General features: G+C 68.2%; 56 protein-coding genes, 4 tRNA genes and 1 pseudogene (2 of these 61 cut by a window edge). 17 read left to right on the top strand and 44 right to left on the bottom strand.

The features are described 5' to 3' along the window. Positions 1-269: the beginning of an alpha/beta hydrolase gene (locus TPAU_RS03845; protein ID WP_013125455.1), read on the bottom strand. It extends 643 nt beyond the left edge of the window; the window shows 269 of its 912 coding nt (coding positions 1-269); its start codon is at positions 267-269; its stop codon lies off the left edge, out of view. Positions 270-417: 148 nt separating this feature from the next. Here TPAU_RS03845 and TPAU_RS03840 point away from each other — a divergent pair, with 148 nt between their 5' ends. From TPAU_RS03840 to TPAU_RS03830, 3 genes are all read left to right on the top strand, one after another. Next, positions 418-1281 carry a helix-turn-helix domain-containing protein gene (locus tag TPAU_RS03840; protein WP_013125454.1) on the top strand — a complete coding sequence of 288 codons (864 nt, stop codon included), beginning with the start codon at positions 418-420 and terminating at the stop codon, positions 1279-1281. A gap of 10 nt (positions 1282-1291) precedes the next feature. After that, a complete protein-coding gene (locus TPAU_RS03835) occupies positions 1292-1666 on the top strand; it encodes a DUF2255 family protein (RefSeq protein WP_013125453.1) in 375 nt (124 codons plus the stop codon). Between the two features lie 174 nt (positions 1667-1840). Next, entirely contained in the window at positions 1841-3019 is a 1179-nt protein-coding gene (locus tag TPAU_RS03830) for a thiolase family protein (protein WP_013125452.1), read from the top strand. A 4-nt stretch (positions 3020-3023) separates the two neighbouring features. On the opposite strand, the gene TPAU_RS03825 is transcribed toward TPAU_RS03830, so the two are convergent. The 3 genes from TPAU_RS03825 to TPAU_RS03815 form a co-directional block, all read right to left on the bottom strand. Then, the gene (locus TPAU_RS03825; protein WP_147291054.1) at positions 3024-4448 is read right to left on the bottom strand and encodes an acyltransferase; all 1425 of its coding nucleotides are present in this window, start codon (positions 4446-4448) and stop codon (positions 3024-3026) included. Between the two features lie 119 nt (positions 4449-4567). Then, complete coding sequence (locus tag TPAU_RS03820) at positions 4568-5299, bottom strand: SDR family oxidoreductase (protein WP_013125450.1); 732 nt, start codon at positions 5297-5299, stop codon at positions 4568-4570. After that, positions 5296-6648, bottom strand: a complete 1353-nt coding sequence (locus TPAU_RS03815; RefSeq protein ID WP_013125449.1) for an MFS transporter — start codon at positions 6646-6648, stop codon at positions 5296-5298. Before TPAU_RS03815 ends, TPAU_RS03820 begins: the two co-directional genes overlap by 4 nt. Positions 6649-6770: 122 nt before the next feature. On the opposite strand from TPAU_RS03815, the gene TPAU_RS03810 reads away from it, so the two are divergent. Together TPAU_RS03810 and TPAU_RS03805 are read left to right on the top strand one after the other, a co-directional pair. Further along, on the top strand, positions 6771-7670 hold the full coding sequence (locus TPAU_RS03810) for a LysR family transcriptional regulator (protein ID WP_013125448.1): 900 nt from the start codon (positions 6771-6773) through the stop codon (positions 7668-7670). A gap of 69 nt (positions 7671-7739) precedes the next feature. Next, on the top strand, positions 7740-10985 hold the full coding sequence (locus TPAU_RS03805) for a DEAD/DEAH box helicase (RefSeq protein WP_013125447.1): 3246 nt from the start codon (positions 7740-7742) through the stop codon (positions 10983-10985). Positions 10986-11019: 34 nt separating this feature from the next. Here TPAU_RS03805 and TPAU_RS03800 read toward each other — a convergent pair whose 3' ends face one another. From TPAU_RS03800 to TPAU_RS03790, 3 genes and pseudogenes are all read right to left on the bottom strand, one after another. Beyond that, positions 11020-11526 (bottom strand): GNAT family N-acetyltransferase, encoded by a 507-nt coding sequence (locus TPAU_RS03800; RefSeq protein WP_013125446.1) that lies wholly within the window; start codon positions 11524-11526, stop codon positions 11020-11022. 47 nt (positions 11527-11573) lie between these two features. After that, complete coding sequence (locus TPAU_RS03795) at positions 11574-11948, bottom strand: VOC family protein (protein WP_013125445.1); 375 nt, start codon at positions 11946-11948, stop codon at positions 11574-11576. Positions 11949-11989: 41 nt separating this feature from the next. Further along, positions 11990-12568 (bottom strand): annotated as a pseudogene (locus TPAU_RS03790) (TIGR03086 family metal-binding protein). Between the two features lie 62 nt (positions 12569-12630). On the opposite strand from TPAU_RS03790, the gene TPAU_RS03785 reads away from it, so the two are divergent. Continuing rightward, positions 12631-13542 (top strand): helix-turn-helix transcriptional regulator, encoded by a 912-nt coding sequence (locus tag TPAU_RS03785; protein ID WP_013125444.1) that lies wholly within the window; start codon positions 12631-12633, stop codon positions 13540-13542. Between the two features lie 9 nt (positions 13543-13551). Here TPAU_RS03785 and TPAU_RS03780 read toward each other — a convergent pair whose 3' ends face one another. Next, positions 13552-13890: a hypothetical protein gene (locus TPAU_RS03780; RefSeq protein WP_013125443.1), complete on the bottom strand. Its 339-nt coding sequence runs from the start codon at positions 13888-13890 to the stop codon at positions 13552-13554. A gap of 67 nt (positions 13891-13957) precedes the next feature. Here TPAU_RS03780 and TPAU_RS03775 point away from each other — a divergent pair, with 67 nt between their 5' ends. Further along, positions 13958-14329: a YccF domain-containing protein gene (locus TPAU_RS03775; RefSeq protein WP_013125442.1), complete on the top strand. Its 372-nt coding sequence runs from the start codon at positions 13958-13960 to the stop codon at positions 14327-14329. Here the strand turns inward: TPAU_RS03775 and TPAU_RS03770 are convergent. The 5 genes from TPAU_RS03770 to TPAU_RS03750 are packed head-to-tail and all read right to left on the bottom strand — an operon-like array spanning position 14326 to position 18959. After that, positions 14326-15045 carry a FadR/GntR family transcriptional regulator gene (locus TPAU_RS03770; RefSeq protein WP_013125441.1) on the bottom strand — a complete coding sequence of 240 codons (720 nt, stop codon included), beginning with the start codon at positions 15043-15045 and terminating at the stop codon, positions 14326-14328. The genes TPAU_RS03775 and TPAU_RS03770 overlap by 4 nt on opposite strands. 35 nt (positions 15046-15080) lie before the next feature. Continuing rightward, positions 15081-16046 carry an aldo/keto reductase gene (locus tag TPAU_RS03765; protein WP_013125440.1) on the bottom strand — a complete coding sequence of 322 codons (966 nt, stop codon included), beginning with the start codon at positions 16044-16046 and terminating at the stop codon, positions 15081-15083. Further along, positions 16043-16804, bottom strand: coding sequence for an SDR family NAD(P)-dependent oxidoreductase (locus tag TPAU_RS03760; protein ID WP_013125439.1), 762 nt, complete (start codon positions 16802-16804; stop codon positions 16043-16045). Before TPAU_RS03760 ends, TPAU_RS03765 begins: the two co-directional genes overlap by 4 nt. Next, positions 16801-18108: an enolase C-terminal domain-like protein gene (locus TPAU_RS03755; RefSeq protein WP_013125438.1), complete on the bottom strand. Its 1308-nt coding sequence runs from the start codon at positions 18106-18108 to the stop codon at positions 16801-16803. The genes TPAU_RS03760 and TPAU_RS03755 overlap by 4 nt, the downstream gene beginning before the upstream one ends. Continuing rightward, the gene (locus TPAU_RS03750; protein ID WP_013125437.1) at positions 18108-18959 is read right to left on the bottom strand and encodes a fumarylacetoacetate hydrolase family protein; all 852 of its coding nucleotides are present in this window, start codon (positions 18957-18959) and stop codon (positions 18108-18110) included. Before TPAU_RS03750 ends, TPAU_RS03755 begins: the two co-directional genes overlap by 1 nt. Positions 18960-19146: 187 nt before the next feature. Between TPAU_RS03750 and TPAU_RS03745 the strand changes: the two genes are divergently transcribed. The 3 genes from TPAU_RS03745 to TPAU_RS03735 are packed head-to-tail and all read left to right on the top strand — an operon-like array spanning position 19147 to position 21538. Next, a complete protein-coding gene (locus TPAU_RS03745) occupies positions 19147-20400 on the top strand; it encodes an alpha-hydroxy acid oxidase (RefSeq protein ID WP_013125436.1) in 1254 nt (417 codons plus the stop codon). Then, positions 20397-20720, top strand: coding sequence for an L-rhamnose mutarotase (locus tag TPAU_RS03740; RefSeq protein ID WP_013125435.1), 324 nt, complete (start codon positions 20397-20399; stop codon positions 20718-20720). Before TPAU_RS03745 ends, TPAU_RS03740 begins: the two co-directional genes overlap by 4 nt. Next, positions 20717-21538 (top strand): amidohydrolase family protein, encoded by an 822-nt coding sequence (locus TPAU_RS03735; RefSeq protein ID WP_013125434.1) that lies wholly within the window; start codon positions 20717-20719, stop codon positions 21536-21538. The genes TPAU_RS03740 and TPAU_RS03735 overlap by 4 nt, the downstream gene beginning before the upstream one ends. Before the next feature lie 86 nt (positions 21539-21624). On the opposite strand, the gene TPAU_RS03730 is transcribed toward TPAU_RS03735, so the two are convergent. From TPAU_RS03730 to TPAU_RS03685, 10 genes are all read right to left on the bottom strand, one after another. Continuing rightward, positions 21625-22047, bottom strand: coding sequence for a DoxX family protein (locus tag TPAU_RS03730; RefSeq protein WP_013125433.1), 423 nt, complete (start codon positions 22045-22047; stop codon positions 21625-21627). A 337-nt stretch (positions 22048-22384) separates the two neighbouring features. Beyond that, the gene (locus TPAU_RS03725) at positions 22385-26341 is read right to left on the bottom strand and encodes a DNA-directed RNA polymerase subunit beta' (RefSeq protein WP_013125432.1); all 3957 of its coding nucleotides are present in this window, start codon (positions 26339-26341) and stop codon (positions 22385-22387) included. 30 nt (positions 26342-26371) lie between these two features. Beyond that, the gene (gene rpoB, locus TPAU_RS03720; protein ID WP_013125431.1) at positions 26372-29884 is read right to left on the bottom strand and encodes a DNA-directed RNA polymerase subunit beta; all 3513 of its coding nucleotides are present in this window, start codon (positions 29882-29884) and stop codon (positions 26372-26374) included. Between the two features lie 430 nt (positions 29885-30314). Further along, entirely contained in the window at positions 30315-31508 is a 1194-nt protein-coding gene (locus TPAU_RS03715; RefSeq protein ID WP_013125430.1) for an ABC transporter ATP-binding protein, read from the bottom strand. 251 nt (positions 31509-31759) lie between these two features. Continuing rightward, positions 31760-32155, bottom strand: coding sequence for a 50S ribosomal protein L7/L12 (gene rplL, locus TPAU_RS03710; protein WP_013125429.1), 396 nt, complete (start codon positions 32153-32155; stop codon positions 31760-31762). A gap of 72 nt (positions 32156-32227) precedes the next feature. Next, positions 32228-32758, bottom strand: a complete 531-nt coding sequence (gene rplJ, locus TPAU_RS03705) for a 50S ribosomal protein L10 (RefSeq protein WP_013125428.1) — start codon at positions 32756-32758, stop codon at positions 32228-32230. Between the two features lie 269 nt (positions 32759-33027). Then, on the bottom strand, positions 33028-33510 hold the full coding sequence (locus TPAU_RS03700) for a TIGR04338 family metallohydrolase (protein WP_013125427.1): 483 nt from the start codon (positions 33508-33510) through the stop codon (positions 33028-33030). After that, the gene (locus TPAU_RS21730) at positions 33507-34391 is read right to left on the bottom strand and encodes a hypothetical protein (RefSeq protein ID WP_013125426.1); all 885 of its coding nucleotides are present in this window, start codon (positions 34389-34391) and stop codon (positions 33507-33509) included. The genes TPAU_RS03700 and TPAU_RS21730 overlap by 4 nt, the downstream gene beginning before the upstream one ends. After that, positions 34388-35161 (bottom strand): hypothetical protein, encoded by a 774-nt coding sequence (locus tag TPAU_RS03690; RefSeq protein ID WP_013125425.1) that lies wholly within the window; start codon positions 35159-35161, stop codon positions 34388-34390. The genes TPAU_RS21730 and TPAU_RS03690 overlap by 4 nt, the downstream gene beginning before the upstream one ends. Beyond that, positions 35158-35979 (bottom strand): DUF2786 domain-containing protein, encoded by an 822-nt coding sequence (locus TPAU_RS03685; protein WP_013125424.1) that lies wholly within the window; start codon positions 35977-35979, stop codon positions 35158-35160. The genes TPAU_RS03690 and TPAU_RS03685 overlap by 4 nt, the downstream gene beginning before the upstream one ends. A gap of 140 nt (positions 35980-36119) precedes the next feature. Between TPAU_RS03685 and TPAU_RS03680 the strand changes: the two genes are divergently transcribed. Further along, positions 36120-36614 carry a DUF4190 domain-containing protein gene (locus tag TPAU_RS03680; RefSeq protein WP_013125423.1) on the top strand — a complete coding sequence of 165 codons (495 nt, stop codon included), beginning with the start codon at positions 36120-36122 and terminating at the stop codon, positions 36612-36614. A gap of 2 nt (positions 36615-36616) precedes the next feature. Next, positions 36617-36997 (top strand): DUF4190 domain-containing protein, encoded by a 381-nt coding sequence (locus tag TPAU_RS03675; protein WP_013125422.1) that lies wholly within the window; start codon positions 36617-36619, stop codon positions 36995-36997. Positions 36998-37069: 72 nt separating this feature from the next. On the opposite strand, the gene rplA is transcribed toward TPAU_RS03675, so the two are convergent. From rplA to TPAU_RS03620, 11 genes are all read right to left on the bottom strand, one after another. Further along, positions 37070-37783, bottom strand: a complete 714-nt coding sequence (rplA, locus tag TPAU_RS03670) for a 50S ribosomal protein L1 (RefSeq protein ID WP_013125421.1) — start codon at positions 37781-37783, stop codon at positions 37070-37072. Between the two features lie 97 nt (positions 37784-37880). Continuing rightward, a complete protein-coding gene (rplK, locus tag TPAU_RS03665; protein WP_013125420.1) occupies positions 37881-38312 on the bottom strand; it encodes a 50S ribosomal protein L11 in 432 nt (143 codons plus the stop codon). A 65-nt stretch (positions 38313-38377) separates the two neighbouring features. Beyond that, positions 38378-39208 carry a transcription termination/antitermination protein NusG gene (gene nusG / locus TPAU_RS03660; RefSeq protein ID WP_013125419.1) on the bottom strand — a complete coding sequence of 277 codons (831 nt, stop codon included), beginning with the start codon at positions 39206-39208 and terminating at the stop codon, positions 38378-38380. A 43-nt stretch (positions 39209-39251) separates the two neighbouring features. Then, positions 39252-39629 (bottom strand): preprotein translocase subunit SecE, encoded by a 378-nt coding sequence (secE, locus tag TPAU_RS03655; protein ID WP_013125418.1) that lies wholly within the window; start codon positions 39627-39629, stop codon positions 39252-39254. A gap of 77 nt (positions 39630-39706) precedes the next feature. Next, a tRNA-Trp gene (locus TPAU_RS03650) sits at positions 39707-39779 on the bottom strand. A 115-nt stretch (positions 39780-39894) separates the two neighbouring features. Further along, the gene (hadB, locus tag TPAU_RS03645) at positions 39895-40320 is read right to left on the bottom strand and encodes a (3R)-hydroxyacyl-ACP dehydratase subunit HadB (protein ID WP_013125417.1); all 426 of its coding nucleotides are present in this window, start codon (positions 40318-40320) and stop codon (positions 39895-39897) included. After that, positions 40307-40873, bottom strand: a complete 567-nt coding sequence (hadA, locus tag TPAU_RS03640; protein WP_013125416.1) for a (3R)-hydroxyacyl-ACP dehydratase subunit HadA — start codon at positions 40871-40873, stop codon at positions 40307-40309. Before hadA ends, hadB begins: the two co-directional genes overlap by 14 nt. An 87-nt stretch (positions 40874-40960) precedes the next feature. Beyond that, positions 40961-41128 (bottom strand): 50S ribosomal protein L33, encoded by a 168-nt coding sequence (rpmG, locus tag TPAU_RS03635; protein WP_013125415.1) that lies wholly within the window; start codon positions 41126-41128, stop codon positions 40961-40963. Positions 41129-41160: 32 nt separating this feature from the next. After that, positions 41161-41234: transfer RNA gene (locus tag TPAU_RS03630), tRNA-Met, on the bottom strand. A 32-nt stretch (positions 41235-41266) separates the two neighbouring features. Then, positions 41267-41339: transfer RNA gene (locus tag TPAU_RS03625), tRNA-Thr, on the bottom strand. A gap of 135 nt (positions 41340-41474) precedes the next feature. Then, a tRNA-Tyr gene (locus TPAU_RS03620) sits at positions 41475-41557 on the bottom strand. Positions 41558-41662: 105 nt separating this feature from the next. On the opposite strand from TPAU_RS03620, the gene TPAU_RS03615 reads away from it, so the two are divergent. After that, positions 41663-42154, top strand: a complete 492-nt coding sequence (locus tag TPAU_RS03615; protein WP_013125414.1) for a YajQ family cyclic di-GMP-binding protein — start codon at positions 41663-41665, stop codon at positions 42152-42154. A 121-nt stretch (positions 42155-42275) separates the two neighbouring features. Here the strand turns inward: TPAU_RS03615 and TPAU_RS03610 are convergent, their stop codons facing one another. The 8 genes from TPAU_RS03610 to TPAU_RS03575 all read right to left on the bottom strand — a co-directional run bounded on the left by TPAU_RS03610 (position 42276) and on the right by TPAU_RS03575 (position 49743). Beyond that, positions 42276-43193 carry a type IV toxin-antitoxin system AbiEi family antitoxin domain-containing protein gene (locus tag TPAU_RS03610; RefSeq protein WP_013125413.1) on the bottom strand — a complete coding sequence of 306 codons (918 nt, stop codon included), beginning with the start codon at positions 43191-43193 and terminating at the stop codon, positions 42276-42278. 199 nt (positions 43194-43392) lie between these two features. Further along, positions 43393-44202 (bottom strand): M48 family metalloprotease, encoded by an 810-nt coding sequence (locus tag TPAU_RS03605; RefSeq protein WP_083773911.1) that lies wholly within the window; start codon positions 44200-44202, stop codon positions 43393-43395. A 55-nt stretch (positions 44203-44257) separates the two neighbouring features. Then, entirely contained in the window at positions 44258-45250 is a 993-nt protein-coding gene (locus TPAU_RS03600) for a polyprenyl synthetase family protein (RefSeq protein ID WP_041944274.1), read from the bottom strand. A 4-nt stretch (positions 45251-45254) separates the two neighbouring features. After that, a complete protein-coding gene (locus TPAU_RS03595) occupies positions 45255-45944 on the bottom strand; it encodes a demethylmenaquinone methyltransferase (protein ID WP_013125410.1) in 690 nt (229 codons plus the stop codon). A gap of 10 nt (positions 45945-45954) precedes the next feature. Next, positions 45955-47109: a glycosyltransferase family 4 protein gene (locus tag TPAU_RS03590; protein ID WP_013125409.1), complete on the bottom strand. Its 1155-nt coding sequence runs from the start codon at positions 47107-47109 to the stop codon at positions 45955-45957. Between the two features lie 38 nt (positions 47110-47147). Continuing rightward, positions 47148-47630, bottom strand: coding sequence for a DUF3592 domain-containing protein (locus TPAU_RS03585; protein ID WP_013125408.1), 483 nt, complete (start codon positions 47628-47630; stop codon positions 47148-47150). Continuing rightward, a complete protein-coding gene (gene menD / locus TPAU_RS03580; protein ID WP_013125407.1) occupies positions 47627-49273 on the bottom strand; it encodes a 2-succinyl-5-enolpyruvyl-6-hydroxy-3-cyclohexene-1-carboxylic-acid synthase in 1647 nt (548 codons plus the stop codon). The genes TPAU_RS03585 and menD overlap by 4 nt, the downstream gene beginning before the upstream one ends. Before the next feature lie 41 nt (positions 49274-49314). Continuing rightward, the gene (locus tag TPAU_RS03575) at positions 49315-49743 is read right to left on the bottom strand and encodes a MarR family winged helix-turn-helix transcriptional regulator (RefSeq protein ID WP_013125406.1); all 429 of its coding nucleotides are present in this window, start codon (positions 49741-49743) and stop codon (positions 49315-49317) included. Between the two features lie 74 nt (positions 49744-49817). Between TPAU_RS03575 and TPAU_RS03570 the strand changes: the two genes are divergently transcribed. Both TPAU_RS03570 and TPAU_RS03565 read left to right on the top strand, forming a co-directional pair. After that, a complete protein-coding gene (locus TPAU_RS03570; protein ID WP_245537838.1) occupies positions 49818-50909 on the top strand; it encodes an AbrB family transcriptional regulator in 1092 nt (363 codons plus the stop codon). Continuing rightward, complete coding sequence (locus TPAU_RS03565) at positions 50906-52171, top strand: saccharopine dehydrogenase family protein (RefSeq protein ID WP_013125404.1); 1266 nt, start codon at positions 50906-50908, stop codon at positions 52169-52171. Before TPAU_RS03570 ends, TPAU_RS03565 begins: the two co-directional genes overlap by 4 nt. Before the next feature lie 39 nt (positions 52172-52210). Here the strand turns inward: TPAU_RS03565 and TPAU_RS03560 are convergent, their stop codons facing one another. Continuing rightward, positions 52211-52471, bottom strand: a complete 261-nt coding sequence (locus tag TPAU_RS03560; protein ID WP_013125403.1) for a metal-sensitive transcriptional regulator — start codon at positions 52469-52471, stop codon at positions 52211-52213. A gap of 127 nt (positions 52472-52598) precedes the next feature. Between TPAU_RS03560 and TPAU_RS03555 the strand changes: the two genes are divergently transcribed. Beyond that, on the top strand, positions 52599-54755 hold the full coding sequence (locus TPAU_RS03555) for an MMPL family transporter (protein ID WP_013125402.1): 2157 nt from the start codon (positions 52599-52601) through the stop codon (positions 54753-54755). 273 nt (positions 54756-55028) lie between these two features. Here TPAU_RS03555 and TPAU_RS21725 read toward each other — a convergent pair whose 3' ends face one another. Beyond that, positions 55029-55511, bottom strand: a complete 483-nt coding sequence (locus TPAU_RS21725; protein ID WP_013125400.1) for a hypothetical protein — start codon at positions 55509-55511, stop codon at positions 55029-55031. Between the two features lie 96 nt (positions 55512-55607). On the opposite strand from TPAU_RS21725, the gene TPAU_RS03545 reads away from it, so the two are divergent. After that, positions 55608-55868, top strand: partial view of a hypothetical protein gene (locus TPAU_RS03545; protein ID WP_041944273.1) — the 5' portion only. Its footprint extends 201 nt past the window's final position; the window shows 261 of its 462 coding nt (coding positions 1-261); the start codon lies at positions 55608-55610; the stop codon falls past the right edge of the window.

Here is a 55868-nt window from a genome sequence, read left to right as displayed (position 1 = left end):
GCACTGATGTCCGCGACCCGGGCTGCCGGGTCCTCGAGGAAGTGCGGCTCGCCGCCGGACTCGCCCTGGAACGAGGCGTCGTAGGCGAGGGCGACGAAACCCTCCTCGGCCAGCTTGCCCGCGTACAGGCCGGCGGTCTGCTCCTTGACGCCACCACCGGGGTGCACGACCACGAGGGCCGGGTAGGACTTCGCGGCGTCGAACCCGGCGGGCAGGTAGAGCTCGCCGGCCATGGTGATGCCGTTGTTGGGGAACGTGACTGCGGTCATGGGTTCTCTCCTTCGATCGGTGTCCGAGCTGTCGTGCTCGGCTAGTGAGTTCCACTATGCGCGGACCCGCGGCCCCCCGACAGAGGCCTGTTATCGGGGGGACTGCGAGCACCTGTCAGGGCGCCGCAGACGTGCGTAACCTGCAGATATGGAGATCGCGAAGGAGATCAAGGACTTCCTCACCACCCGGCGGGCCCGCATCACTCCTGATGTCGTCGGCCTTCCGGTAAGCGGGAGGCGGCGCGTGCCTGGGCTGCGCCGCGAGGAGGTCGCGATGCTCGCCGGCGTCAGCGCCGAGTACTACATCCAGATCGAACGCGGCCGCGTGGCGGGCGTATCCGACGAGGTGCTGCTCGCCATCGCCCGGGCGCTCCGCCTCGACGATGTGGAGACCGACCACTTCCTCGCCCTCGCGCGCGCGGCGTCCAGCAGGCCGAACCGCCGGCCCGCGCGGCCGCGGGCCGTGGTCAGCCCGGCGCTGCAGTCCATCCTCGATTCGATGGTCACGGTGCCTGCGGTCGTACTGGCGCCGAACCTCGACGTGGTCGCCGGCAATGCCCTGGGCCTGGCGCTCTACGCGCCGACGGGCGGGCCCGTGGGGAAGTGGAACGTGGCGCGGTTCCTATTCCTGGATCCGAAGGCGGACCACGCCTTCCCGACGTGGAACACCGCCGCCGACGATGCCGTGGCGCTCCTGCGCGGCGCGGCCGCGGCCGACCCGAACGCGAAATCGCTGACCGCCCTCGTCGGCGAACTCTCCACCGCCAGCGCAGAATTCCGCACCAAATGGGCGGCACACCGCATCGTCGCCCATCGCCGCGGCCGCAAGCAGTTCCGCCACGACGAGGTCGGCGGCCTGGAACTCGCCTTCGAGGCCCTCGACATCGCCGGCTCCGGCGGCCTCACCCTGTACGCCTTCCCACCCGAACCGGCCTCCCCCGCAGCCGATGCACTGCGGCTGCTGTCCTCCCTCGTCGCCGACCGACCAGCGACCGTCCTCGAACACCACTAGGAGATCCACCATGCCCCTCGACACCACCCTCACCGACGCCCTCGGCACCACCCAGGAGATCGAGATCAGCAGCTACCGCAAGGACGGCACCCTGCGCCACTGGGTGCCGATCTGGACCGTCCGGGTCGGCGACGACATCTACATCCGCTCGGCCTTCGGCGTCGACGGCGGCTGGTACAAGTGGGCCAAGATCAAGGGCATCGGCCGCGTCCGCATCGGCGGCATGGAAGCCGACGTGGCCCTGATCCCCGACACCACCGATGACGTCCAGCAGCAGGTGGACGCAGGCTTCGAGACCAAGTACCCCAACGGCGGTGCGGCGACCCGCACCATGGTGACCGAGCCCGCGCGCTCGGCGACGGTCCGCTTGGCGCCGGCCGCCTGACCACTCGCCCGGGGCCCGGTACCCAGCGGGACGGGCGCTTCACACATTCCGCCCATGCAGAATAGTGATTAACTTATACTCCAGGGAAGACCACCGCCACCTTCGGCGATGCGTCGGGCTTCCGGTGTTGTCAACGATCACGCCGGGGCCCTCCGACTGGAGAGGATCAAGTCCATGACCGAAGCAGTGATCGTCGACGTCGTCCGCACGGCATCCGGCAAGGGCAAGCCCGGCGGGGCGCTGCACGGCGTGCACCCGTCCGACCTGCTGGCCGGCCTGATCCGCACGCTCGTCGAGACCAACGAGCTCGACCCCGCCCTCATCGACGACGTGATCGCGGGCTGCGTGCACCAGGTGGGCGACCAGGCCCTCAACATCGCTCGGATCGCCGCACTCACGGCGGGTTTACCGGTATCGGTACCGGGCACCACCATCGACCGGCAGTGCGGCTCGTCGCAGCAGGCAGCGCATTTCGCCGCGCAGGGCGTGATCGCCGGGGCGTACGACATCGTGATCGCGGGCGGCGTGGAATCGATGAGCCGCGTCCCCATGGGGTCCACCTCGGTGGGCGGCGCCCCGATGGCAACCCTCGCCACCCGCTTCCCGAACCTGCCGCATCAGGGCATCGGCGCCGAGCTGATGGCCACGCGATGGAAGCTCGACCGGGAGACGCTGGACCGGTACGCGGCGGATTCGCACGCCCGCGCCGTCGCGACCCGCGAGGCCGGCGGCTTCGACACCGAGATCGTGCCCGTCACCCTGCCCGACGGTGCCGTGCACACGGTCGACGAGACGGTGCGCGCCACGACCACCGCCGAGGGCCTCTCCGGACTCCGACCCGCTTTCGAGGACCCGCAGTGGGCGCAGCAGTATCCCGAGATCACCGCATGGTCGATCACCCCGGGCAACTCGTCGCCGCTCACCGACGGTGCCTCGGCCGCGCTCATCATGAGCGCGGAGAAGGCGGCGGCACTGGGGCTCACGCCGCGTGCCCGCTTCCACAGCTTCGCGGTGGTGGGCTCCGATCCCGAGATCATGCTGAGCGGCCCGATCCCCGCCACGCACAAGGTGCTCGACCGCGCGGGGCTGTCCATCTCCGATATTGACGCCTTCGAGGTGAACGAGGCCTTCGCCTCGGTACCGCTCGCGTGGTCGGCCGAGTTCGACGTGGATCCGGCGAAGCTGAACCCGCGCGGCGGCGCCATCGCGCTCGGCCACCCGCTGGGCGCCTCGGGCACCCGCCTGCTCACCACGCTGGTGAACCACCTGGAGGCCACCGGAGGTCGGTACGGGCTGCAAACGATGTGCGAGGGCAACGGCATGGCCAACGCCACCATCATCGAACGGATCTAGCGGATCACTCCGCCTTCGCGACCGGCCGCGCCCCCGCGGGGCCGGCGAACACCGTGCGGCCGAGCGGCTGCCACAGCAGCAGCACGGCACCGAAGAAGATCGCCGAGGCGCCGGCGGGAACGTCGAGCGGCCAGAAAGCGATCGCGCCGGCGATCACCATCGCCGCGCCGATCAACAGCGAGTTCTTCTGGCCCTGCTGCGCCATCGGGATCATCTTCCGGCCGGTGGTGAACAGGCTGACCGGGGTGCGGCGCAGCACCTCCGAGATTCCGACCGTGAGGAAGCAGGTGACGATGAAGGTGATCACCGTGACGATCGGCGCATAGACCTCGAACCGGAACCGCTGAATGGTGGGCGCCAGCTCCTGCAATGCGAAGCCGTGCACCAGGAAGATGCCGAACGAGCGGTCCGAGGCGGTCTTGAGGAACCGGTCCCAGAACGAGCCGGGAGTGCGCCGCTCCGACCAGATCGTGCCGGCGGCGTACAGCGCCATGATGATCAGCACGAACATCGCGGCGTAGAACGGGCGGAAGACGTTGGCCGCGGTGACCGGGAACATGCCGTCATCGACGAGTCCCAGGTAGTACATGACCGAGACGCCGATGCTGACGCCGGCCGCGGCGATCACCCAGCCGCGGAACCGGGACATGAACTTCTTCACGCCGGGCAGGTGCATCGCGGCGACACAACCGAGCAGAGTGAAGAACTGGTACGGGATGAACGTGGCGGGCAGATGGTTCCACAGCTTCGCCAACAGCCCGTAGTTGAAGATCTCGGGGCGCACGTTCGTCATGTACTGCAGCAGCACCAGATGGAACGCGAGGCTCGCTGCGAGGAGGTACTTGTGGTAGCCCCAGCTCCAACGCAAGAACTTCAGCAGGAACGGGAACAACAGGTACACCTGCAGCGTCACGAACACGAAGTAGAGGTGATACCAGGCATCGCCGGTGAGCAGGTCGTAGCCGAGCACCTTGAAGGCGGTCTTGGTCGAGTCCCAGGTCTCGAAGGTGCGCCAGATGTTGCTGAAGGCCGGGGGCCACATGATGTACATGTGGTACAGCCAGTAGAAGACGGTCCACACCACGAACGGCAGACCAACGGCCTTGTACCGCTTGCGCCAGAATTCCAGCGGCTTCAGTTCGCGGTCCTTGTACTGGTAGACCAGTACGAATCCGGTGAGCGCGAAGAACGCATTGCGGGTGTAGTGGAACACCGTCTGCACCGCGTTCGAGGCCACGTTGGTCGGGAAGGTGGTGCCGGAGACGCAGTGATCGAAGATCACGCCCGCGAACGTGACGATGCGCACGATGTCGAGCTGGTAGAGGTGCCCGCCTTTGGACCTACTGGGGACGTAACCACGTCGCCTGCGCGATGTCGCTGCCTCCGTCTCCGGTTCGACGCCATCGCTCATGGTTCGGTCCACGCTCACTGAGTTGAATCCCTAATACAGCCAGTTACACCTGGTCACAGATCCTTCGTACCGTAGCCGGTGGGTCTGCAAGGGTCCAACTCGGCACGCACCCTCGCAGTCGATTGCCAGGTACGTACTCAGTTCGCGGTCCAGCCGCCGTCCATCGCGTACGACGCACCGGTCACCATCGCCGCCGCGGGGCCGCACAACCACGACACCAGGCCCGCGACCTCGTCGGGCTCGATGAGCCGCTTGATCGCGGGCCGGGCCAGGAAGACCTCGTCGGTGACCTGCTGCTCGGTGATGCCATGCGCGAGGGCCTGTTCGGCGATCTGCGTGGCAACGAGAGCGGTGCGGACGTAGCCGGGGTTCACGCAGTTGCTGGTGACACCGTGCGGCCCACCCTCCAGTGCGGTCACCTTCGACAGGCCCTCGACGCCGTGCTTGGCGGCCACGTAGGCGGCTTTGTATTTCGAGGCCCGCAGCCCGTGCACCGAGGAGACGTGCACGATCCGGCCGAAGCCGCGCTCGTACATCGCGGGCAGGGCGGCCCGGGTCAACAGGAACGGAGCCTCGAGCATCAGCGTGGTGATCCGACGGAACCACCCGGGATCGAACTCCTCGATCGGCGCGACGTGCTGCACACCGGCGTTGTTGACCAGGATGTCCACATCGAGCGTGAGCCCGGCGAGCGCATCCGTGTCGGTGAGGTCGAGTTCGAGGTGATCGCCGCCGATCTCCCGGGCCAGCCCGGCAGCGGCCGGACCGTCCCGATCGACGACGGTGACCGTGGCACCGTCGGCGGCGAGGCGCCGCGCGATCGCCGCGCCGATCCCGGCCGCCCCGCCGGTGACGAACGCTCGGGTCATGCGGGGATCCGCTCATCGTCGCGGGAGCGCCGGTCCTGCTCGTCGACCGAGGCCAGGCTGATACCGCGGGTCTCGCGGACGAACACCACCGCCAGGGCGGTGATACCGCACGCGATGGCGAGGTACACCGCGATCGGCACCGACGAGTCGAAGCTCTTGAGCAGCTTGGTCGCGATGATCGGGGCGAGCGAGCCGGCCACCACCGAGGTGACCTGAGCGGCCAAGGAGACCCCCGAGTACCGCATCCGGGTGGGGAAGGATTCGGCCATGATGGCGGGCTGCGGCGCGTACATCAGCGCGTGGAACATCAGGCCGAGCGTGACGGCGAGGACCACCATCGCGGGATGACCGGTGTCGAACATCCGGAAGGCGAAGAAGCCCCAGGAGGCGGCGAGTACTGCACCCGCGAAGTACACCGGACGCCGCCCGACCACATCGGTGAGGGCACCGGCCAGCGGCATCACGATCAGGTGCACCACGTGCGCGATCAGCAGCCAGGTGAGGATCGAGCTGGTGTCCATCTTCACCACGGTCTTGAGATAGGTGATCGAGAACGTGACCACCAGGTAGTAGAAGATGTTCTCGCCGAATCGCAGGCCCATCGCGGAGAACACGCCACGCGGGTAGCGCCGCAGCACCTCGACCACGCCGTAGGACACCGCGCGCTCGCGCTCGATCTCCTGCTGTGCCTGCTTGAACAGCGGCGACTCGTCGACCTGGGTGCGGATGTAATAGCCCACCAACACGATGCCCGCCGAGAGCCAGAACGCGATGCGCCAGCCCCAACTGAGGAAGTCGGCATCGGAGAGCGTGTTGGTGAGCACCAGCAGAACGATGGTGGCGGCCAGGTTGCCGCCCGGCACGCCCGCCTGCGGCCATGAGGCCCAATAGCCTCGGGACTTGTCGGGGCATTGCTCGGCGACGAGCAGGACGGCGCCGCCCCACTCGCCACCCACGGCGAAGCCCTGGAGGAAGCGCAGCAGCACCAGCAGGGCGGGCGCCCAGTAGCCGATCTGATCGAAGGTGGGGAGACAGCCCATGAGGAACGTGGCCACGCCGATCAGCAGGATCGACACCTGCAGCAGTGTCTTCCGTCCGATCTTGTCACCCAGGTGGCCGAAGACGATGCCGCCGATCGGGCGGGCCGCGAAGCCGACCGCGTAGGTGATGAAGGCGGCGATGATCGCGTCGTACTCGCTGGCGCCCTGCGGGAAGAAGATCTTGTTGAAGACCACCGTGGCCGCGATGCCGTAGAGGAAGAACTCGTACCACTCGACGACGGTCCCGGCCATCGACGCGGCGACGATCTTCCGCAGACTGCTCGGTCGCTCCAGTTCGGTATGCGCCATCACTGCTCCTCGTTTCTCAGGTCACAATGAGCCATCGGATGTGATGCAGATCATGACTCGGGAAGTATGGGTGCATAGAATTGCAGACACAATGACCACCACCGCCCACCGAATCTGCATTGATGCACACGCCTGAGGCGAGCGCCGACGGCCTGCTCACCTTGCTCGCCGTGGCGCGGACCGGTCGCTACACCGCGGCCGCCGATCTGCTGGGCATCAACCACACCACGGCCTCGCGGCGGGTCGCCGCCTTGGAGCACGCGCTCGGCGGCCCCCTCCTGGCCCGTGGGCCGAGCGGCTGGGAACTCACGGACCTGGGTCGCACCGCGGTCGGGGCCGCCGAGCGGATCGAGTCCACCCTGCTCGGGCTCCACGCCGACACCGACGGCGATCTGCACGGCACGGTGCGGATCGCGGCGACGGACGGTTTCAGCGCGCGGGTGGTAGCGCCCGCGATCGCGGAGCTCGGCCGGATGCATCCGCGACTGTCGGTCGACCTGCTGACGGTGACCCGGCGCGCACCGTCGACCCGGTCCGGGGTGGACATCGAGGTGGTGGTCGGACGGCCGAGCACCTATCGCGTGGGGCCGACGTTGTTGGCCCCGTACCGGTTGGGGCTCTACGGTTCCGAGGACTTCCTCGCCGCCACCGGAATGCCGCGCACTCGCGCCGATCTCGGCGGCCGGCCGCTGGTCTACTTCATCGAGTCGATGCTCACCGTCGACGATCTCGACCAGGCCCGCGTGGTGGTACCGGAGATGTCGGACCGGCTCAGCTCCACCAACGTGTTGGTGCACGTCGAAGCCACCCGCGCGGGCGCCGGCCTGGGGCTGCTCCCCTGCTTCCTCGCCGATACCCACGCCGACCTCGTACGAGTGCTGCCCGGCGAGGTCCGCGTGGAGTTGGAGTACTGGATGGTGGTGCGTCCCGAGGCCGCGCGGCGGCGCGAGGTCGCCGCCGTCGCGGACGCTCTGCGCGCCCGAGCCGACGCGATGCGCGACGCACTTCTCGGCGCGCACTGAAATCGTCTCCCCTGGAGACCGTCGCGGCTGCCGCCCCTCAGCGTTTGGCGGTAGACTGTCCGCTTGACCATGAGCGCATCGACTACCAGTGGCGGCCCCTCGTTCACGCCCGAGGACCTGACCGGATTCTTCGGCGCACCGACGGTGCGGCGGGCCGGCGAGTACGTGGGCACCGGCCTCATCGGCGACTTGGAGTGGGACGACGAGAAGCGGCTGGTGACCGGTGTCGTCGCCGGGACGCGCGAGTACGACGCCCGGGTGTGGATCGAACCCTCCGGCGGCGGCTGGCGCCCCGTCCGGAGCCTGTGCACCTGTCCGGTGGCACTCAACTGCAAGCACGGCGCCGCACTGTTGCTCGAACTGACCGCGGAAGACGTCGAAGAGTCCGCCGTCGAGCAGCCCGATCCGTGGGAGCGACAGCTCGAGGCATTGCTACCCGACAAGCCACGCAGCGTGGCGACGGTACCGGTGGCATTGCAGTTCGACGTCGATGAGCGCGGCGTGACCACCGGGCAGCGGCTTCAGGTGCGCCTGGCCACGCCCGGGATGCGCGACGGCAGCTGGGTCGCCGGCGATGTCCGCTGGCGCACCATCTCGTCCGCACCGCGCGTGGCGCCCGCGCAACGTGAGGTACTGACCCCGCTGGCCCAGTTGGTGCTGTGGAACCTGTACGGCGTGGATGCCTGGGCCGATCTCGGAATGATCGACACCCCCTTGCTGTGGGACCAACTCCGCGCCGTCCGCGATGCCGGGGTCCCGCTGCTGACCAAACGTCCGCGCGGCACGGTGATGCTGGCGCCCCCTACCCGGCTGGGCCTGGTGGCGCGCCCCGAGACGGGCGGAGTGGAACTCGATCGCGAGATCGACTTCGGCGACGGTCCGCGACGGTTCACCGGCGGCCTGCTGGGTGCACATCGTGCGCTCGGCGTGTTCCAACAGGACGGTGACGAGTTGCGTATCGCGCCACTCGATCCCCCGCTCTCGCCGGCCCACACCACGGCGCTGCGCCGGTTCACGCCGGTCCGGGTGCCCGCAGAAGCCGTCCCCCAGCTCCGGGAGAAGTACCTGCCGTATCTCACCGCGGTGGCGCCGGTACGCGATCCGGAGCGGCTGGTCGGCGAGATCGAGGTCCTCGGACCCGAGTTGGTGTGCACCGCACGGTATTACCCCGAGGCCGGCGAACTCGAGGTGGACTGGAAATGGCGGTACAGCGTGGGCGGCGAGGCCCGCGATTACGCCGTGGGCTCCGAACCGGCCGGTATCGCGGATTCCATGGGGCAGCAGCGGATCACTCGCGCGATGGCAGGTGCGCTGCGTGAGGCGCAGGTCACCGTCGACCACTCCCAGGGCTTCTACCGCGGCACCGAGGCCGCGGTGTGGCTGGCCGAAGCGGCACCGGTGCTGCGGACCGTGCCCGGGGTGATCGTGGAAGTCACCGACGATCCCGGGTTCCGTTGGTCGGAATCGGCTGCGACCGTGTCGGTCCGGGTGCGCGGCGAGGACTCCGAATCGCCGTCGATGGACTGGTTCGACCTTGAGGTGGCCGTGGAGGTGGACGGCGAGGAGGTGCCCTTCCGTGATGTCTTCACCGCGGTGGCGGGCGGCCTCGATACCATCGTCACCCCGGGCGGGGTGCTCGCCCGGATCGACGGTGAGCGGTTCGACCGGCTACGCGAGCTGATCGGAGAGGCCCGCGAGCTGCCGGCCCGCGGCGCCCGACGCGGCGCCCGCGGCACCGGCGCAGATGAGCGGGATGGATTGCGGATCAGCAGATTCCAGGCGGGACTGGTCGACGACCTCGCTGATCTCGCGGACTCCACCGACTTCGACGGCGATTGGAGCCGCCGGGTAGGGGCGCTCACCGCCGGCGACCTGGCGCGACAGGAGACCCCGTCCACCCTGCGCGCCGAGCTGCGGCCGTACCAGCGCGACGGCCTGGATTGGCTCTCCTTCCTGTGGGACAACGATTTCGGCGGAATCCTTGCCGACGACATGGGCCTGGGAAAGACCGTGCAGACGCTGGCGCTGATCTGCCGCGCGCACGAGAACGCCGAACCGGACGTACTGGGCTCACCAGGTCCGTTCCTGGTGGTGGCTCCGACTTCCGTGGTGGGCAACTGGGCGGCGGAGTGCCGCCGGTTCGCGCCGCACCTGACGGTGGCCGCGGTCGCCGAGACTTCCCGCAAGTCGGGCGCCTCGATCAGTTCCGTGGTGGCGGGCGCCGACGTGGTGCTCACCTCGTACACTCTGCTCCGCCTCGACGCCGAGGAGTACGCGGCGGTGCGATGGGCGGGCGTCATCCTGGACGAGGCGCAGTTCGTGAAGAACCCGCGCTCGAAGGCTTTCGCGGCGGTGTCGCTGCTGGATCGGCGGTTTACGCTGGCCGTGACCGGTACGCCGATGGAGAATCATCTGGAAGAACTGTGGGCGCTCACCGCGCTCACCGTGCCCGGGCTGTTCCCGGGCCGCACCTGGTTCGCGGAGGAGTATCGCCGCCCCATCGAGCGTGGTGGCGACGATGACCGACTGGCCCGGCTACGCCGACGGGTGCGGCCGTTCATGTTGCGGCGCACCAAGGATCTGGTGGCCAAGGACCTGCCGGAGAAGACCGAATCCGTGGTACAGGTACAGCTCAGCGACGAACACCGGCACACCTACGACCGCATCCTGGCCGACCAGCGCGCCAAGCTGCTGGGCCTACTCGATGACTTCGACGGCAACCGGTTCGAGATCCTGCGCTCGCTGACCATGCTGCGGCGCCTCGCGCTCGACCCGTCGCTGGTCGACGAGGAACTGGCCGTCGAAGACGTCGCCAAGCTCGACTACCTCGCGGAGAAGCTCGATGAGCTGCTGGAGGAGAAACATGCGGTGCTGGTGTTCAGCCAGTTCACCGGGTTCCTACGCAAGGCCGCAGAGCGGCTCGATGAAGAGGGCGTGGAGTACGCCTACCTGGACGGGTCCACGACCGACCGGGCTGCGGCGATCGAGAAGTTCACCTCGGGCGAGGTGCAGGTGTTCCTGATCTCGCTCAAGGCCGGTGGTTTCGGCCTGAACCTGGTGCAGGCCGACTACTGCTTCCTCCTGGATCCGTGGTGGAATCCCGCGGCCGAGGCACAGGCGATCGACCGCGCGCACCGCATCGGACAGACCCGCAGCGTGATGGTTTACCGCCTGGTTTCCGCGGGCACCATCGAGGACAAGGTGATGGAGCTCAAGGAGCGCAAAGCCGCGCTCTTCGAGTCCGTGGTGGGCGGCGAGGGTGGATTCGACGCCAGGCTGGCGGCCTCCGATATCCGCGCACTGTTCGAGGACTGATCTCGGCGCCGCCACCAATCCCCTCCGCAGCGACTCAATCCGGCCCGACAGGCAACCGCCACTGCCACAACGGGCCGTCGGCGGAGTCGATGGCCGCGCCGATCTGCCGGAAGCCCAACGCACGGAGCACCCCGGTCGACGGGGACTCCGCGGCCACCGTGTGGGCGTTGATCCGTGCCACCCCCGCCGCAGTGGCCTTGGCGACCAGTGCACGGGCGGCGGCCTTCGCATAACCGCGGCCGCGGAACGCGGGGGCGATCTCGTAGCCGATCTCGACCGTGCCGTCGGACGGTGGTCCGTGGTATCCACCCGAACCGACGAGTTCACCCGCCGCGGAGAAGAACAGGTGCATCGACCAGTCGGCGGCGAACCCGGGCTCGCGAGCGGCGGCCAGCGTGTGCTCGATCGCTTCGGGGAACTCGGGCCATCCGTCCGGGATCGCCGACCCGGTGATCCGTTCGAACTCGCCGCGATCGCGCAGCAACGTCTGCAGCAGTGCCGCAGTCACCGGGGTCATCGAAACAGTCGCGCTCGTCGTCATGGGTCGAGCATCCCGCGGGCGGTCGTGGCGGGCAACCGGTTTCCGGATCAGGCGGCGGTGAGGGCCTCCAGGACGTGGCCGTCGGGCGACGGGAAGTAGACGCCGCGGCCACCGAAGCGGTGGTTGATCTCGCCCGCGCCGCCACCGTCGGGCTCGGCGTGGAAGGCCAGTCCTCGCTCCGTGATCCGCGCGAAGATCTCGTCGAACTCCTGCTCGGAGACGAGGAAGGCGTAGTGCTGCGGGTGGATCGGCGCCGGCCTGGTCATCACGTCGAGCGCCACGTCGTTGGAGAGACGGACCTGGTGGAAATGCCCGCCGCCGATGTCGACGGGATCCTCGAGACCGAGCACTTCGGTCAGGAAGCGCGCGGTCTCGAGGTTGTCGGTGGCGGCGACGATGGTGTGGTTCAGTTCGATGCTCATTCCTCGACGCTAGAACCTCACCCTCGCTTCATGTCAACGGTTCAGCCGATCAGCCGGCCGTGCCCGCTCCAGTTCGCGAGGCGCTCGGTGGGACCTGCGCCCTCGCAGGGTTCGATGACGGGGCCGAAGGGGACCTCGCCACCGCGATAGTCCGCGGGGAGCGCGGTTTTCATCACCGCGAGTACACCTTCGGGGAGCGCGGGGTCCGGGAACTCGACGGACTGCCCGGTGGCCACGGCGAGGTCCCAGCCGTGCACCAGGGTTTCGTTGATGTACATGCCGAGTGCGGCGAAGCCCGGCACCACGCCCTAGGGCACCGTGACCTCACGGTCAAGCGGCGCGCTCTCCCAGGCGGCGAGAGCGCGATCGCGCACCGCGGCGTACGTGACGGCGTCGTGGTCATCGGCCCGGAACGGCTGACCCTCGACGGTGGCGACGGTGGCGAGCGCCTCGGCGCGGATCACGACCGCGATGAGATGCTCGGCAAGGGCCCGGACATCGAAGTCCTCGCACGGGGTGGGTAGATCGAGCTGGTCGGGTGCGACGGCCGCGAGGAGGCTGTGCACCCAGGCGGTGGCGGCGGCGTACGCGGGGCGGGGATCAGTGGCTGTATCGGTCATGGCACGCAGTCAACCCGGCAAATATGACACCTACTGTCATCTTTATCTGAGAGAGTTTTCCCGTGCGTGCCGACCGCCTCCTCTCGCTGCTCATGCTGTTACGACACCGTGGCACCATGACGGCCGCACAGATCGCGGAGGAATTGGAGGTTTCCACCCGAACCGTGCTGCGGGACGTCGAGGCACTGTCGACCGCCGGCATTCCCGTCTATACCGACCGGGGTCGCGGCGGGGGGATCAGCCTGCTCCCCGGCTACCGCACCGATCTCACGGGACTCACCCTCGACGAGGCGAAGGCGCTGCTCGCCGGGGCACCGCTGTCTCCCGCCTTCGCCAGTGCGATGCGCAAGGTGGCGGCGGCGCTCCCCGAGCCGCACCGCCGTGAGGCCGCGGCTGCCGCCCAGCGGATCCACGTGCGTCCGGACGGCTTCGCCCGCGCCCCCGAACCCGACCCGCACCTGGGCGAATTGCAACGCGCCGTCATCGACGGACTGCGGGTGCGCGCCGTCTACCGGCCCCGCGGAGGCGCCGCCACGGAGCGGACTCTGGACCCCGTCGGACTCGTTCACGCGGGCCAGGCCTGGTACCTGATGGCCTTGCGCGACGGGGCTCGCCGGACCTATCGCACCTCGCGGTTCTCGTCGGTGACGGTGCTCGCCGAGCCGGCGCGGCGAGCCGCGGACGTGGATCTCGCCGCCGAGTTCGAGGAGTCGCGCGCGTCGTTCCGCACCGGGCACGAGGCGGTTCGCATCGACCTGCGGGCAGACGAGTACGGGTGGATGAAGCTGTCCTCGTTCGGGACGATGGTCACGCCGCCCGGGCCCGACGGTGTCGGCACCCTCGCGTTCCGGGACCGCGGCCAGGCGATATGGACTCTCTGGTCCGCCCTGCCGAACATCACCGTGCTCGGTCCGCCCGGCATCATCGACGCTCTACGCACCAAGGCAGCCGATGCGGTGCGGGCGCTGCAGTGACGCCGCCGGTCAGCGGAGCGCGACCTTCAGGCCGACGGAGCCATCATCGGAGCGGACCGCTACGGCGTGGCCGGTGCGGTCACCGTCGGGGAAGTGCAGTGTGAGGTCGCCGCCCTCGCCGAGGAAGTTGCGCCACCACTGCTTCTGGTCGGGCATCGCGACGCCGATCACCACCTCATCGCCCGTGCGCTGGTAGGCGATGGGGAGGGAGAACTGCTTGCCCGACTTCCGGCCGGTATAGCTGACGGTGACCATGCTCTTCCCCAGAGCCGGGCCGATCACGGGCAGGGACAGCAGTGGAGTGAAAGCCGCGTTGAAGACCTTGGCGGTGCGCTGGAAGAGGTTCATACGCCCAGGCTACGCAGCGACGACCACGGTGCCGAAGGATTTTTCCCGGACTGGGCATACTGGAAGCATGAAGACGATCCTGAACATCATCTGGCTGGTGTTCTGCGGATTCTGGATGGCTGTGGGCTACGCGATCGCCGGAATCATCTGCTGCCTGTTGATCGTGACGATCCCGTTCGGCCTCGCGTCTTTCCGGATCGCCAACTACGCGCTGTGGCCCTTCGGTCGTACCGTGGTCGACCGCCCGGATGCCGGCGCCGCATCGCTGCTCGGCAATATCATCTGGCTGCTGGTCGCCGGTATCTGGCTGGCCATCGGTCACATACTCACCGGCATTGCGCTGTGCCTGACCATCATCGGCATCCCGATGGCCATCGCGAACTTCAAGATGATCCGGCTCTCACTGATGCCGCTCGGATCGGAGATCGTGCCGGTCTAGGCCCCGGCCGTGCCCGCGGCCATCGCGCGCCGCACGAAGCCCTCGACACCGGCGATGTGCACCGTCGCACACGCGCACGCCACGTCGGCCTGCCCCGCCACCAGAGCGTCGAAGATCTGCCGGTGCTCGGCGACGGTTCGTGCGCGCGCATCGGTGTCGTCGTAACCCCGCCAGATCCGAGCCCGCAACGTGGGCGCCGACAGCCCCGAGATCAGGGCGCGCAGAACCGGATTACCGGAGGCGTCCGCGATAGTTTGGTGGAACAGGATGTCTTGCTGCACCAAGGTTTCCACCGATGCATCCGGCCCGCCCAACGCGAGCGTCTCCTCCAGGACGGCCAGTTTCTCATCCGTGATCCGGTGCGTGGCCATGGCGGTGGCCGCCGGCTCCAGGATGCGCCGCACCTCGAAGAAGTGCAGTACCGAATCCTCCTGCTGGAAGTCGACGACGAAGCCCATGGTGTCGAGCAGCAGAGTGGGTTCGAGGCTCGTGACGTACGTACCGTCGCCCTGCCGCACGTCCAGGATGCGCAGCATCGCGAGGGCGCGGATCGCTTCGCGCAGCGAATTGCGCGAGAGCCCGAGACGGGCCGCGAGGTCGGCCTCGCGCGGCAGCCGGCTGCCCGCAGGCAGCTCGCCGTCGGTGATCATGGCCTTGAGCTTGAGGATCGCGTCATCGGTACGCGATATCCGCCCGGCGCCGTCGTTGGTCGACATCGGTCAATGGTACCGGCGCTGCCGACGGATCGACCTCACAACGCGGCGTCGAGGTCGGACCACAGGGCTTCCGGTGGCGGCGTCCACAGCAAGTCGAGATCGGTGCGAACTTCCTCCTCTGACCGCATCCCGAGTAGCACCGTGCGTACGGCGGGGTGCCGCAGCGGGAAGTGCACAGCGGCGTGCGGCAGGGTGGTGCCATGATCACGGCAGACCGCGGCGAGGCGGCGCGCACGGTCGAGTGCACTCAGCGTGGCCGGCGCGTAGTCGTAGGTCGCTCCGGGCTGCGGGTCCGCCGACGCGCTGATACCGGAGTTGAACACTCCACCGACCGCGACCGACACATCGCGCTGCACACAGGCCGGGAGCAGATCCTGCGCCGCACCGCGGTCGAGCACCGTGTACCGCCCGGCGATCAGGACGGTGTCCATATCGGTCTCGCGTACGAACCGGGTGAGCATCTCCGATTGATTCATACCGGCGCCGTACGAGGAGATCACGCCCTGGCTGCGGAGTTCGTCGAGTGCCGGGAAGGCACCGTTCATCGCCTCGACAAAGTGCTCGTCGGGATCGTGCACGTACACCACATCGATACGGTCCCGGCCCAATCGCATCAGGCTGTCCTCGATCGAGCGGAACACCCCATCGCGACTGAAGTCCCACACCCGCTCCACATCGGCCGCGACCGCGAATCCCTGTGAGTCCGGTGCAGCGGGACCGCTCGCGGGCCGCAACACCCGTCCCACCTTCGTCGAGATCACCACGCTCGCATGCTCATCCAGCGCCGCCCCGAGCCTGCGCTCGGACAGTCCGAGACCGTAATGCGGCGCGGTGTCGAAGTAGCTGATTCCGGCATCCAGCGCGGCACGCACGGCGTCGGTGGCCTCCGCATCGTCGACCTCGGCGTAGAGATTGCCGATCGCCGCCGCACCGAAGGACAACCGGGCCACGCGTAGGCCGCCGCGCCCGAACGCCCGGTCCGCGGTGAGCGCCGCGGTCACCGCTTCGCCGGGAGTCGGAGGCCACTCATCCCGCCGTCGACGGCGAGCGAGGTTCCAGTGGTGGCCGATGCCGCCGGACCCAGCAGGTAGCAGATCGCTCCCGCCACTTCGGCATCCGTGACCAGCCGACCCGTGGGCTGGCGCTGGCGAAGTTGCTCGGCCTCGGCCTCGGGATCGGCGGCCGACTCCAACAGTCTGCGCACCCACGGCGTGTCGACGGTCCCGGGGTTCACGCAGTTGAACCGGATACCCTCTCGCACATGGTCAGCCGCCATCGCGCGCGTCATCGCCTCGATGGCACCCTTGGACGCGCTGTAGAGCACCCGGCCGGGAAGCCCTGCGGTCGCGGCGATCGAACAGGTGTTGACCACGGCGGGGGTCGCGGATCGACGCAGGTGTTCGAGTGCAGCACGGGTCATCCGGACGGTACCGAGAACGTTGACCTCGAGCACACGCCGCCACTCGTCCAACGTTCCGGCCTCGACGGTCCCCTGCGCTCCGATACCGGCATTGTTGACCAGTCCGTCTACGCCGCCCAGGGTTTCGGCCGCGGTCGCCACCGCGACGGCGACCGATTCGTCGTCGCCGACGTCACAGCTGATGCCGACCGATCCCGCTGGCGCTTCGCCCGGCTGCACGTCGATTACCGCGACGGTCGCTCCGCGTGCCATCAGTTCCTCCGCCGTCCGACGTCCGATGCCCGAGGCGCCGCCCGTCACGATCGCCCGGAATCCGGTGAATTCGTCTCCGCCGCTCATGGTGCCTCCTTCCAGGCTTCTCCGTCGGGGAAGCCGTACCGCGTGAGGGACTTCGCGTGCATCTGGGCCGAGAAGCCCGGCGCCGACGGCGCGGCGTACGCCCCGTCGACGATCCGCACCGGGTCCAGGAAGTGCTCATGCAGATGGTCGACGTACTCGATGTTCCGGTCGGCGAGAGTGCCGGAAACCGCGACGTAGTCGAACATCGCGAGGTGCTGCACCAGTTCGCACAGCCCCACGCCACCCGCGTGCGGGCACACCGGAATGCCGAATTTGGCGGCCAGCAGCAGGATCGCGATGTTCTCGTTGACCCCGGCCACACGGGTGGAATCGAGCTGAAGCACATCGATCGCCTCAGCCTGCAGCAACTGCTTGACCAGCACCCGGCTGTGCGCATGCTCGCCGGTGGCGATCCGCACGGGTGAGACCCGTCGCCGGATCGCGGAGTGCGCGAGCACATCATCCGGCGCCGTGGGTTCCTCCACCCACCACGGATCGAAAGGGGCCAGCCGCTCGATCGCGTCGACCGCCTCGCGAACGTCCCAACGCTGGTTCGCATCGACCGCGATCCGGATACCGTCGCCCACCACGGACCGCGCCAGAGCGAAGCGGCGGATATCGTCGTCGATATCGGCGCCCACCTTGAGCTTGATCTGGGTGAAGCCCTGTGCCACCGCCTCTTTCGCGAGATGCTCCAGCTTCTCGTCGGAGTATCCGAGCCAGCCCGGCGAGGTGGTGTATCCGGGATAGCCATGCTCCTGCAACGCGGCCGACCGCTGCGCACGCCCAGGTTCCGCGGCACGGAGCAACTCCAGCGCCTCGTCCGGGGTGAGCGCGTCCGTGAGGTACCGGAAATCGACCAGATCGACGATCTGCTCCGGGCTGAGTCCACCGAGCAACTGCCACAGCGGCATTCCTTCACGCTTGGCCCGGAGATCCCACAGGGCGTTCACGACTGCACCGATCGCCATGTGCATGACGCCCTTCTCGGGACCGAGCCAGCGCAGTTGTGCGTCGTAGACCAGTTCGCGCCACATTCCGCCGAGATCATCCAGGACGGCGTCCACATCGCGGCCGAGGACGTACCCCGACAGGGCCTCGATCGCGGCGCGCTGCACGTCGTTACCGCGGCCTATGGTGAACACGAAGCCGTGCCCCTCCAGACCATCAGCGGCGTCGGTCTCGAGCACCAGGTATGCCGCAGAGTAGTCGGGGTCGACGTTCATCGCATCGGATCCGTCGAGCTCCTTGGAGGTGGGGAATCGCACGTCCAGCGTCCGAAATCCGGTGAACTTCGCGGACATCAGGCCTCCCCGAGGACGGACCGGTGACCGCCGAGCACATCGACGTGGGTCTCGATCACATCGCCACGGCGCAGGTACGGCTTCGGATCGGGGTAACCGAAGGCGACGCCCGCCGGCGTACCGGTGTTGACCACGTCGCCGGGCTCCAGAACCATGAACTGGCTGAGGTAGCGCACGATCTCGCCGACCCCGAAGATCATCTGCGCCGTATTGGCCCGCTGCCGCACCTCGCCGTTGACGGTGAGCCGGATATCGAGCAGCTGCGGATCGGGGATCTCGTCGGCGGTCACCAATTCGGGGCCGAGCGGGTTGAAGGTCTCGCAGTTCTTGCCCTTGTCCCAGGTGCCGCCGCGGTTCATCTGGAAGTCCCGTTCGGACACGTCGTTGGAGACGGTGTACCCGGCCACACAGGCGAGTCCCTGCTCCGCACTGTCGAGATAGCGTGCGGTGCACCCGATCACGGCAGCGAGCTCTACCTCGTAGTCGGTGGCGACCGATCCGCGAGGTATCAACACGTCGTCGTACGGGCCCACGATCGTGGCCGATGTTTTGAGGAACATCACCGGCTCGGCGGGCTCGGCGTGCTGAGTCTCCTGCGCATGGGCGAGATAGTTCACGCCGATGCACACGATCTTGCCGGGGCGGGAAATCGGCGCACCGACTCGGAGCCCGGTCGGATCGACCTCAGGCAGCCCGCCGGCGGCGATCTCCGCAGCCAGGATCTCGCGCGCCGAACCGATCGTCGCGGGCCCGTATTCGGGTACGACGCCCGAGGCGTCGAGCCACCGTCCGTCTCCGGTGGAGACGATGGGGCGCTCCGCCCCCGCCTCGCCGACTCGTCGCAGTCTCATCGACTTCCTTTCACCCTCGGTCAGGACTCCGGGCGGCCGCCGGCCTTGCGTCGGAAGGCGAGGAGACTGTGCCGCGAGTCACAAAAGAGGACTGTAAACATCGGAGGTCTGTTGGTCAACAGTCTGCGCATATCGCGTCCGCCGTCGTAGAGTTCGGGGAAGACCTCTCTCAGTGATCGGAGGAATAATGCGTCGTCAGGTACCGAAGGTGAGGGATCTCGCGCCCCTCATGCGGATCAAGGCGCCGCGGCTGGATCGCCGTGCGGCGCGGCTCGACGATGCGCAGACCATCGCAGACCTGCGCCGGATCGCACAGCGCCGCACCCCGCGCGCCGCGTTCGACTACACCGATGGCGCCGCCGAAGCCGAACTCTCCCTGGCCCGGGCCCGGCAGGCCTTCTCCGACATCGAATTCCATCCGCGGATTCTGCGCGATGTCGCGCACGTTGACACCACACGCACGGTGCTCGGCGGACCGTCGGCCCTACCGTTCGCGATCGCCCCGACGGGCTTCACCCGCATGATGCAGACCGAGGGCGAGCTCGCCGGTGCGCGCGCCGCCACCCGCGCCGGCATCCCGTTCTCGCTGTCGACGATGGGCACGGCGTCGATCGAGGAGGTGGCGGACGCCGGCAGGGGCGGGCGGCAGTGGTTCCAGCTCTACATGTGGCGCGACCGCGAGCGATCCATGGCATTGGTGGACCGCGCCGCACAGGCCGGCTACGACACGCTGCTCGTGACCGTCGACGTACCGGTCGCCGGTGCCCGGCTGCGGGACAAGCGCAACGGCATGACGATCCCACCCGCGCTCACGCTACGCACCATCGTGGACGCGGTGCCGCGGCCGCACTGGTGGATCGACTTCCTCACCACCGAGCCGCTCTCCTTCGCCTCCCTCGACCGCTGGTCGGGCACCGTCGGCGAGCTCCTGGACTCCATGTTCGACCCCACCGTCGACTACTCCGATCTCGCCTGGATCAGGGATCAGTGGCCCGGGAAGGTGGTGGTGAAGGGCGTGCAGACCCTCGACGACGCGCGACGGTGCGCCGACCTCGGCGTGGACGGGATCGTCCTGTCCAATCACGGTGGACGTCAACTCGACCGGGCGCCGGTGCCGTTCCACCTGCTGCCGACGGTCGCCGCCGAACTGGGCGGGACGACCGAGATCCTTCTGGACACCGGGATCATGTCGGGAGCCGATATCGTGGCCGCCGTGGCGCTGGGCGCGCGCAGCACCCTGGTCGGTCGCGCCTACCTGTACGGGCTCATGGCGGGCGGCGAGGCGGGCGTGGACCGCGCGATCACCATCCTCGGCGACGAAGTGCGCCGTACGATGCGCCTGCTGGGTGCGAACTCGCTGGACGAGCTCGAACCCGGCCACGTGACCCAATTGACCCGCGTACAGCCGCTCCCCCGCCCTGGCCAGGAGGTCCGTCCATGACGGAGACGATCGCTCTGCACACCCGGCTTCGGGTCGGCGCGGAGGCGGAGTACGACCGGGTACACGCCGTGATCCCCACCGAGCTCGACGGTGCGCTCCGCGAAGCCGGGGTGCGGTCGTGGCGGATCTGGCGCGATGGCCGCGAGTTGTTCCACGTGGTCGAGGTCGACGACTACCGGGCGATGCGACGGCACCTCGCGGAGCACCCGGCGAACGTGCCGTGGCAGACACGAATGGCGGACCTGCTCGAGGTGGAGGACGACTACTCGGGCGAGGACCGCGGCATCCCGCTGGTGTGGGCGCTGCCCCTGAACCGATGATCGTCGACGCGCACCACCACCTCTGGGACCGCGCCCGGCACGACCACGGCTGGCTCGCCTCGCCGGGCCTGGAGCCGATCCGGCGCGACTTCACGGTGGCCGACCTCGCCGCGGAATCGCCGGCCGACGCCACGGTGGCGGTGCAGGCGCTGAACTCGACCTCCGAGACCAGGTATCTGCTCACTGCGGGCGGGCCGGCGCGCGCCGTGGTCGGCTGGGCCGATCTGACATCCCCGGACTGCGGCGATCAGCTGGACCGGCTGCGATCCGCGCCGGGCGGCGAGAAGCTCTGTGGGCTGCGACATCTCGCGCAAGACGAACCCGATCCATGCTGGCTCGCCCGTCCCGACGTTGCGCGCGGGATCAGCGCTGCCACCGATCGCCGCCTCGCCTTCGACATCCTGGTGCGGGCACCGCAGCGTGCCGCCGGCCTGGAGCTGGCGCAATCCCTCCCCGCGGCGAACTTCGTGATCGACCACTGCGGAAAGCCGGATATCGGTGCAGGCGAATGGGATCCGTGGGCGACCTGGATCACCGCCATGGCGGCGCTATCGAACGTCGCGTGCAAGCTATCGGGACTGGTCACCGAGTGCCCACCCCGGCCCTGGAACCGCCCACTCATCGAACCCTATGCGCGGCATGTGCTGGAAAGCTTCGGAGCAGAGCGGGTGATGTTCGGTTCCGACTGGCCGGTATGCCTGCTGGAGGCCTCGTACGCGCAGGTGCTGGAGCTCACCGTCGGCCTGCTCGACGGTGCGTCGCCGACCGAGCGGGAGGCGGTTCTCGGCGAGACTGCGCAGCAGGTGTACCGGCTCTGACACGAGGGCTCTCCCCTCCGCCGCGGTGGGGGGGAGGACGCGCGACGAACGGGAGAGCATGAATGCCGCCCCGGGGGCGGCGTGGTCTAGGCGCCGAGGACGACGCGTCGGAGTTCGGGCCGGCGCAGGAACATCGCGATCCAGATGAGCACGCCCACATAGACACCGGAGAGCACGTAGCCGGCGATCGGCTGCTCCGCCCGGAGGTTGATGGCGACCGCACCGCCGAGATAGCCGGTGAGGTAGATGGCGCCGATCACCGCAGTGCGCGGGACGGTCCACAGGATCACCCCCACCAACAGCACCAGCCCGATCACCACGATGTGCTTCTCCTGGAATCCCAGCTTCAGCGTCCCGTCGATCACCGCCTGCGGCTTGGTGAACTTACCGACCACGTCGAACACGAGGAACGCCCAGATCAACACGGTGAGAACCATTCCCGCGATCCAGGACTTCGACCGCCCCTCCCACGGCTTCGCAGTGGCACTGGATTCCGTCACGGTGGCCATCGTCGACTCCTGGACTCGGTGTTCGCGGTGCGAGCATGCTGAGATGTTCACACCGTACACATGAATTGAGGAGTGAACAACCCCCTTCGCGCATCCGCCCCTGTTTCGCGCCGCCGCACCCCGCACGCGTGGGGCGGGAGCGCGAGAGGGGTGCGGGAGCGATCGCCGGCCTCTCCCCTCCGCCAGCCCCATCCGCTGCCAATAGTCGGCCGCGGATAACGCCATCGGCAGCGGGAGCGCGCTGCCGGACGAGGGCCGCCCCAGCCCCACCACCGTCGGGCATGAAAACGGCCCCCGACCTGCACGCAGGTCGGGGGCCGAATTCAGTTGGCTAACGTCACCGGTAGCCGTCGGAGAAGCCGTAGTCGTCGAGCGGCACCGCGGCGCCGGACGGGGCGCCGAACGCACCCTCCGGACCGTAGTACTGATCGTCGAAGGTCGGCACCGAGTACGCGGCCGCGCGGGCCTCCTCGGTGGGCTGCACCTGGATGTTCCGGTACTTGTTGATACCCGTACCGGCCGGGATGAGCTTACCGATGATGACGTTCTCCTTGAGGCCCACCAGCTTGTCGGAGCGGGTGTTGATCGCGGCGTCCGTGAGCACGCGGGTGGTCTCCTGGAAGGAGGCCGCCGACAGCCACGAATCGGTCGCGAGCGAGGCCTTGGTGATGCCCATGAGCACCGGACGGCCGGCCGCGGGCTCGCCGCCCTCGGCCACGACGCGACGGTTCTCGGCCTCGAACTCGGCACGCTCGGTGAGCGAACCGGGCAGGAACTCCGTGGAACCCGAGTCGATGATCGTCACGCGACGCAGCATCTGCCGCACGATGGTCTCGATGTGCTTGTCGTGGATCGACACACCCTGCGACCGGTACACCTCCTGGACCTCGTTGACCAGGTGCACCTGCACCTGACGCGGGCCCATGACGCGCAGCACCTCGTGCGGATCGGCAGCGCCCTCGAGGAGCTGCTGACCCACCTGCACGTGGTCACCGTCGGCCAGCAGACGCTCGGTGCCGTCGTCGTGCTTGAACACACGCAGGCGCTGACGCTTGCTGATCTTGTCGTACACGACCTCTTCGCTGCCGTCGTCCGGCGTGATGGTGATCGTGTAGAACCGGTCGTCGTCCTCCAGGCGGATGCGGCCGGAGACCTCGGCGATCGGAGCCTTGCCCTTGGGGACACGGGCCTCGAACAGCTCGGTGACTCGCGGCAGACCACCGGTGATGTCGTCACCGACGCCACCCTGGTGGAAGGTACGCATGGTCAGCTGGGTACCGGGCTCACCGATCGACTGCGCGGCGACGATACCGACGGCCTCGCCGATGTCGACGAGCTTGCCGGTGGCCATCGAGCGGCCGTAGCAGGTGGCGCACACGCCGGTGCCGGTGGTGCAGGTGAGCACGGAGCGCACCTTCACCTCGGCGATGCCGGCCTCGAGCAGGGCCTCGATCTGGGGATCACCCAGGTCGTGACCGCGCTCGACGATGACGTTGCCCTTGGCATCCTTGGCGTCCTCGGCCAGGGTGCGGGCGTACGCCGAGGTCTCGACGTGCGCATCGCGGATCAGCGAACCGTCGGCCTGCACCTCGGCCAGCGGCACGATGATGCCACGGGTGGTGTTGCAGTCGGTCTCGCGGACGATGACGTCCTGCGAGACGTCCACCAGACGACGGGTCAGGTAACCCGAGTCGGCGGTACGGAGCGCGGTATCGGCCAGACCCTTACGAGCACCGTGGGTGTTGATGAAGTACTCCAACACCGTGAGGCCCTCGCGGAAGGACGACTTGATCGGGCGCGGGATGAACTCACCCTTCGGGTTCGTCACCAGGCCCTTCATGCCGGCCAGGTTCCGCACCTGGGTCATGTTGCCCGTGGCACCCGACTTCGGGATCATCGTGATCGGGTTGTCTTCGGGGTAGTAATCGTCGATCGCCTTACCGACCTCGTCGGTGGCCTGCTTCCAGATCTCGACGAGGGCGTCGCGACGCTCACCCGAGGTGAGGGCACCGCGGGCGTACTTGCGCTCGATACCGTCGGCCCGCTCCTCGTAGCGATCGAGGATCTCCTTCTTGCTCGGCGGAACGAGCACGTCGGACATCGAGACCGTGACACCGGACCGCGTGGCCCAGTAGAAACCGGAGTCCTTGAGCTTGTCGACGGTCTGCGCCACCACGATCATCGGGTACCGCTCGGCCAGATCGTTGATGATCACGGCCTGACGCTTCTTCGGCATCTGCTCGTCGACGAACGGGTAGTCGATCGGCAGCAGCTCGTTGAACAGCACCCGGCCCAGCGTGGTCTCGGCCGTCCAGGCCTGACCGCGCTCCCACGCACCGTCGAACTGCTCGGCCTCGATCTCGGCCGGCGGACGCTGGTTCGTCAGCCGCACCTTGATCGGCGCCTGGATCGACAGCTCGCCCAGGTCGACCGCCATGATGGCCTCGGCCGGGCTCGAGTAGACACCCGTCTCCGGCTGATCCTTCTTGGCCGCCGTGTAGGCGCCCTGCGCATCGGCCTTCTCGGTGGTCAGGTGGTACAGGCCGGTCACCATGTCCAGACGGGGCATGGCGAGCGGACGACCCGACGCGGGCGAGAGGATGTTGTTCGAGGACAGCATCAGGATGCGGGCCTCGGCCTGCGCCTCCGCGGACAGCGGGAGGTGCACGGCCATCTGGTCACCGTCGAAGTCGGCGTTGAAGGCCTCACAAACGAGCGGGTGCAGCTGGATGGCCTTGCCCTCCACGAGCTGCGGCTCGAACGCCTGGATGCCCAGGCGGTGCAGCGTGGGAGCACGGTTGAGCAGCACGGGGTGCTCGGCGATGACCTCTTCGAGGACGTCCCACACCTGCGGGCGCTGCCGCTCGACCATGCGCTTGGCCGACTTGATGTTCTGCGCGTGGTTCAGATCCACCAGGCGCTTCATCACGAACGGCTTGAACAACTCGAGCGCCATCAGCTTCGGCAGACCGCACTGGTGCAGCTTGAGCTGCGGACCCACGACGATCACCGAACGGCCCGAGTAGTCCACGCGCTTACCGAGCAGGTTCTGACGGAACCGGCCCTGCTTGCCCTTGAGCAGATCGGACAGCGACTTCAGCGGGCGGTTGCCCGGTCCGGTGACCGGACGGCCACGACGGCCGTTGTCGAACAGTGCGTCGACCGACTCCTGCAGCATCCGCTTCTCGTTGTTGACGATGATCTCGGGCGCACCCAGATCGATCAGTCGCTTGAGGCGGTTGTTGCGGTTGATCACACGGCGGTACAGGTCGTTCAGGTCGGACGTGGCGAACCGGCCACCGTCGAGCTGGACCATCGGGCGCAGCTCCGGCGGGATCACCGGCACCGCGTCCAGGACCATGCCCAGCGGCGAGTTGCCCGACTGCTGGAACGCCGCCACGACCTTCAGTCGCTTGAGCGCACGCAGCTTCTTCTGGCCCTTGCCGCTGCGGATGACCTCGCGCAGGATCTCGGCCTCGGCATCGATGTCGAAGTTCTCGATGAGCTTCTTGATCGCCTCGGCACCCATGGCGCCCTTGAAGTACTCGCCGTAGCGGTCCTGCAGCTCACGGTAGAGCTTCTCGTCGACGATCATGTCCTTCGGCGCGAGCTTGACGAAGGTCGTCCAGATCTCGTCGAGCTCGTCGATGGCACGCTGCGCGCGGTCGCGGATCTGCCGCATCTCCCGCTCGCCGCCGTCCTTGACCTTGCGGCGCTGGTCGGCCTTGGCACCCTCGGCCTCGAGGACGGCCAGATCGTCCTCCAGCTTCTTGGCGCGGTTCTCCAGATCGACGTCCCGCTGGTCCGCGAGGACCTTCTTCTCGGACTCGATCTCGGCCTCGAGCGTGGACTGCTCGTTGTGCCGCTGCTCCTCGTCGACCTCCGTGATCACGTAGGCGGCGAAGTAGATGATCTTCTCGAGATCCTTGGGCGCCAGGTCCAGCAGGTAGCCCAAGCGCGAGGGAACGCCCTTGAAGTACCAGATGTGGGTGACCGGAGCCGCGAGCTCGATGTGGCCCATCCGCTCACGACGCACCTTGGCGCGAGTGACCTCGACGCCGCAGCGCTCGCAGATGATGCCCTTGAAGCGGACACGCTTGTACTTGCCGCAGTAGCACTCCCAGTCTCGAGTAGGTCCGAAGATCTTCTCGCAGAACAGGCCGTCCTTCTCGGGCTTGAGCGTGCGGTAGTTGATGGTCTCGGGCTTCTTGACCTCGCCGTAGCTCCAGTTACGGATGTCATCGGCGGTCGCCAGACCGATCTTCAGTTCGTCGAAGAAGTTAACGTCGAGCACTTCTCTCCTTATTCGTTCGGTTGGCGTGGGCTAGTTCGCGAGGTCTTCGGCCGAGGCGTTCTCGTTGCGCGAGAGGTTGATGCCGAGGTTGGCAGCAGCGCGCTCGAGATCCTCGTCGTCGCTGTCGGCCATCTCGATCGCGGCACCGTCGCTCGACAGCACCTCGACGTTCAGGCAGAGCGACTGCAGCTCCTTGAGAAGCACCTTGAACGACTCCGGGATACCCGGCTCGGGGATGTTCTCGCCCTTGACGATCGCCTCGTACACCTTCACGCGGCCGACCACATCGTCCGACTTGATGGTGAGCAGCTCCTGCAGGGTGTAGGCGGCGCCGTACGCCTGCATCGCCCAGCACTCCATCTCACCGAAGCGCTGACCACCGAACTGCGCCTTACCACCCAGCGGCTGCTGCGTGATCATCGAGTACGGACCGGTGGAACGAGCGTGGATCTTCTCGTCGACCAGGTGGTGCAGCTTGAGGATGTACATGTAGCCGATCGCGACCGGGTACGGGAAGGGCTCGCCCGAGCGACCGTCGAACAGGGTCGCCTTGCCGTCGGCGCCGACCATGACGTCGCCGTCACGGTTGGGCAGCGTCGAGCCGAGCAGGCCGGCCAGCTCCTCGTCGCGGGCACCGTCGAACACCGGGGTGGCGGTGTTGGTGTCGCTCGGCTGGGCGTACATCTGCTCCGGCAGCTGCGATGCCCACTCGGGGATGTTCCCCTTCTCGTCGCGCACATCCCAGCCGGTCTTGGCGACCCACCCGAGGTGCGTCTCCAGGATCTGGCCGATGTTCATACGCCGCGGCACGCCGTGCGTGTTGAGGATGATGTCGACCGGGGTGCCGTCGGGCAGGAAGGGCATGTCCTCGGCGGGCAGGATCTTGCCGATGACGCCCTTGTTGCCGTGGCGGCCGGCGAGCTTGTCGCCGTCCTGCACCTTGCGCTTCTGGGCCACGTACACGCGGACCAGCTCGTTGACGCCCGGGGCCAGCTCGTCGTCGTCCTCGCGCGAGAACACGCGGACGCCGATGACCTTGCCGGTCTCGCCGTGGGGCACCTTCAGCGAGGTGTCGCGCACCTCGCGCGCCTTCTCACCGAAGATCGCGCGGAGCAGGCGCTCCTCGGGGGTCAGCTCGGTCTCGCCCTTCGGGGTGACCTTGCCGACCAGGATGTCGCCGTCGCGGACCTCCGCACCGATGCGGATGATGCCGCGCTCGTCCAGGTCCGCCAGGACCTCGTCGGAGACGTTCGGGATGTCCCGGGTGATCTCCTCGGCGCCCAACTTGGTGTCGCGGGCATCGATCTCGTGCTCCTCGATGTGGATGGACGTGAGCACGTCCTCCTCCACCAGGCGCTGCGACAGGATGATCGCGTCCTCGTAGTTGTGACCCTCCCACGGCATGATCGCCACGAGCAGGTTCTTACCGAGAGCCATCTCGCCGTTGTCGGTGCAGGGGCCGTCGGCCAGAACCTGGCCGATCTCGACCCGCTGACCCGCGGAGACGATCGGACGCTGGTTCGCGCAGGTGCCCTGGTTCGAGCGCGCGAACTTCCGCAGCCGGTGCGTCTTGCGGGTGCCGTCGTCCGCCATCACGGTGATGAAGTCGGCCGACACCTCCTCGACGGCGCCCGCCTTCTCGGTGATGATGACGTCGCCCGCGTCGACCGCGGCGCGCAGCTCCATACCGGTGCCGACCAGCGGCGATTCGGAACGGACCAGCGGCACGGCCTGACGCTGCATGTTCGCACCCATGAGGGCACGGTTGGCGTCGTCGTGCTCGAGGAACGGAATCATCGCGGTGGCGACCGAGACCATCTGGCGCGGCGAGATGTCCATGTACTCGACCTGCGCGGTGGACACGAACTCCACCTCGGAGCCGCGCTTACGGACCAGCACGCGGTCGTCGGTGAGACGGCCCTTGTCGTCGGTCGCGGCGTTGGCCTGCGCGATGTAGAAGCGATCCTCCTCATCGGCGGTCATGTAGACGATCTCGTCCGTCGCGACACCGTCGGTCACCTTGCGGTACGGCGTCTCGATGAATCCGAACGGGTTGACCCGCGCGTACACCGACAGCGAGCCGATCAGGCCGATGTTCGGGCCCTCAGGGGTCTCGATCGGGCACATGCGGCCGTAGTGCGACGGGTGGACGTCACGGACCTCGAGGCCCGCGCGCTCACGCGAGAGACCACCGGGGCCGAGCGCGTTGAGGCGACGCTTGTGGGTCAGACCCGACAGCGGGTTGTTCTGATCCATGAACTGCGAGAGCTGCGAGGTACCGAAGAACTCCTTGATCGCCGCCGAGACCGGGCGGATGTTGATCAGGGTCTGCGGGGTGATCGCCTCGACGTCCTGCGTGGTCATGCGCTCGCGGACCACGCGCTCCATGCGGGACAGGCCCACCCGGAGCTGGTTCTGGATCAGCTCGCCCACGGTGCGGATGCGACGGTTGCCGAAGTGGTCGATGTCGTCGACCTCGACCGGCACCTCGACGCCACCCGGCACCGTCATGTAGGTCAGCTGCTCCGACGGGGCGTCGTGCAGGCGCACCAGGTACTCGACGATGGCGACGATGTCGTCCTCGTTGAGCACGTAGGACTGGGTGCCGTCCGCGTTCGCGGGCAGGCCCAGCTTCTTGTTCAGCTTGTACCGGCCGACGCGGGCCAGGTCGTAGCGCTTCTCCTTGAAGAACAGGTTCTCCAGCAGGGTCTGCGCCGACTCCTTCGTGGGCGGCTCGCCCGGACGGAGCTTGCGGTAGATGTCGAGGAGGGCCTCGTCGGTGCCGGCGGTGGCGTCCTTCTCGAGCGTGGAACGCATGATCTCGGAGAAGCCGAAGCGCTCGAGGATCTGCTCGCTGGTCCAGCCGAGCGCCTTGAGCAGCACGGTGACGGGCTGACGACGCTTGCGGTCGATGCGCACGCCCACGGTGTCGCGCTTGTCGACGTCGAACTCGAGCCACGCGCCGCGGGCCGGGATCACCTTGACGCTGTGCAGCGGCTTCTCGGTGGACTTGTCGATGGTCTCGTCGAAGTACACACCGGGCGAACGGACCAGCTGCGAGACGACCACGCGCTCGGTGCCGTTGATGATGAAGGTGCCCTTGTCCGTCATCATCGGGAAATCACCCATGAAGACGGTCTGCGACTTGATCTCGCCGGTGTTGTTGTTGATGAACTCGGCGGTGACGAACAGCGGTGCCGCGTACGTCATGTCCTTGTCCTTGCACTCCTCGATGGAGGCCTTGACCTCATCGAAGCGCGGGTCGGAGAAGGAGAGCGACATGGAACCGGAGAAGTCCTCGATCGGCGAAAGCTCCGCGAGGATGTCCTCCAGGCCGCCGGTCGGGTTGGCCTCGCCACGCGACGCGGCCTTCTCACGCCATTCCGGGGAGCCCACGAGCCACTCGAAGGAGTCGGTCTGCACATCGAGTAGACCGGGTACCGGGAGCGGCTCGGAGAGCTTCGCGAACGAGACGCGCTTCGGGGCCCCGGGGACCACGGCGTTCTGATCGTTCTGAGTCTGGCTGGAGACGGAGACTGCCAAGATGCGTCCTCTGCTGTGCCTAGTTACGTTGCCAACATGTGCTGACGGCAACCCGCAGAGAAAACGTCCTCGTCGAGGAACAGATATTCAGATGGGCAGGAGGCAGCCAGCGCAACGTCCAACATTAGCAGAGAGAGACGGGACCTGCAAGAGGCAGTCCACACTAGGCCCCGCCGGGGCCTGACGCAAGGACCGTGCGCGAGTTTTGATCGAACACCCTCGGCGCCGCCTCTCCTGGCTGGCTGCCGCGGAGAACCGACGTCGTACTGCACGTCCTGCCGATAACTGTGACCCGGATTCTGGCGAACGTCAAGCGAAACCGCCGTTCTCTTCGAAAATCCCGGGTGCGGCCACCACTGTTCGACGGAGCCGGACACACGAACGCCGGGCCCACCCGTCGATCAGGTGTACCCGGCGTTCGCGATGCGGATCAGTTGTTGGTGCCGTCCACCTTCGGCAGGTGATCGGTGGGGTTATCGTCCGAATCGAGCGGGACCACAACCTCGTAGCCGGTGCTCTCGGCACCCTCCGGGTAGCCGGCCACCTGCGCCTGCTGCGTCTGGATCGGAACGGTCGCGGTATCCCCCGCGCCCTGTCCCGCAGCGACGATGTGCGCCTGCACGGTGTTCTGCGCGTCCTGCAGGTCCTCGTCGCCGAGATCCTTGAGGATGGCGGCCTGCGCCTTCGGCGGCAGCGACGGCAGCATCTCGCGCACACGGGCCTTGCGGCGCGCGACACCCTGGCGCTCGGGCATGCCCGGCGTCGGCTGCATCTGCGGAGCGATCTCCTCGATCAGTTCCACACCGCCGTGCGAATGGCCGGCCGCGACGCGCTCGGCCTCGGCCTCCATCTGCGCCTGGTCCTTCTCCTCCGACATACCGATCGGGCCGATCATCGAGCCGGTGAGGAACTGCTTGACCACGGGCTCCTCGGAGGTGAGCAGCACCTCACGGGGGCCGAACATGACGAGCCGCTTGAGGAACAACATGCCCATGTTGTCGGGCACGGTGCGGGCGATGTTGATGTTGTGCGTCACGATCAGGGTGGTGCAGTCGATCTGCGCGTTGATGTCCATGAGCAACTGGCTGGTGTAGGTGGTACGCACGGGATCGAGACCGGAGTCCGGCTCGTCGACCAGCATGATCTTCGGGTCGAGCACCAGGGCGCGGGCCAGACCGGCGCGCTTGCGCATACCGCCGGAGATCTCGCCGGGCAGCTTGTCCTCGGCGCCGATCAGACCGACCATTTCGAGCTTCTCCATCGTGATCTGACGGATCTCGCTCTCCTTCTTCTTCGTGTGCTCACGAAGCGGGAAGGCGGTGTTGTCGTAGAGGTTCATCGAGCCGAACAGGGCACCGTCCTGGAACAGCACGCCGAACATCTTGCGGATCTCGTACAGCTCGGAGCTGGAGCAGGTGAGGATGTCGGTCCCGTCGATGATGATCTCGCCCTCCTCGGGGCGGAGCAGACCGATCAGGGACTTCAGGAACACCGACTTACCGGTACCGGAAGGACCGAGGAGAACGGAGACCTCGCCGGCGGGCAGGGTGAGCGAGACGTCGGTCCAGATGTTCTGGGAGCCGAACGACTTGGTCAGGTTCCTGGTAGTAACTTCGACACCCACTGTCGAGCCCTTTCTTTCACGCGCCCGACGCCCGGCTCGCGCCGCCGCGTCTTCGAGTGTGGCTCGCGCCACACGGGAACATTCCCGATGACAGTACCTCAGCCGCATGGCCCCGTGGTATCTGACCTGGGTTTCACTACCGCAAAGGTTTACCCACGTTCTCCCGTGTGTCCGCGGTGTTCTTCCTGCGGAAACGACGAACGACCCCGTCGCACAGGGCGACGGGGCCGTTCGGGCGTACGCGTACGGTCTTACTTGACCGAGACGGTGGCGCCGGCCTCTTCGAGCTTGGCCTTCGCAGCGTCGGCCTGCTCCTTGTCGACCTTCTCCAGGATCGGCTTCGGGGCGCCCTCGACGAGGTCCTTGGCCTCCTTCAGGCCGAGGCCCGAAACCAGCTCGCGGACAACCTTGATGACCTGGATCTTCTTGTCGCCGGCGCCATCGAGGATGACGTCGAACTCGTCCTGGTCAGCAGCGGCACCGGCGTCGCCGCCGGCGGCCGGGGCGGCACCGGCAGCCGCGACGGCGACCGGAGCAGCAGCGGTGACCTCGAAGGTCTCCTCGAAAGCCTTCACGAACTCGGAGAGCTCGAGCAGGGTGAGCTCCTTGAACTGGTCAAGCAGCTCGTCGGTGGTGAGCTTCGCCATGGCGGCGTCCTTCCTCTAAGTCTTGCTCGCTGATCCGCGAGGCAAGGGATTGATGTGCTGGGATCAGCGGTGTTACTGGGCAGCCTCTTCGGCGGCCTTCTTTTCCTGCAACGCAGCGGCCAGACGGGCGACCTGCGAAGCGGGAGCGTTGAACAGGCCTGCGGCCTTCGCCAAGTTGCCCTTCATGGCACCGGCGAGCTTGGCCAGGAGCACCTCGCGCGACTCGAGATCGGCGATGCGCTCGACCTCGGCCACGGACAGCGCCTTGCCGTCCATGTAGCCGCCCTTGATGACCAGAGCCTTGTTGTCCTTGGCGAACTTCTTGATCGCCTTAGCGGCATCGACCGGCTCGCCCTCGATGAAGGCGATGGCGGTCGGACCCTCGAACAGCTCGTCCAGGCCCACGACGCCGGCGTCAGCCGCGGCGCGCTTGACCAGGGTGTTCTTGGCGACGGAGTACGTGGTACCCGCTCCGAGCGAACGACGCAGCTCGGTGATGGAACCGACCGACAGCCCGCGGTACTCGGTGACCACGGTGGCCGTGGACTTCGAGAACTGCTCGGCGATCTCAGCGACTGCTGCGACCTTTTCGGGGTTTGCCATACTTCGCCTCCTCTCTACGTGTCTTCCGCCGGAGAAGGTTCGGGCCGAAACGACGAGAACCCCGGCGCAGGGCGCACGGGGTTCGTTTCTCCGCACGCGAGCGTGCGGGTGAATCCTCGTCCTCCTGCGTGGGTCGCCGACTCGGGGCCGGACCTTCGATCGGGCTCGCGCCCGATGACCGACGGTCTTCGGTGGAACGATCCGGTTGGCACCGGATTCCAGGAGTCCAGAGTACTCGGAAGGTGGCCAGCCACCAAATCGGTGTCGGCCTACCCGACGGCGGCGCCCGATTCGGTGTAGACGATCCGCAGCGCCAGCCCCGCCTCCGGCCCCATCACCCGCGCCGCGAGCTCGATGAAGGCGGCGGTGAACGCGGGCCCGTGCGCCGCGGCGTCCCCGTCGCGCTCGGCGACCACGTGATGGGCCAGTTCGTGCAGGATCACCAGTTCACGCAGTGCCCAGGCACCGTCGCGCCCGTCGGGTACGGCGACGGTGGGCATCCGTCCCGCACCACGTTCGTAGTGCGCCCCGCCGGCGCCGGCCCGGGGCCGCACCCGCACCTGCCCCGGTCGCAGCACCCGGTCGACGTACTCCTGTACTGACGCCGTGGACCCGAACCGAGCTTCGGGCGGCAGCGTCAGGGGGACGCCGAGCACGTCGACGGTGCGCCCGCCGCTGGCGTGGTCGAACAGGCCGCGCACCAATTCCTCGGCCCGGTAGACCACCGCCCGCTGCACATCGCGGGTGGTCACACGTCCTTCGCGACCTTGAGCTGGTCGCTGACGGCCTTGAGGGCGGCCGTGATGTCGGGGAACCCGATCGGCTCGACGAGCAGCGCGTAGGTCTGCGGCGCGGAGGCCACCACGATCACCGTGACCACATCGCCCGGGGTGGTGACGCCCTGGACCGAGACCAGGATCTTCGCCGTGACCTTCGCCGCCGCGACCCCGTCGACGGTGATCGCCTCGGGTTGCGAGAGGTCGGTGATGCGCGGATTCGTCTTGTTGTAGCCCTGGCCGGCCGCGATGCACGGCATCATCCGAGTCGCGGCGTCCTTCGGGTCGAGTTTGGTGCTGAAGTTGGTCTGCCCGACTTCGGCGCCCGCCTGCCAGGGCTGGCCGGCGATCGACTTCTCGAGCCCTGCGGCGGCGGTGCTCTGCGCGTAGACGGTGTAGCTCTCCTTGGTCCAGCCGGGGGCGGCGGAGACCGGGAAGGACAGCGGCCCCGAAGCCACCCGGTCGGTGATCTCGGACGCCAGGCCGGTGCCCGGCATGCCGCAATCGTTCGGGTCGCCCGCCGAGGTGGCAGCGGTGGTGTCGGACGGACCGCCGGATGAGCCGGAGTCCCGCGTGATCAGCACGACCGCCGCGACGATCACCGCGATCACCAGCAGGATCGCGACGCCGATCGCGATGTAGAGCGGGGTGCGGTTCGGCTTCTGTGGGGGCTGACCGCCGCCGTACGCGGCCTGCCCGTAGGGCTGCTGACCGTAACCGGGCTGGCCGCCGTACCCGGGTTGCTGGCCGTAGGGCTGCTGACCGTAGCCCGGCTGCCCGCCGTACGGCTGCTGCGGGTACTGCTGGTAACCGTCCTGATACGGATTCTGGCCGTACGGGTCCTGCGGGTTGCTCATACGTCTCTCGCCACCTTCAGCTGGTCGAAGATCTGCTGGGCCACCGCCGCACGCGCCTCGTCGCCGATCGGTGTATCCGACATGAAGTATGCCTGCGGTGCGGAGTCGATGACCACCACCGTCACCGTGTCGCCCCGGATGTCGAGTCCGTCCTTCTGCACCAGGATCCGCGCGGTGACCCGTGCCGCCGTGACACCGTCGACGACCACCGCCTCCGGCTCGGTCAGACCGTCGAGGCGGGGGTTGCTCCGCGCGTAGCCCGCGCCCGCGGCGATGCACGGAAGCATGCGGCGCGCGGCCTCGGCGCTGGTCGGCTTCGTCGTGAAGGTGGTCAGGCCGATCTCGGCATGCGCCTGCCAGGACTGTCCGGGGATCGCCTGCACGAGGCCCTGCGCCTGGGAGCTCTGCGCGTAGGTGACGTACCCCTGCGGCACCCAGCCGGGGGCGGCCGAGATCGGGAAGGACAGCGGACCGGCCACCACGCGGTCGGTGATCGGCGCGGTCGCGTTCTCGCCGGGCATACCGCAGTCCAGGGCCGTGCCCGGCGCGGTCGGCGAGCCCGACGGCCCGGCGTCGCGCGCACCGTCGTCGGACAGGCTGCGCGTCACGACGACGACGGCCACCACCAGCAGTGTCAGCACGAGCACCGCGGCGCCGCCGGCCACCCACCAGATCGTGCGGTTCGGCTTCGGCGGGGGCGCGCCGTACGGCGGGCCGTACGGGCCCGGATAGCCCGGCTGCTGCGGCGGCCCCGGGTACTGCCCGGTCATCGCCCGGCACCCGGGCGCAGCGCGCCGCGTGCCCCCGGAAGTTCCTGATGACCGCCGAGCCGGGCCGACCGGCCGGCGCGGTCACCGGCCCGCCGCGCACCATCGGAATAGCCGGCCGACGCGGCGGCACCGCGCCAGCTCCCCCGCGCGGTGGACTCCGCCTCGTAGAACGAGACGAGTTCGATCTCCTTGTCGCGCAACGCGACCGCGGTGCCCGGCTCGTTACGCTTGGCATGCTCCTGGGTCTCCGCGGCACGGGCCTCGGCGAGCCTGGCCCCGATCCGGGCGGCGAATGCGGATTGGAAATTGATCCTGGCCGTGACCCCGGCGACCGGTTTCGTCTCGACCCAGCGGCGCCGGGTACGGCGGTCCTCGTAGAGCTGCTGCACGGTCTCCGACTTGTAGGCGCCCGAGCGGATGTACGCATCGGAAGCGCGCACCATCTGGATCACCAGCGAGGCGTACAGGGCCTCGCACGCGTCGATGTCCTCGGCGAATCCGTAGGCGAAGACGAAGGTGGAGTTCGACGCGATATCGCAGCGGACGTCGTTGGAGCGGGCGATCGCGACGAACAGCTCCACGAAGGTGCGCAGGCCGCGCCGTCCGGCCTCCCCGATCCGGACGGTGCGCTGCTCGGGCGTCGCACGGGCTCGCTCCCGGCCGCGCTGATGTGCGCGAGCGACGGCGAGGTCGATCGATGCAGCGGTGGCGAGCCGCTGCGCCGCCTCCGTGAAGGTCTCGGCCTCGTGCTCGTTATCGGTGCCCTCCGCCTGCCGCAGCAGCGCGCCGATCCGGGCGAGCAGCTTGTCGTCGTCCATGCTGGCGAGGGTACCGACAGACACTGACGATTCCCTCCCGACCCGGACGACGACAAGCGGGGGGCAAGGGATCGGCAGGGCGCCGTGGATTACGCTGACCAGCGACACCAGACTTCGTCGTCGCAAGGGGAGCATTCACTATGTCAACGCCCAATGATCCGTACGGTCAGCAGCCGGACCCGAATCAGTACCCGCAGGGCGAGTACCCGTACAGCCAGCAGCCCTACGGCCAGGATCCGAATGCGGCGGGTCAGTACGGCCAGGCCCCGTACAGCCAGCCCCAGTACCCGGGCGCTCCGCAGTACCCCGGCGCTCCGCAGTACCCGGGCCAGCCCGGATACGGCGGCTACGGGGCGCCCGTCGGTCCCAACGGCGAGCAGCTCAACGACCCGGACCAGACGATGGGCATCGTCGGCCTCATCCTGTCCTTCTTCTGCTCCATCCCCGGCCTGATCGTCTCGTGGATCGCCCTGAGCAAGTCGAAACAGCGCGGCTACAAGAACACCATCGCGCTGATCGGCGTGATCATCGGAGGCATCGGCACCGTGATCACCGTGGGATATCTGATCCTCATCGTCATCGGTCTGGCCGCCGCCGCGAGCGACTCGTCGTATCTGATGAACCTGCTGGGCTGAGTATGACGCGGCCCGAGTACGACCCGAGCCAGCCCTACGCCCCGTACGGATCGCCGGGGTACCCATCGCCGGGCTACCCGCAGCATCCGGGTTACCCGGCGTATCCGGGCTACCCGGTCCCGCCGGGCGAGCACCAGGATCCCGACAATGCGCTGGGCATCGTCGGCCTGATCCTGTCGGTCGCCGGCTGCTCCCCCGTCGGACTGGTGGTCAGCTGGATCGCGCTGAACAAGTCCCGACAGCGCGGCTACAAGAACACCCTGGCGCTGGTGGGCGCGATCATCGGCGGTGTCTTCACCGGATTCCTGGTGCTGGTGCTGGTGTTCTACGTGGTGATCTTCGCCCTGGCCCTGTCGACGGTGGGTGCGACGAGCCTGGTCTGACGCGCGCACGAAGAAGCCCCCGACCTCGCGGTCGGGGGCTTCTCGTCGTTACAGACCCTGAAGGGGAGAGGCTTACGCCTCATCCTCCGCGAGGTTGCTCACGCGCTGCGGGTCCACCTGGATGCCCGGTCCGGTGGTCGTCGAGACGGTGACCTTCTTCAGGTACCGGCCCTTGGCCGCCGACGGCTTCGCGCGCAGGATCTCATCCAGCGCGGCACCGTAGTTCTCCACCAGCTGCTTGGCGTCGAAGGACGCCTTGCCGATCACGAAATGCAGGTTCGCGGCCTTGTCGACGCGGAAGTTGATCTTGCCGCCCTTGATGTCGCCCACGGCCTTGGTGACGTCGGGCGTCACGGTGCCGGTCTTCGGGTTCGGCATCAGACCACGGGGGCCGAGCACGCGCGCGATGCGGCCGACCTTGGCCATCTGGTCCGGGGTGGCGATCGCGGCGTCGAACTCGAGCCAGCCGCCCTGGATCTTCTCGATCAGGTCCTCGGCGCCCACCTCGTCGGCGCCCGCGGCCTTGGCCTCCTCGGCCTTATCGCCGACGGCGAAGACGATCACGCGGGCCGTCTTACCGGTGCCGTTCGGCAGGTTGACGGTGCCGCGCACCATCTGGTCGGCCTTACGGGGGTCGACACCGAGGCGCATGGCGACCTCGACGGTGGCGTCCTGCTTGGTGGAGGAGGTCTCCTTGGCCAGCGTGACAGCCTCGAGCGGGCTGTACAGCTTGTCCTTGTCGACCTTCTCGGCAGCGGCCTTGTAGGCCTTGCTGTTCTTGCTCATGTATCTAGCTCTTTCTGATCTTGCCCAGCGTGTGGGCAGGGAGTGGTTCTGCGGGCCGAGCCGGCCCTCCCACGGGAGGCATGCGCCTCCCGGTCGACTACTCGACGGTGATACCCATCGAGCGAGCAGTGCCGGCGATGATCTTCGCGGCCTGATCGACGTCGTTCGCGTTGAGATCTTCCTTCTTGGTCTCGGCGATCTCGCGCACCTGATCCCAGGTCACCTTGGCGACCTTGGTCTTGTGCGGCTCTCCCGAGCCCTTCTGCACGCCGGCTGCCTTGAGCAGCAGCTTGGCGGCCGGAGGAGTCTTCAGCTTGAAGTCGAAAGAACGGTCCTCGTAGACCGTGATCTCGACCGGGATGACGTTGCCACGCTGCGACTCGGTCGCGGCGTTGTACGCCTTGCAGAACTCCATGATGTTGACGCCGTGCTGACCAAGCGCGGGACCCACGGGCGGAGCAGGGTTGGCCTGCCCGGCCTGGATCTGCAGCTTGATGAGCCCGGCGACCTTCTTCTTCTTCGGGGGCATCCTCAGTTTCCTTTTTTCATCACCCCACGCCGTTGCACCGGCGCGGGAAGTCTGTGTGTCTCGCGCTAGATGATCTTCTCGACCTGGTTGAACGCGAGCTCGACCGGCGTCTCACGGCCGAAGATCGAGACGAGCACCTTGAGCTTGCGCTGCTCGGCGTTGATCTCGCTGATCGACGCCGGGAGGGTGGCGAACGGACCGTCCATGACGGTGACCGACTCGCCGACCTCGAAGTCGACCTCGACCGCAGGACCCTGCGAGACCGCGCCACCCGACGCGGCGGCGGCACCGTCGGCCGCAGCGCCCTTGTCCTTGGCGGGCTTGGTCCGCGCGCTCTCGGGGAGCAGGAACTTCACGACCTCGTTCATCGTGAGCGGCGAGGGCTTGCTGGTCAGGCCGACGAAGCCGGTGACACCGGGGGTGTTGCGGACCGCGCCCCAGGACTCGTCGTTGAGGTCCATGCGCACCAGGATGTAGCCCGGCAGCACCTTGCGGTTGACCCGCTTCTGCTGGCCGTTCTTGATCTCGGTGACCTCTTCGGTGGGAACCTCCACCTGGAAGATGTAATCGCCGACGTCGAGGTTCTGGACGCGGGTCTCGAGGTTGGCCTTGACCTTGTTCTCGTAGCCCGCGTAGGTGTGGATGACGTACCAGTCGCCGGGGGCGGTGCGCAGCTGCGCCTTGAGCTCCTCGACGGGGTCGATCTCCTCGGGCTCCTCCTCGGCGACGATCTCGGCACCGTCGCCGGGCTCGTCGGCGCCGAAGACGCTCTCCTCGACCTCGATCAAGGCCTCATCGTCGCTGCCCTGTTCGACCTCGGTGGCCGCGGTGGCGTCATCGACCAGAGCGTCCTCCTGGACGTTCTGCTCTGCCTGGTCCTGCTCCGGGGTGCTCACAGCGCCGAAGTTCCTTCCGTCTCGTCTTCTCGTGCGTTCAGTGTCAGCCGAATGCCCACAGCATCAGCTTGGCGAAGCCGAGGTCCAGCAGGCTCACGAACGCGGTGAGGACCACCACGAACACCAACACGATGATCGTGTAGTTGATCATCTGGCTGCGGGTCGGCCAGATGACCTTGCGCAGCTCGGCGACCACCTGACGCAGGAACAGCCAGATCGCGGCGAACGGATTCCGCCGCGGAGGCTTCTCCGGCTCGTTGCGCGAGGCGTACTCGGTGACGCCCTTGGTGACCTGCTCGGCGAGCGCGGTGTTACCGCGCCGTCCGCCACGTTTGCCGGTGGGGCGGGCCTGCTTGACGCCGTCCTCGGCGGCGCTGTCGCCGGCGGTGCCGGTGGTCGCGTCGTCGTGCTCGTCGCTCACGCAAATCCCTCCACTGGTCCTCCGGCGGGCCGGAGGTCCGTCCGCCGGTGTCAGAGACGGACTCGCGCCCGTCTATGCAGGGGTGACAGGACTTGAACCTGCAACCTGCGGTTTTGGAGACCGCTGCTCTGCCAATTGAGCTACACCCCTTTGCAGCACCCGAAGGTACCGCACCCGCACCTGTCTCGGGGCGCGCTCAAGCACCCGTCAAAGTTGCGGACAGTTCAGTGTACGGCACACACGCGCCGCACCTCAAAACGGGCCGTCAGGCGAACTGCACGGTCGCGATCGGCTTGCCGAAGATCTTGCGCTCGCCCTGCTTGACGGTCAGCAGCACCACACCGGTCTTGGTCTCGGGGTCGAGCGACTTGATCTTGCCCGCGTACTGCAGCTCGGCCTTCTGATCGGCCGGGACGTACACCGGCGCGGTGAAGCGGACGCTGTACTCCTTGAGTGCACCCGGGTCGCCCAGCCACTCGGTGATGTAGTTCGAGCCGAGGCTCATGGTGAGCATGCCCTGCGCGACCACGTCGTCCATACCGGCGATCTTCACGATGTGATCCGACCAGTGGATCGGGTTCGGGTCGCCGGTGACGCCGGCGTAGTTGACCAGATCGCCGCGGGTGAGCTCGAAGGTCCGCTCGGGGAGCTCCTCGCCCACCGTCACGTCCGCGAAATTACGAAGCGCCATACATCATCACCTTTTCCATAGCGTCCATGAACGCGGGGTCTTCGCCCTCGCCGGAGCGTCCGGCCAGGGTGGTCCACGACGTGACCAACAGATTGCCGTCCTGGTCGGAGATCACGTTGCGCGTCACGATCAGGTCGACACCCGCCGCCTGACGGAAGGCGTCGAAGTGGACGTGCGTCGTGAGGGTCATTCCAGCGACCACCGGTGCGTGGAAGTGCGCCTTCTGCTCGGACTGCACCACGGGGCGGCGGCCGTAGCCGACGATCGCCTCTTCGAACAGCGGACGGTGCGCGATGATCCCGATGAGCGAGAACATGATGGGCGGTGCGACCAGATCGGCGTAGCCGGCGGCGCGGGCCGCCTCCACATCGTGGTGGATCGGGTCGTACGCCTGGCTGGCCTGAGCGAACTCCCGCACCTTCTCACGACTGACGAAGTACTTGTCCTTGTACTCGTAGTTGTAGCCGACGGCCGCGGCGGTGCGGGCCGCTACCTCGTCGGGGCTGAGCTGCTCGGTGACCGGGCCACCCGGAACATCGATCTCATGGCTCACGTGGAGAACCTACCTAACGTACTGGGGCTGAAGGCAGTATGCCAAAAGGGAGGACGCCCCATGGGCGCCCTCCCCTTCGGAGAAGTCCTAGCGCGATTCGCGGTGCGCCTGGTGCGAGCCGCAGTTCGGGCAGAACTTCTTCAGCTCGAGGCGATCGGGATCGTTGCGACGGTTCTTCTTGGTGATGTAGTTGCGGTGCTTGCACACCTCGCACGCCAAGGTGATCTTGGGGCGAACATCTGTCGATGAAGCCACGACGGTTCCTCTTTCACGATCGATATCAGTTGTAGCGGTGGGGGGGCTCGATCCCCCGACCTCACGATTATGAGTCGTGCGCTCTAACCAGCTGAGCTACACCGCCCTGAGCTATCAGCACTTCGCACTGGTCTAGCGAGCCCCCTGACGGAATCGAACCGTCGACCTTTTCCTTACCATGGAAACGCTCTGCCGACTGAGCTAAGGGGGCGGGTTCCGGGGCGCTTTTCGCAGCGCTCCAGAGCCTCAACGAGACTACACACCGCGGAAGAGTTTGAACAAATCCGCTGGTCACTCCCGTTATCACTCCGGCCCCCGACGACGGATCGTCGAGGGCCGGAGCGGGTGGCACGTGTAGGATTCGAACCTACGTAGGCGTAAGCCGACGGATTTACAGTCCGCTCCCATTGGCCGCTCGGGCAACGTGCCGTTCGCTTCCCCGAAGGGCAGCGGACGATACACTACAACGCCACGTTGTAGTGGATCAAACCCGCAGGTCAGCAGTTAAGCCAACAGATAAGGAGCTTCAGCCCCATGGCCGATTCGTCATTCGACGTGGTGAGCAAGATCGACCGCCAGGAGGTCGCCAACGCCCTCAATCAGGCATCGAAGGAACTGAGCCAGCGGTACGACTTCCGCGGCACCAACACCACTGTCGAGGCCTCGGGCGAGGACAAGATCGTCATCACCTCCGACGCCGAGGAGCGGGCCAAGGCCGGCCTCGAAGTGTTCCAGGAGAAGCTGATCAAGCGCGGTATCTCACTCAAGGCCTTCGACGCCGGCGATCCTGTCGCCTCGGGGAAGACCTACAAGATCACCGGCACCCTGGTCGAGGGGATCACCAGCGAGAACGCGAAGAAGATCAGCAAACTGATCCGCGACGAGGGACCGAAATCCGTCAAGCCGCAGATCCAGGGCGACGAGCTGCGCGTCTCCAGCAAGTCCCGCGACGATCTGCAGGCCGTCCAGGCGCTGCTGAAGAACGCCGACCTCGACATCGCCGTCCAGTTCGTGAACTACCGCTAGAGTTCGTCCCCCGCGCTGCGCCGATCCGCGAGCGGTTCGTTTCGTCCCCCATCGCAGGAACATCGTCGGGTGGGGGACGAACCGTCTCAGACGCCCGACGGTGCCGCGGGTGGGACGGGCTTCACGCCGCGGTCGGCAGACCGTGCCGTGCGAACGCCGCCGCCAGCTTTCGTTGCAGGAGCCCGTCGTCGATCAGATCGCGCCACCCCCACCGGACGATCTCCACTCCGTGCGCGGTGAAGGCGGCGTGCCGCTCCTTCTCCGCCTCCAGGGTCGCCGCGCGGCGATCCGCTGATTCACCGTATTTGCTCCGACCGTCGAACTCACCCACCAACGAGCCCCACTCGAAGTCGGCGAAGTGGGTGCGTCCGTCCAGGTGGTAGGCGGTTTGTAGGCGCGGCCTCGGCATACCCCAGGCGTGCATGAGCATTCGCGACCAGGACTCCCCCGCCGATTCGCTGCACTCGACGGACAGCGCCAGGGCTCGTCGTGCGATCGCCGAGCCTCGTCGTCGTCCGAGCCGGTCGAGGGTCTCGGTGAGCGCCGTGAGGGTCACCGGAACGGGGTCGGTCGGAGCCGGGTACCGCCTGGCCAATCGGACGCTGTCGATCGCTGCGACCGCACGGATGAGGTCGCCCGACATCGCGACGTCGAGGGCTGTGCGACAACGTGACGTCACCCGCGCACCGTCGACGGTGGTGATCTCCGCGTCACCGAGCGGTCGCGGATGCACGTGCACACCCGGTCGGCGACCGCCGCCATGCGACCGATCCACCGTGAAGTGCACATCGGAGCGACTCGGCTGCAGCACCGGGATGTCGTGGAGCACGGCGGCGCTCTCGTGACTGAGCACGCCGTCGCACGACAACGCCGTCGCCAACACCCGCATCCGGTACAGCTCCCAGGGCGGGTAGTCGTCGGCCTTCGCATAGACGCCCGTGGCGAGGCGAATCAGCTCCGCCCCGGCGACGGCGCGACTGATTCCAGCGCTGGTCCACCCTGTTGCCAGGAGATACGAGCGCGTCAACAACTTCCCCATGGCTGTATTCAACGTCGGCCGCCGGACAGAACGCGCGCGACGACGCCACTCATCCACAGGCCACGACGAGTATCCACAGCACTGTCGTCCTCTGCGCGACGCCCATCCGCGAGCGCTGCATCTACTCCCCCACGGCAGGCACGTCCCCCGGTGGGGGACGAAACGAAGACGTCGCCCGACGGTGGGGACGACGGTGCCGCTAGTCCATCAGGCTTTCGAGCCGACGGACGCGTTCCTCCAGCGGCGGATGGATACGGAACGCGCGGGCGTATCGCTCGCCTTCGCGGAACGGGCTGACCACCATGGCGTGGGCGTGGACGGCGATCTCGGGGTCGGGCGGCAGCGGCGCGGTGACCACCCCGGCGGCGGTCTTGCGCAGCGCGCGGATCAGGCCGGACGGATCGCCGGTGAGCAGCGCACCGTCGTGGTCGGCGCGGTACTCGGTGGTCCGCGACACACCCAGCCGGATCAGACCGCCCGCGATCGGAGCGAGCACCGAGAGCATGGCATCGACCACCCGGCTGCGCCGCGCTCCCCCGTCACCGAAACCGAGGAGGTAGCCGAAGCCGGCGAGGCCCACGATGACGGCGCCGATCGCTCCCGCCACCGACGAGACGAGGGTGTCGCGGGAATGGATGTGTGCCAGCTCGTGACCGAGGACGGCGCGCAGTTCCCGTTCGTCGAGCTGATCGATGAGTCCCTGGGTGCAGCACACCGCGGCGTGCGCGGGATCGTGCCCGGTGGCGAAGGAGTTGGGGGCCGCAGTCGGCGAGAGGTAGATCGCGGGCATCGGCTGCCGTGCGGCGATCGACAGCTCACGGACCACCTTGTAGAGCAGCGGTTGTTCCAGCTCGGACACGCGGCGGGCGTGCATGGCGCGCAGCGGCAGCGTCGGGCCCGACATGTAGAGATAGGTGCACAGGCCCGCGGCGCCGACGATCGCGACGATGAACCCCTCCTGCCCGAAGATCGCTCCGGTCGCCAGGACGAACCCCGCGACGAGCGTCATCAGCAGGGCGGTGCGGATCTGGTTGGCGTGGGCGTGCACTGCGGGACGAGCCGGGTCAGCCCAGGCGGGCGACCGTGAAGGTGACCAGCGATTCCAGCGCGGTGCGCGCCTCCGATTCGGGCAGCTGCGCCAACTCGGCGCGGGCGGTGTCCGCGTACCCGTCGAGGGTCACGCGGGCCTGCTTCATGCCCTCCGAGCGGCCGAGGATCTCGATCGCCTCGGCGACGAGCGCGTCATCGGTCACCGGCCCGACGAGGATCTCGCGAAGACGGTCACCGTCGGGGCCCTGGTCGCGTAGTGCGTGCAGCACGGGCAGAGTCCACACGCCCTCACGCAGGTCGGTGCCGGGCGTCTTGCCGGACTGCTGCGCGACGGAGCTGATGTCGATGATGTCGTCGCTGATCTGGAAGGCCATACCGATGGCATCGCCGATCCGGTACATGCGCTGCGCGAGATCTTCCTCGGCGCCGCCGTGCAGGGCGCCGAGCAGCCCGCAGGTGGCGATGAGGCTGCCGGTCTTGCCCCAGATGGTGTCCAGGTAGTGCTGCACGGGATCGGATTCGCCGGCGCCCTTCAGTTCGAGCATCTGCCCGGTGACCAGTTCGCCGAAGCATTTCGCGATCACGCCCACGGCGCGGGGGCCGAGGTCGGCGCCGAACGCGGAGGCGCGGGCGAACAGGTAATCGCCGGCCAGGATGGCGATCGAGTTGCCCCAGCGGGCGTTGGCCGACGGCGCTCCTCGGCGCGCGTCGGCCTCGTCCATCACGTCGTCGTGGTACAGCGTCGCGAGATGAGTGAGCTCCATCGCGGCCGCAGCGGTGATCACCTGGTCCGACATCGCGCCACCGATGCGGCCCGAGAGGATGGTGAACATGGGCCGGAAACGCTTGCCGCCGGCCTCGAACAGGTGCAGGGCCTCCTCGATCACGCAGCCGTCGGCCTCGGCGATGCCCTCGGCGATCACCTGCTCGACGCGAGCCAGATCGGCGCGGACACCCGCCGCGAACTCATCCGACCCGAGGTCGACTCCGGTCACCGTCTTCTCCACGACTTCAGCCTAGCGGGCGGACGGCACTGTGCAGCGCGACGATGCCGCCGGTCAGGTTGGTCCAGCGGACACGGCCCCAGCCGGACTCCTCGATGATCCGAGCGAGGGCGGCCTGATCGGGCCAGCTCTTGATGGATTCGGCCAGGTAGGTGTAGGCCTCGGGATTCGACGAGCCGCGGGCGACCACCTGGATGGCCTGCAATGCGACGTTTTCGTAAAGCGCGCGGAAGGCTCCGTTCGTGGGGGTGGAGAACTCGCACACCACGAGCCGGCCGCCGGGCCGGACCACCCGCGCCATCTCGCGCAGGCCGGCGGCGGTGTCCTGGACGTTGCGCAGACCGAAGGAGATGGTCGCGGCGTCGAAGGAATCGTCGGCGAAGGGCAGTGCCATCGCATCGCCCGCGACCATCGGCACCGGCCGGAAGGCGCCGGCGTGCAGCATGCCGGTGGAGAAGTCGCAGGCCGCGGCCCAGGCGCCGGAGCGGGCGAGCTCGACGGTGGAGACGCCGGTTCCGGCGGCGAGGTCGAGGACTTTCTCGCCCGGCTTGAGCTCCAGCAGCTGCCGGGTACGCCGCCGCCAGTAGCGGTCGAGTCCACCGGTCATCAGAGTGTTGGTGCGGTCGTATCGGCGGGCGACCCCGTCGAACATCGACGCGACCTCACCGGCCTCTTTCTTCAGGGATGCCCTCGCCATGCCCCGAAAGCTACACGACGGCGCGGCGCGGGCCGCTCGCCGCTGGTCCGGCGATCACGCTGTCGTAGTGCGCGAACAATTGGTTGCACAGCGCGGGCCAGGTGCGGGCGAGGACGGACTTGCGGGCGGCCTCGCCGAACCGGGCACGCAGGGCGGGGTCGGCGAGGGTGTCGATCACGCCGGGCAGCAGGTCGGCGAATTCGGCGGTGGGCAGCAGGTAGCCGTTGCGGCAGTGGCTGACGAGATCCCGCGGCCCGCCCTGGTCGGGGGCGATCGACGGTACGCCGGAGGCGAGGGCCTCCTGGACGGCCTGGCAGAAGGTCTCGTGCTCGCCGGGGTGCACGAAGACGTCGAGGGAGGCGTAGGCGGCGCCGAGCTCGGCGCCGCCGAGCTGGCCGGCGAACACCGCGCCCGGCAGCAGTGTGTCGAGCCGGGCCCGCTCGGGGCCGTCGCCCACGATGACCAGTTGCACGTCGTCGCGGTGCGCCAGGCCTGCCAGTCGCTCGACGTGTTTCTCCGCCGCCAGCCGCCCGACGAATCCGACCACTAATCGGTCGGGGCGCTCGCCCAGCCACTGCGCCCGCACCTCGGCACTGCGGTGCGACGGCGCGAAGCGCTCGGCGTCGACGCCGCGAGCCCACGTCTTCACCCGCGGTATGCGGTGGTCGCGCAGGTCGCGAACCGAGGCCGACGACGGTGCCAGGGTGAGGTCGCACTGCTTGTGCATCTGCCGGGTCCACCACCAGGCGGCGCGTTCGAGCGGTCCGAGGCCGTACGAGCCGGCGAATCCGGCGACATCGGTCTGGAAGATCGCGACGGTGGGAATGCCCAGGCGCTTGGCCGCGGCGAGGCCGCCCGCACCGAGGAAGTAGGGCGAGGCGAGGTGCACCACGTCGGGCCGGAACTCGCGCAGTACGTCGACGAGGAGCATGCCCGGCTGGCCGATCGGCAGCGATGAGATGCGCGGCAGCATTCGGGCGGGCACTCGGTAGACGGGGAATCCGAGGTGTTCGAGCGGGGCGGGAGCCTCGCCCGCGACGGTGTCGGGCGCGATGACGATGGCCTCGGTGCCGGTGCGCCGGCAGTGTTCGAGCACCCGCAGCACCGAGTTGGTCACTCCGTTGACGTTCGGCAGGAAGGATTCCGCGACGATGGCGATACGCACGTCGGTCAGTGTGTCGGGGGCGGGTGCCGTGACGTGGCCTATCGGTTGTCGGTCGTCGGAACGTCGGGTGAACTGTCGGTCACCGAAGCATCCGGTTCCTCGTCGGCGGTGCGCCGGTAGGTGACGGCGATGAGCGTCATGATCGACCCGACCACGAGCCAGGTGACACAGGCCACGGATGCCGCGGGCAGGATCGCGACGTGGGCGTCGCGGCCGGCGACGCGCACCAGTTCGGGGTCGTCGCGGTTGTATTCGACCTGGATGCGATCGCCGACGGTGAGCCCGCTCGGGTACAGCACGCCGAGCGGCGGATTGTGGTTCACACCGTCGGGTGTGTAGAAGCTGATGGTCGAGCGGCGTGGCCCGGCGGAGAGCACTTCGGCGGTGGTGGCGCCGAGGTTCTTCTCGATGCTGCGGTCGTCACGCCAGGCGGCGAGCACGAGCACCACGCACAATCCCGTGATGAGGATGGCGGCCCACAGCAGGACCAGTTGGACCCGCCGCAGGGCGGTGCGGCTCACCGGCCGTCCCCCGCGATCCGGGCTCGCATGCCGGCGTGCAGGGCGCGCAGACCGGACCGCTGGGTGCGTACCTCGACCACTCGCATCCCGGGTTCGGCGGCGATGGCGGCGAGGTCGTCGACCTCGGCGAGCCGGTAGTCGATGCCGTAGGCGGCGCAGAGGGAGGCCAGGTCGGTGCCGTGCGGGGTGCCGAAGACGCGGGCGGCGGCACCGTCGTACTCGGCGCCGGAGTACCGCTCCTCCCCCTGTTCGAGCAGGTTGAAGATGCCGCCGCCGTTGTCGTTGGCCACCACGATGGTGAGATCGCGCGGCCGCGGCTCCTCGGGCCCGATGAGCAGGCCGGAGGCGTCGTGCACGAAGGTGAGGTCGCCCATCAGGGCGATGGTGCGGGTGTCGGGCGCGGCGAGCGCCGCGCCGACGGCGGTGCTCACGGTGCCGTCGATGCCGGCGACGCCGCGGTTGGAGAGGACCGTGACGCCGGGCGGGACGTCGCCGGCGAGGGCCACATCGCGCACGGGGTTGGAGGCACCCACCACGAGTTGGTCGCCGGGGCGCAGTGCCGCGCAGACGGCGCGGGCCACGTGCAGGCCGGTGACGGGTTCGGCGGCGAGGCCGTCGGTGACGGCGGCGCGGGCCAGACGATCGGCCTCGGCGCAGCGGGCGAGCCAGGCCTCGTCGGGATCGCCGACGGGGACCACGCGGGTGCCGGTGGCGGCGACGTTGCCGGAGACGTCGGGCCAGCGGGGCCCGGTGGTGACGGCGTAGACGGTGACACCGGGATCGGCGAGGAGTGCGCTGACCTCGCGGTGCAGGGTGGGCCGGCCGCAGATGATGGCCTGCCGGGGCCGCAGCAGCGGCAGCGCCCATGGGTGCAGCGGGTTCTTCGGCTGCGGCGCTGTGGGTTCCGCGACGGTCGGCAGGTGCGCGAGGGCCGGATTCGCGCCGGCTCCGTGTCCGGAGATGACCACGGTGTCCGGGCTCAGGTCGATGGGCAACGGCACGTCGAGAGTGGCGACGGGGGCCACCGTCCAGGGGCCGCCGTCGGGCCGTCCCTGAGCGAGGGCGGGCGAGGGATCGTCGGGGACGAGGGGTTCGCGCAGCGGGATGTCGAACTGGACGGGGCCGGCGTTGCCGGTGCGGGCACCGCGGGCGGCGGCGAGGGCGCGGCAGACGGCACTGCGCCACTGGGAGTTCCGGTCCAGGCCGGGCTCGGCGAGACCGAGGGACAGGCAGGCGCGCACCTGGGTACCGAAGATGCCGAACTGTTCGACGGTCTGGTTAGCCCCGGAGCCGAGCAGCTCGTACGGCCGGTTGGCACTGATCACCAGGAGCGGGACACGGGCGTAGTTGGCCTCGTAGACGGCGGGGCTCAGGTTCGCGACCGCGGTGCCGGAGGTCATGATCACGGCGACGGGGCGCCGGGTGGCGGCCGCGATACCGACGGCGAGGAATCCCGCGGTGCGCTCGTCGATCCGTACGTGCAGCCGCAGGTCACCGCGGACGTCGGCCGCGTGCACGGCGAAGGCGAGCGGCGCGTTGCGCGAGCCCGGGCAGAGCACGATGTCGGTGACGCCCCCACGGACCAGTTCGTCCACGATCACCCGCGCCTGCAGCGTGGACGGGTTGGGTACGGCGTTCTGCATGGCGACCACCTTACGACCGCGGGGACCGGCGGTGGCGCGGGTCAGCCGTCGGCGAGCTTGGCGAGGATGGGAGCGGCGAGCAGGACGACATCGCGTTCGAGTGGTGTGAGCCTGGTGTTCATGGCGTCCTCGAGCCAGGCGTTGCGCACCTCGCGGTCGGCCAGGACGGCGGCGCGGCCGGTGGGCGTGAGCTCGACGTACTGCTTGCGACGGTCCTTCTCGTCGCGGCGGCGGTGCACGAGCCCGGCGTCGGCGAGGGCGTTGAGTGCGGGGGTGAGGGTCTGGGCGCGCACGCCGTGGGTCTGAGCCAGGTCGGCCGGCGTGGCGGGCCCGTGGCGTTCGAGGCCACCGAGGATCAGGTGGTGGGTCTCGGGGATGGGGGCTCCGGTGCCGGGGTCTGCCCGACGGTGCGCGCGTAGCTCGCGGGAGAGCGAGTGAACGGCGTAGCGGAGGTCGCTGACATCAGACATATCAAGAGTTTACTTCATACTTTTGCTCTTTTTGCGAGTTGTCAGCGCGATTAGCTAAGAGCATGCTTGTAGTTGTGTCACGTCTTTCCACCTCCGCCCGGCGCTGGGCCCTGCTCTGCGCGAGTTCGTGCGCGCTGGCGATATGCCTGGCCCGGCTGGGCGTTCCGAGCGCACCACTGTTCGCCGCGCTCGTGTGCGCGATCGCGATTGCCCTGGCGGGCCGCTCCCCCGGCGATATCCCGCGACCGGCGCAGTACGCAGCGCAGGGTGTGCTCGGCGCGTACATCGGGACGCTGATGCAGGCCCACACCGTGGCCGCTCTGGGCACACGGTGGCCGGCGGCTCTGCTCATCGGGCTGGCCACGCTGCTGCTCTCGGTCGCCGCGGGCGCATTGCTCGGCCTGCACCGGGATACGGATTCGATCACGGGGTCGCTTGCGCTGGTGGCGGGCGGGGCGTCGGGCCTGGTGGCGATCGCCCGGGAGCTCGGTGGCGACGAGACCACGGTCGCGGTGGTGCAGTACCTGCGGGTGATCCTGGTGACGGTGTCGCTCCCGGTGGTGGCGGCGTTGTATCCGCACGTCGCGGGCGCCTCGTCCGCTCTGACCTCCGGCCCGGGTCGGCCGTGGTGGTTCGACCTCGGTTTCACGGCGGCGTGCGTGGTCGCGGGTGTCGTGTTGGGCCGTCTCTCGCACCTGCCCGCGGGCGGGCTGCTGGGCCCGCTGTTGATCTCGGCGACGGCATCGCTCACCGGCATCGCCACCGGTGCCACGGTGCCGTGGATCCTGGTGGCGGCCGGCTATCTGGTGATCGGCTGGCAGGCGGGCGTCGGCTTCACGCGCGAGGCACTGCGCAGTCTCGCCCGCCTGTTGCCGTGGGCCACGATCCTCGTCATCGCCATCGGGGCAGGTTGTGCCGCATTGGGTTTCGCACTGTCGGCAATGACGGGCGTGCCTCTACTCGACGGCTATCTCGCGACCACGCCGGGCGGCATCTACGCGGTACTGGCGGTGGCCGCGTCGTCGAACGTGGACATCACGTTCATCGTGGCGGCGCAGCTGATCCGGGTGATGGCGATGCTGTTCCTGGCGCCCGCGGCGGCCCGCGGCTTCCAGCGGTGGCGTGGAACACACCGCAGTGCGAACGCTGCTAACATCACGGTATGACTGCGGGTACCCGGGAATTCGACATCATCGTCTTCGGCGCCACCGGATTCGTCGGCGAGCTCACGGCCCGGCATCTGGCCTGGCATGCGCCCACCGGGGTCAAGATCGCGCTCGCGGGACGCTCGCAGGACAAGCTCGAGAAGGTGCGGGCCCGGCTCGGCGGCGATGCCGCGGACTGGGGCATCGTGACCGCGGATGTCGACGCCCCCTCGACGGTGGACGCCATGGTCGCCCGCACCACCGTGCTGTGCACCACCGTGGGCCCATACGCGAAGTACGGCGAGATCGTGGTGGGCGCGTGCGTCAACGCGGGCACGCACTACACCGACCTCACGGGCGAGGTGCTGTTCGCCCGCCGCTCGATCGACAAATTCCACGAGCAGGCCGCAGCGAACGGCACCAAGATCGTGCACTCGTGCGGATTCGACTCGATCCCTTCGGATCTGGGGACGTACCTGCTGTACGAGCGGGCCCGGGCCGACGGTGCCGGCACCCTCGGCCCCACCACACTGGTGATCCGTTCGATCCGCGGCGGCGCGAGCGGCGGCACCATCGCGTCGGCGATCGGTCTCGCCGACGAGGTGACCGCGGACCGCGAGGCACGGCGGATCGCGGGACGGCCGCATTCGCTGTCCGTCGATCCCAGCCGGGAGACGCCCACGCAGCCGGGCGATCTGTCGGTGGTCGCCGGGGCATCGGTGGATCCGTCACTGTCGGGCAGCCTGGCCCCGTTCTTCATGGCCAGCTACAACACTCGGGTGGTGCGGCGCTCGAACGGGCTGCTGGACTTCGCATACGGCCCCGACTTCAGTTATCGCGAGACGATGGCGATCCCGGGTCCGTCGGCGGTCTCGAAGGTGGGTTCCCGTGTGGTACAGGGCGCGTTGGCGTTCGGCATGGGCGCACTGGCGATCAAGCCGCTGCGGCCAGTGCTCGACCGCATCCTGCCGCAGCCGGGTCAGGGGCCCAGCGAGAAGTCCCAAGCGAAGGGCAAGTTCATCGCCGATGTGTACTCGCGTACCACGAACGACCGGCGCTACCGGTCAACGATCGGAGCGGACCTGGACCCCGGTTACAGCGGCACGGCGGTGATGCTGGGCGAGTCCAGCCTCGCACTGGCCCTCGACGGGGACGCGGCGCGCGGCGGGGCCACGCTGCCCGATCGCGGCGGCGTGCTGACCCCGGCGGTCGCGCTGGGTGATGCGCTGGCGGACCGGCTGCGAGCCCAAGGATTCACCGTCACGGTGGACGAACTCACCTAGATACCGCCGGCCGCAGCGCCCGAACCCGATCCGCATGGCCTAGGCGAGGGCCAGGAACAACTTCTCCAGCTTGTGCTGGTCGACGTTCTCCGGCCCCTCGGTGGCGATGCAGTGCTGCAATCCGGTGGCGACGAGCGCGTAGCCACTGCGGCCGAGCGCCTTGTTCACCGCGGCGAGCTGGGTGAGGACGTCCTCGCACTCCTCCCCTTCTTCGAGCATCCGAATCACAGTGGCGAGGTGTCCGTGCGCGCGCTTGAGCCGCGTCACGATGGGCTTGGCACCCTCCTCGGGAATCTTCATCGGGCCAACCTCCGCGTGGTGCTCGTCGCCGACGCCGGCCGTCCCGACATCTCATCCATTGTACAACCCCCTAGGGGGATGTTACGTTCTCAGTATCCCCCCAGGGGGATACTGAGAGGAGACTTCCGTGCCGCAGAGCACCCATGACGCACCGTCCACCACCGCTCGCCCGTCGACACCGGGACCGCTCGCCCGCCTCGGCGGATGGGTGGTCGATCATCGCCGCGGGGTGTCCGTGGTGTGGGTGCTCGCGATCATCGCGCTGGGCGTGTTCGCCCCGTTCGTCGAGAAGAACCTCTCCGGTGCCGGATGGCAGGCGAACGGCTCCGAGTCGGTGCAGGCGCGCGAGGCCGCACAGGCCCACTTCGGCGGCAATGCGAGCCATGCGATCCAGGTGGTCGTGAGCAGTACCGGAGCGACACTCGACCGGAGCGACGGCCCACGGGTGCTCGCGCGGGTCACCGAGATCCTGCGCGCCGATCCGCGGATCGGCGAGATCATCGCGCCGCAGCCGGGCGCCTCACTCAGCGCCGATGGCCGCACCGCCGTGATCCTGGGCGGCGCCGGCGCCGACACCAACGAGATGGTGCGCGCAGCAACCGATCTGAAAGACCCTCTGCGGGCAGTCTCGGTGGGTGACATCACGGTCAGCCCCACCGGTTCGTCGATGCTGTGGTCGGACTTCAATGCCGCCAACCTCTCCGCGATGCTGAAGTCGGAGATGCTGTCCTGGCCGGTGACGCTCGCGATCCTCGTGCTGGCCTTCGGCACACTGGTCGCGGCGGGCCTGCCGCTGGCGCTGACACTGGCCGGATTGGTCGCATCCGCCGGATCACTCGTGTTGATCAACGAGATCGTGCCGGTGTCGATCTGGGCGATGAACTTCGCGATGATGTTCTCGCTCGCGCTGGGCATCGACTACGCATTGTTCCTCGTGGTGCGGTATCGGGCCGCCCGCATGGAACAGCGTCTGTCACGACGGGATTCGATCGCACAGATGATGGACACCGCGGGGAAGGCGGTGCTGCTCTCCGGGATCACCGTGCTGATCTCGCTGTCCGCCGTGATGCTGGTCCCGTCGCCGTCGTTCCGCTCGATGGCCGGCGGCATCATGCTCTCGGTCGTGTTCATCCTGGCCGCCACGCTCACGCTGCTTCCCGTGATCCTGTTCGCACTCGATATGCGGATCAACAAGCTACCGATCCCCTGGGCACAGGCCGCCACGCATCGCTCGCCGCGGTTCGAGAGCTGGGGAAACCGGCTGTGGCGCAACCCTCTCGCGTGGGGCGGCGGCGCGCTCGCGATCCTGATCGCCCTCGCCGTCCCGGTCGTCGGCCTGAAGACCGCGATGCCGTCGATCACCGTGCTCCCCGAGAATGCCAGTGCCCGTGTCGGATACGACGAGGTGCAGCGCGCCTTCGGTCCCGGAGCCCCGGGGACTCTGCAGATCGTGGTGCCCACTGCCGAGGCTCCCGCTGCCGGGCGCGTGCTCCGCGCCGACCCCGGCATCGCCGGCGCCGTGCCCGCAATAGCTGCGGCCGACGCGAGTGGGCTCAGCCTGATCTCAGCCGTCCCCGCCGTCGATCCGTCCGATCCGGCGCTGACCGGCACCGTCGACCGGCTCCGGGACGCGTTACCCGGCGGTGCCCTGGTCGGCGGTGCGGCGGTCGAGAACATCGACCTGAAGAAGCAACTCGATACCTCGACCCCGCTGGTGATCGGCATCGTGTTGGCGTTGGGTTTCGTGCTCCTGCTGGTCGCGCTGCGGGCGCCGCTGATCGCACTGCTCGGCACCGTGGTGAGCCTGCTGTCCACAGCCGCCGCATTCGGCGTCGCCCGGCTGATCTTCCAGGACGGGATCGGCGCCGCCCTGCTCGGATTCGAACCACAGGGATTCTTGGATGCCTGGGCGCCGGTGTTCTTCTTCGCCATGATCTTCGCCATCGCGATGGACTACACGGTGTTCCTGCTCTCCTCGGCGAAGGAGCACTGGGAGCGCACCGGCGATCCCCAGCGGGCGATGGTCGGCGCGATGGCCCAGTCCGGGCGCGTGATCTTCGCAGCGGGTGGCGTGATGGTGGCCGTGTTCTTCACCTTCGCGCTGTCTGGGCCGCTGCCGCCGAAGGAGATGGGAGTGATCCTCGGTATCGCGGTGCTGCTCGATACCTTCCTGGTGCGGTTGATCCTGCTGCCCGTGCTGCTGCGCCTCGCCGGTCCCCGCGCGTGGGCCTGCCCCGCGCCGCTGGCCCGGGTGCTACCGAACATCAGCTTCGCGCACGACTGACCTTCCCGGCGGCGCGGATGGATACCATTGTCATGCGCGCATCGCGGTGCTCCGCGAGTTCGCCGGTGCCACGGAATCGGAGGAGAAACCATGTGCCACGCCGTCCCCTGCCGCACCTGCGGGAAGACCACCTGGGCGGGGTGCGGGTCACACGTCGACGCCGTGCGCGCCATGGTTGCGCCCCAGGACTGGTGCGGCGGCCACGACGCCGCACCCGCGGAGTCCACGACCGGCCGACGATTCCCCTGGTTCCGATAGGCGATCCCCTTGGGGTCAGGCGCCCGAGGGCGGCGCCTGCTTGGAGCGGTCCTCGGCGGCGATCAGAGTGGCCACCGTGTGCTGCGCCTGACGAATGCCGACCGCATAGACCTTCTCCTCGGGCGTCGCCTCACTGAGCGCGAAGTCGAATTCGCGACTGCTCGCGAGTTGGTCGGCAGCCTCGGCGAAGCGGCCCTGCCGACGGTAGCCGTCGGCCAGATTGAGGCGCAGTGAGGACATGAACCCGGCCACGGTGAGCGTGGGATACACGGCCTGCAGGTCGGCATCGGAGACGTTGATGGACTCGCGCAGGCATAGTTCATCCCACGCCACCTCGTCGTCGAGCTCCTCCTGGACATCGGCGATGTAGTGGGCCGCGATGCAGCGCGATGCATGATCATCCTCGTCGAGGCTGGCCCACAGCGCGTCCAGCTTCGCCTTCTTCTCCGCCGGTTCGGCCGCCAGCGCGGCGCTCACTTCGCTGATCAAGTTCTCCACACCCCGGACCCTAGACCACGTCGCCGACACGCTCAGGATGTGCGGTTTCCGTCCGTTCCCGGGGCGATGATGCGCCCGCACCGATACAAAGGTCTGATGAGACGATTACTGGTGGCCGTCGTCACAGCACTCACCCTGACGCTGATGGGGACTCCCGCGGCACAGGCGGCGGATCCCGAGGCCGCGATCGCCCGCGGAATGTCACTGGTCGGGACCGATACCTTCGGTGAGTACGGGTGCGAAGACTTCGTCGACTTCGCGTACGGCCGCACCACCGCCAACGGAATCCCCCGTGACCACGCGCGATCGTTCTACGAGGCATTGGCAGCCAAAGGCCTGGGCCACTCCGCACTTCCG

It is taken from the genome of Tsukamurella paurometabola DSM 20162 (assembly GCF_000092225.1).
Lineage (GTDB): Bacteria > Actinomycetota > Actinomycetes > Mycobacteriales > Mycobacteriaceae > Tsukamurella > Tsukamurella paurometabola.
The sequence above is the reverse complement of the archived record's forward strand: the minus strand, read 5'-3'. Positions and strand labels throughout refer to the sequence as shown.

Excerpts from the sequence above, each read along its gene's own strand:
- TPAU_RS03840 (WP_013125454.1), top strand. The coding sequence starts at position 418 with ATGGAGATCGCGAAGGAGATCAAGGACTTCCTCACCACCCGGCGGGCC.
- TPAU_RS03835 (WP_013125453.1), top strand. The coding sequence starts at position 1,292 with ATGCCCCTCGACACCACCCTCACCGACGCCCTCGGCACCACCCAGGAG.
- TPAU_RS03830 (WP_013125452.1), top strand. The coding sequence starts at position 1,841 with ATGACCGAAGCAGTGATCGTCGACGTCGTCCGCACGGCATCCGGCAAG.
- TPAU_RS03820 (WP_013125450.1), bottom strand. The coding sequence starts at position 5,299 with ATGACCCGAGCGTTCGTCACCGGCGGGGCGGCCGGGATCGGCGCGGCG.
- TPAU_RS03815 (WP_013125449.1), bottom strand. The coding sequence starts at position 6,648 with ATGGCGCATACCGAACTGGAGCGACCGAGCAGTCTGCGGAAGATCGTC.
- TPAU_RS03810 (WP_013125448.1), top strand. The coding sequence starts at position 6,771 with ATGCACACGCCTGAGGCGAGCGCCGACGGCCTGCTCACCTTGCTCGCC.
- TPAU_RS03805 (WP_013125447.1), top strand. The coding sequence starts at position 7,740 with ATGAGCGCATCGACTACCAGTGGCGGCCCCTCGTTCACGCCCGAGGAC.
- TPAU_RS03800 (WP_013125446.1), bottom strand. The coding sequence starts at position 11,526 with ATGACGACGAGCGCGACTGTTTCGATGACCCCGGTGACTGCGGCACTG.
- TPAU_RS03795 (WP_013125445.1), bottom strand. The coding sequence starts at position 11,948 with ATGAGCATCGAACTGAACCACACCATCGTCGCCGCCACCGACAACCTC.
- TPAU_RS03780 (WP_013125443.1), bottom strand. The coding sequence starts at position 13,890 with ATGAACCTCTTCCAGCGCACCGCCAAGGTCTTCAACGCGGCTTTCACT.
- TPAU_RS03775 (WP_013125442.1), top strand. The coding sequence starts at position 13,958 with ATGAAGACGATCCTGAACATCATCTGGCTGGTGTTCTGCGGATTCTGG.
- TPAU_RS03770 (WP_013125441.1), bottom strand. The coding sequence starts at position 15,045 with ATGTCGACCAACGACGGCGCCGGGCGGATATCGCGTACCGATGACGCG.
- TPAU_RS03760 (WP_013125439.1), bottom strand. The coding sequence starts at position 16,804 with ATGAGCGGCGGAGACGAATTCACCGGATTCCGGGCGATCGTGACGGGC.
- TPAU_RS03755 (WP_013125438.1), bottom strand. The coding sequence starts at position 18,108 with ATGTCCGCGAAGTTCACCGGATTTCGGACGCTGGACGTGCGATTCCCC.
- TPAU_RS03750 (WP_013125437.1), bottom strand. The coding sequence starts at position 18,959 with ATGAGACTGCGACGAGTCGGCGAGGCGGGGGCGGAGCGCCCCATCGTC.
- TPAU_RS03745 (WP_013125436.1), top strand. The coding sequence starts at position 19,147 with ATGCGTCGTCAGGTACCGAAGGTGAGGGATCTCGCGCCCCTCATGCGG.
- TPAU_RS03740 (WP_013125435.1), top strand. The coding sequence starts at position 20,397 with ATGACGGAGACGATCGCTCTGCACACCCGGCTTCGGGTCGGCGCGGAG.
- TPAU_RS03735 (WP_013125434.1), top strand. The coding sequence starts at position 20,717 with ATGATCGTCGACGCGCACCACCACCTCTGGGACCGCGCCCGGCACGAC.
- TPAU_RS03730 (WP_013125433.1), bottom strand. The coding sequence starts at position 22,047 with ATGGCCACCGTGACGGAATCCAGTGCCACTGCGAAGCCGTGGGAGGGG.
- rplL (WP_013125429.1), bottom strand. The coding sequence starts at position 32,155 with ATGGCGAAGCTCACCACCGACGAGCTGCTTGACCAGTTCAAGGAGCTC.
- rplJ (WP_013125428.1), bottom strand. The coding sequence starts at position 32,758 with ATGGCAAACCCCGAAAAGGTCGCAGCAGTCGCTGAGATCGCCGAGCAG.
- TPAU_RS21730 (WP_013125426.1), bottom strand. The coding sequence starts at position 34,391 with ATGAGCAACCCGCAGGACCCGTACGGCCAGAATCCGTATCAGGACGGT.
- TPAU_RS03690 (WP_013125425.1), bottom strand. The coding sequence starts at position 35,161 with ATGACCGGGCAGTACCCGGGGCCGCCGCAGCAGCCGGGCTATCCGGGC.
- TPAU_RS03685 (WP_013125424.1), bottom strand. The coding sequence starts at position 35,979 with ATGGACGACGACAAGCTGCTCGCCCGGATCGGCGCGCTGCTGCGGCAG.
- TPAU_RS03680 (WP_013125423.1), top strand. The coding sequence starts at position 36,120 with ATGTCAACGCCCAATGATCCGTACGGTCAGCAGCCGGACCCGAATCAG.
- TPAU_RS03675 (WP_013125422.1), top strand. The coding sequence starts at position 36,617 with ATGACGCGGCCCGAGTACGACCCGAGCCAGCCCTACGCCCCGTACGGA.
- rplA (WP_013125421.1), bottom strand. The coding sequence starts at position 37,783 with ATGAGCAAGAACAGCAAGGCCTACAAGGCCGCTGCCGAGAAGGTCGAC.
- rplK (WP_013125420.1), bottom strand. The coding sequence starts at position 38,312 with ATGCCCCCGAAGAAGAAGAAGGTCGCCGGGCTCATCAAGCTGCAGATC.
- hadB (WP_013125417.1), bottom strand. The coding sequence starts at position 40,320 with ATGGCGCTTCGTAATTTCGCGGACGTGACGGTGGGCGAGGAGCTCCCC.
- TPAU_RS03615 (WP_013125414.1), top strand. The coding sequence starts at position 41,663 with ATGGCCGATTCGTCATTCGACGTGGTGAGCAAGATCGACCGCCAGGAG.
- TPAU_RS03610 (WP_013125413.1), bottom strand. The coding sequence starts at position 43,193 with ATGGGGAAGTTGTTGACGCGCTCGTATCTCCTGGCAACAGGGTGGACC.
- TPAU_RS03605 (WP_083773911.1), bottom strand. The coding sequence starts at position 44,202 with ATGACGCTCGTCGCGGGGTTCGTCCTGGCGACCGGAGCGATCTTCGGG.
- TPAU_RS03595 (WP_013125410.1), bottom strand. The coding sequence starts at position 45,944 with ATGGCGAGGGCATCCCTGAAGAAAGAGGCCGGTGAGGTCGCGTCGATG.
- menD (WP_013125407.1), bottom strand. The coding sequence starts at position 49,273 with ATGCAGAACGCCGTACCCAACCCGTCCACGCTGCAGGCGCGGGTGATC.
- TPAU_RS03575 (WP_013125406.1), bottom strand. The coding sequence starts at position 49,743 with ATGTCTGATGTCAGCGACCTCCGCTACGCCGTTCACTCGCTCTCCCGC.
- TPAU_RS03565 (WP_013125404.1), top strand. The coding sequence starts at position 50,906 with ATGACTGCGGGTACCCGGGAATTCGACATCATCGTCTTCGGCGCCACC.
- TPAU_RS03560 (WP_013125403.1), bottom strand. The coding sequence starts at position 52,471 with ATGAAGATTCCCGAGGAGGGTGCCAAGCCCATCGTGACGCGGCTCAAG.